The sequence below is a fragment of the Pontibacterium sinense genome (assembly GCF_015209595.1).
Classification (GTDB): Bacteria; Pseudomonadota; Gammaproteobacteria; order Pseudomonadales; family Balneatricaceae; genus Pontibacterium; species Pontibacterium sinense.
This window is the reverse complement of the sequence record NZ_JADEYS010000003.1, coordinates 230,686-274,599: the sequence shown is the minus strand read 5'-3', so window position 1 is coordinate 274,599 and position 43,914 is coordinate 230,686. Positions and strand designations below refer to the sequence as shown.

The window sequence follows — 43,914 nt, the reverse complement described above, 5'->3', positions numbered from 1 at the left end:
AACAGCAGCGGTACCGCCAGCAACACGGTAATGATGATGGTCAGTGCCCACAGGGAGGCGTAGTGCGCCAGCTTGGTATTGAGTGGGATCGAACCGATCGCAATCAGCAACAGACCGATCGCATCAGAGACCACACCTAAACTGCCCGGACGGAACAAACTCTCGAAGGTAGTGCGTGCTGCCAGATGATGATCCGCGTGGTCGTTCAGCTCCAGATAGTAACGCTCCACGATCTGAATCCCGTGCGACATGGCCCGCGCCGAGATCAGGAACGGAATCACCAGACCCAGCGGGTCGAGGTTGTAACCGAACAGGGAGATGATGCCGATGCCCCAGATCGAGGAGACGATCACCGCACCCAGCGGAATCAGGACACCGTAGGCTTTACGGAAGTAGAAGATCAGCAGTGCGATCATGATCAGCGCGGTAAACAGGAAGATCTCAATGATCTGATCCAGATACTGATAGGCCCAGCCCACCAGCATCGGCTGACCGGTCACATGAATCTTGATCCCGGCAACGGCTTCATCCGCACGCATCTTCTGGATCTCATCAAAGGTCTTCTCGTAATCCAGCTGACCTTCGTTGAGCTGCGCCTTGATCAGCGCCATCTTCATATCCGGCGACACCAGTGGGCCGTAGACACGAGGATCGGCGGTCACATCACCGCGTAACTTCTCCAGCGCGGCCGCATCCATCTCCCCGCCCTGCGGGTCGTAGTAGGACTTGGAGTTGACGTTGCCTTCCGGCGTCATCCACACCTTACGCGAGTTACGGTGGGTCACACTCGACACCAGGTTATGGTTGATGCCCGGCAGGCTGTCGACCGCCAGCGTCATGCGGTGGATCTTGGCCAGTGCTTCATTGCTGAAGATATCACCCTCTTCCACCTCGACCCCAACGATGATGACGTTGGCGCCGCCAAAGGAGGACTTAATCTCGTTATGCAGTTCAATATACGGATGGCTCTGCGGCAACAGATCCGCAAAGTCGGAGTACATCTTGACGCTGGGGATCTGGTAGGCGAAGAACAATGTGATCGCCAGAATGATGCCCAGAATCGATTTAGGATGACGGAATACCGACTCATCCAGATTATGTAGAAAGTGCGTCGCCTTGTGAGCGTCTGCAGACTTTTTATCCATGATGCTTCAGACCTGTAATTATTATTGAACGTCGACGGTAAACAGCGAGCCCCAGCCGCCAGCGACCAGCAATTGCTTGTCACTCAAAGCTTCGGCATCGCGCAGGTATACCGGGATTTTTGGCGCATCAATGCGTTTCCAGCCCTGACCGTTAAGCTCAAGTACGTTGCCGTGATCACCCATCACAAACAGACGTTCGCCCAGTGCATGGAAGCTATAAAGAGGAGATTCAGTTGGTGTTGTTTGCTGTTGCCAGCTCAGGCCACCATCCGTGGTATGAAGGATCTGTCCACTCAGGCCCGCAGCCCAACCTTCGTTGGCGCTAGCAAAGTGAATACCCTGTGGGTAAAAATCGTTTGGCATATATTCTGGTGCTGACCAGGTGTCGCCACCGTCCGTACTCTTTACCACCAAACCAAACTCACCAGCAATCACCAGCGTGTTTTCATCAATAAATTTAACGTCGGTCAGCTGAGAATCCTCTTCCAGAGTGATCTCACTCCAGCTGGCACCTTTATCTTTACTGTTGATGATGGTTGAGAAGCTAGCCGTTACCCAGATACTGTTATCCGGACCACAGGCGAGTGACAGTACGTTTTCTTGCGTACCAATCGGTGATGGCGTCCAGTTTTCACCTTTGGCATCAGAAAACCAAACCTGTCCGTCCATGCCTAACGCGGCAAAGCTCTGATCCGGGCAGGATTCAACATCAACAAGGCTTGGCTGGGATTCGATCAGCTGGCGGGTCCAGCTGATATTGTTACGAGGGCTGGTAAGAACAATACCATCGCTGCCGACCGTCAATACGGTGGAATCGTTTGCAGCAACAGCCTGAAACTGATCGGTACGACGTACGGACTTCTCCAGCTCTTTATCAACACCCTGAAGATCAAGAGGCGCTTCACAGCCGGTCAGAGCCAGCGGCAAAAGCGCTACAGCCAGAAATCCTTTAACAGGTTTTGCGCAGGAAGCGTGTGGAGAAACAACTGAACGGTCCACGGCTTCGACGCGTTTTTTTCTAATTATTGACGTCATCGCTTACTTCACCAAAAGTCTTGATTGCGGTGTAAACACACCTACTCAAACAGGTAAGAGCAACGGCCGTGCCAGTTCTCAATCTTATTGACTGATTGCTTTAAAAAAGCGCTGAACCATGCGTAATTACAGGCTTCAGAAGAAAAAGATTATTTTGGAGAAGGAATCAAAATCGGAAAGGAAAAATCTATATCCGTGGGGTTTATGAGGAAAATTGATGAAATCGTAAAGCAATCGGCATAAGCCTTAAGCAAATCATCAATCGGTAAAGCTATTGAGCAAATCATGAAAAACCGGACAAACACTCAAGTCCAGGGCGCGGTAGGCACAAATTTCTGCAACAGAAAATCGACAAACACGCGGATTTTGGCCGGTAGATACTTGCGGTGGGTGTAGAGCACGTGGATCTGCTGCTTATCGATATCATAGTGTCTCAACAACGGAATCAGACGACCCGCCTCAATATCACCCGCCACCATAAAACTCGACAACCGCGCGATTCCGCCACCCATCCGCGCGTATTCATGCAACGCTTCTACATTGTCCGTCACAAACCCACGGTCAATATCGATCACTTCACTCACACCCTGACGGTTAAAGTGCCAATGATTGAAAGAGTCACTCGTAGATAAACGCAGACATTGATGCTGCTTTAGTTCATCAGGTGTTTGCGGCTGACCGTACTTTTCCAGATACGTGGGACTGGCACACACAATCCGCTGGCTCTCCCCCAACTTCCGCGCTACCAGACTGGTGTCTTCCAACGATCCTAAACGAATCGCCACATCAACCCGCTCACCGATCAGGTCAACGGATAAACCACTCAACTGTAATTCGATATCAATTTCCGGATACGTCATCTGAAATTCGGACAACTGTGGGATCAGCTGATGGCGGGCGAAACCCGCTGAGCTGTTGATGCGCAATGTTCCTTTGGGAACCTGACCGAATCCACTGAGGGCATCTTCAGCTGATTCGACATCATGAATGATCTCAAGACAGCGTTGAAAATAAACCTGCCCGCCTTCCGTCAGGCTAAGTGTCCGTGTTGTGCGATTCAACAAACGCACACCCAACCGGGACTCCATACGTGAAATCAGTTTACTCACTGCCGAGGGGGACAGCTCCAACTGACGACCCGCAGCAGAAAAACTGCCAGACCGGACCGCCGCCACAAACACCTGCATTTCACTCAGCTTATCCAACGCACCTCTCCACCTATGAACCTATGAACCTAGTTCACAGGTTATATGACAGCTTTGACACTTATCGAAAAATAGCACACAGGCTACTCTTGTGACTAATGATCCTGAGGAGACTGACGATGACGAACCCTATAGACGTTAAGCTGTTCTTTAATTTCCGCAGCCCCTACTGCTACCTTGCCAGCAAAACACTCTGGCCTATCGTTGATGAGTTCAACACCAACCTGATCTGGCGTCCGGTGGGCAGCTGGGATCTACGCTCCTCCCCGGATCGCGCTAAAAACAAAATGCCGCTGGCGCGTCAGGACATTGCCCGGTTTACTAAACGCCTGGGTATTCCTCTCACCCCTCCACCGCCGACGACAGACCCGACTCTGGCCGGTATTGGTTCTCTATTGGCAGAAGAGAAAGGCCTACTACGCCCCTATCTCATTGAAGTTATGCGTAAAGAGTGGGCAGAAGGACAAGACATTGGTGATCCTAAGGTCTTGCTGACCGTTGGTGAGCTGATCGGACTCAATCGCGATGAACTCTCCGCAGCATTAGACAGCACCACCTATGCCGTCCAGTTAGAACGCAACGCCGAAGAAGCAGCAACACTGGGGGTGATTGGCGTGCCCACCTTTGTGATTGGCGAACAGATTTTCTGGGGACAGGACCGAAACGATTTCGTACTGGATGAGCTACGAGAACTGCGCGCATCTCGTTGTTAACAGACATCTGGATCCCTTCGAATCTCCTCCCATTTGATTGAGGAACTATGTATGACTGTAATACGCCTGTACGACAAACCGGAATGTCCGTTTTGCTGGAAAATACGTTTGGCGCTTTTTGAACAGGGGCTGACCGTTGAGCATATCGACTCACTGGCACCGGAAACCCGTGAAACATGGCAGTCTCTGACACCACGCAAAACGGTCCCTGTGCTCGTCAACGGCGATATTGTCATCTACGAGTCCAACGTTATTCTGGAATACCTGAACGATCTCAGCGAAACCTTACTGCCAGAGGATCCGACTCAACGTGTCACTGCGCGTCTGATCAACAGTTACAGTGACGGGGTAATCGGCGCCGGCTTACGCGAAGTGATCTTCGAAAAGCGCGGCAACGCTGAAGCCGACAGGGATCACAAACGTATTGAGCAAGGGATTGCACAGTTCGAAACAGCCCTGGACTATTTATCTGGCCAACTGGGCGGCAAGACGTTTTTTGCAGACAGCTACTCGTTACCCGAGTGCGCGCTGACGGCCCGCTTTGGGCTGGCAGAGGCCTATGGCGTTGAAATTCCTGATCGCTTCAGTAATTTGCGGTCATGGTTTGAACGTATGAAAAGCCGTCCAAGTTATCGGGCAACCGCCCCTCAACATCTGTTGTCCTGAGTCTGCTGTCCTGAGAACTCACCCAGTTTTCCGCATAAAAAAGGGGCTGTATGTTCAATACAGCCCCTTTTAAGGATTCAGAAAACTCGGATCAGACTATTTGCCCAGCTTCTTCGCAGAATTTCCCGCGATACCAAAGTGTTGTTTTGGCATCTCATTGATCATCACGCGGATACTCTGTTCCGGTGCGTCAAGCGAACGAATGACCGCATCGGTCACTTCCCGGATCAGCGCTTCTTTCTGCTCATCCGTACGTCCTTCCATCATATTGACCTGAACGATAGGCATAGCTTATCTCCTTTTAAAGGCATCAATTCCGACCGGATATGCCGCCACGAGAGCCTGCGCAGCGACATACCCTAATCAGAAACTGATCAGACGAACTTACCGCTGATGGTTCCCAGGTCCTGATAACGGACGCAGAAAGAATCACCTTTATTGACCTGCACAGCCGCCGTAATCGCACCGATCATCACGAAAGAACCTGCTGGCAGTTCTTCACCGCGCTCGCCCAGCATATTCGCCAGCATCGCCACAGACGCTGCAGGATGACCCAATACCGCCGCACCGGCACCCACTTCAACCACTTCACCGTTAATTTCCATCACCACACCCAGATTCTTCAGGTCCAGATCAGAAACATCAGCCATGCGGCCACCGGTAATAAAGCGGGAAGAGGAGGAGTTATCCGCAATCACACTTTTCAGGTCAAACTTGAAGTCTTTGTAACGGGAATCGATCACTTCGATCGCAGGCATTACAAAGTCAGTCGCGCGCAGCACATCACCGATATGGATACCCGGACCTTTCAGCGGTACTTTAGTGACAAATGCCAGCTCCGCTTCGATCTTTGGATGGATCAGTTCGTCGTGCTTAACTTCACCACCTTCAGGCACGGAGAAGTAATCTGCCAGGAAGCCATAGCAAGGATGCTCAACACCCATCTGGGACATTTTTGCCCAGGAGGTCAGGCCCATCTTCATGCCGACGATTTTGTTGCCACGCTCTTCCTTACGACGACGGATCTCCCACTGAATGTCGAATGCATCGTCGTAAGTCATATCCGGAAAGTCATCGGTAATTTTGGTGACTTCGTACGCTTCCAGCTCGGCATTCTCCAGATGGATCGCCAGCTCTTCAATTTGTGATTTAGTCAGATTACCCATCAGATCAGCCCTTTTTCTTTTGCCATGGTCAACGCCAGGTCTTCAATCATGTCTTCCTGTCCACCTACCGTGCCACGTCGACCCAGCTCAACCAGCAGGTCGCGTGCAGTGATGCCATATTTAGCTTCGGCACGCTGAGCGAACAGCAGGAAGGAGGAGTAAACACCGGCATAACCCAGTGTCAGTGCATCACGGTCTACACGGATCGGCTGGTCCATCATTGGCACCACGCGGTCTTCCGCTACATCCATAATCTTGTACAGATCGATACCGTGGTTTGCTTGCATGCGGTCCAGTACCGCCACAAACACTTCCAGTGGTGTATTACCTGCACCGGCACCCAGGCCCGCAACAGAACCGTCAATACGGATTGCTCCGGCTTCTACTGCTGCCAGTGAATTGGCTATCGCCATGCCCATGTTGTGGTGGCCGTGGAAACCGATTTCGGTGGTTGGATTCAGCTCGGCACGTAACAGGCCGATCTTCTCTGTTACTTCATCCGGCAGCATGTAGCCCGCAGAATCGGTGCAGTAGATGCAGTTCGCGCCGTAGGATTCCATCAGGCGTGCCTGTTCCAGAATTTTTTCCGGCGTGGCCATATGCGCCATCATCAGGAAGCCAACCGTGTCCATTTCCAGTTTTGCTGCCTGACCGATGTGCTGTTCAGACACATCGGCTTCAGTACAGTGCGTTGCCACGCGGATCGTGCTAACACCCAGATCTTTTGCCATGTGCAGATGATCCACGGTTCCGATACCCGGCAACAACAGCGCGGATACTTTGGCGTTTTTCATCTTAGGGATCACAGCCCCCAGATACTCTTCATCGGAGTGTGCCGGAAAACCGTAGTTCACAGACGTACCACCCAGACCGTCACCGTGGGTGACTTCGATCAGCGGCATACCCGCTTCATCCAGACCGGTCGCAATATCCACCATCTGATCCACAGAGATCTGATGACGTTTTGCGTGCATTCCGTCACGCAGACTCATGTCGTGGAGTACTACTTTCTTATCTTTCAAATTCATCACTTAATCCCCCACTTAACCGCGTGCCGGCAATTCGATCGCGCCGTTGCTAACTTCTTCAGAGAACATCTCTGCCGTACGCAGACCTGCTGCTGTCATGATGTCCAGGTTGCCGGCGTATTTCGGCAGATAGTCACCCAGACCTTCTACTTCCATGAAGACAGAAACACGGTTGCCATCGAAGACAGGACCGTTCACCAGACGGTAACCCGGTACATATTTCTGTACCTCTTTCACCATCGCGTGAACGGATTCGGTAATTGCGGCTTCGTTCGGTGCTTCTTTGGTCAGGCAGTGCACGGTGTCACGCATGATCAGTGGTGGCTCAGCCGGGTTGATGATAATGATCGCTTTACCCTTGTCAGCACCGCCAACTTTCTCAACCGCGCCCGCCGTTGTACGGGTAAATTCATCAATGTTTTTACGGGTACCGGGCCCGGCAGAACGGGACGATACCGTAGCGATAATCTCGCCGTACTCAACAGGCTGTACCTGAGAGACTGCAGCAACCATAGGGATCGTCGCCTGACCACCACAAGTCACCATGTTGACGTTCATCTCAAGATTTTTCGCGTGTTCAGCCAGATTGACAGGTGGCACACAGAACGGACCAATCGCCGCTGGGGTCAGATCAATCATGATCACACCCAGTTCATTCAGTTTGCGGCTGTTCTCAGCATGTACATAAGCAGATGTCGCATCAAACGCTACGCGGATATCATCTTCAACAACATGTGGCAGCAGACCATCAACGCCTTCAGCGGTGGTCTTGATACCCATTTCCTGAGCACGTTTCAGACCGTCGGATTCCGGGTCGATACCCACCATCCATACAGGCTCAATCCATTCAGAGCGGAACATTTTAATCAGCAGGTCGGTGCCGATATTGCCGGGGCCGATAATGGCCGCTTTTAGTTTCTTACTCATGTTTCTTTATCACCCTAATTCAATAATGCTGATACGCAGGGGAACGACCCGATCTGTATATTCAGGTCCTTTATCTCGTGTGATCGTTTACACAAAGCGTACGGAAGCAGAACCGATGCCGCCGATGCTTACGCTCATGTGATCACCTGCCTGTACCGGCTCCAGCGGCACCAGAGAACCGGACAGAATCACTTCGCCCGCTTTCAGTGGAATACCAAATTCGCCCAGCGTATTCGCCAGCCATGCCACACAGTTCACCGGGCTACCCAATGCTGCCGCACCGGCACCGGTCGAGATAACAGAACCGTTTTTCTCAACCACCATGCCACATGTCGCCAGATCCACTTTGCGAGGATCAACTGCTTTATCACCCAGAATAAACAGGCCGCACGAAGCGTTATCTGCCACAGTGTCCTGAATTTTGATCTGCCAGTTTTCGATGCGGGAATCGACCACTTCGAAACATGGGATCACACAATCAGTCGCCGCCAATACGTCAGCATTGGTGACACCCGGACCCATCAGGTCTTTCTTCAGGATGAAGGCAATTTCACCTTCCGCTTTAGGCTGAATCAGCTTCTCGCTGATTGGCATCTCCTGACCCTGGCTGTACGCCATCTGATCTGTCAGGTAACCGAAATCAGGCTGATGTACGTTGAGCATGTTCTGCACAACTTTAGAGGTCACGCCGATCTTCTTACCGATGATTTTCTCGCCTGCTTCTACACGACGCTCGATCATGCGCAGGGAGATGTTGTAAGCGTCTTCGATGGTGATGTCGTCGTAACGCTCGGTAAATGGACGCAACATCTTCAACTGCTGCATCGCATCGAACAGCTCGTCGCCACACTGGATAATTTGATCTTTATTCATATCTGTTCTCTCTCTCAACCGCCCTTCCATAACAGGCGATCTGGGGTCAGATTTAATCGCAAGCTCTGATTCTTGAGGTACAGCCTTTGTAGGGCTGGCTTTCAGCCTGCCGGCACCCTAAAGGGTGCCCTACAACGGCTACACGAGCTGAGTGGTTTAACCACACACTCTGAGGCCTGGATTTTGGTTCAGGACTTGAAGCACACCCTTTGTAGGGCAGGTCTCGTCGTCATCGAAGGTGATTAGCCTGCCGGCGCCCTAAAGGACGCCCTACACTTGGATGAAGTCATTCTTAAACTCGAAGCATTTACAATTTGATGCAGACGTTTTTAAGCTCGGTGTAAAATTCGAGGCCATGTACACCACCTTCGCGGCCAATACCGGACTGCTTCGCACCACCAAATGCCGTACGCAAGTCACGCAGGAACCAGCTATTCACCCACACCAGACCTACATCCATCGATTCCGCAACACGGGTCGCGCGTGAGGTATTTTCAGTCCATACCGTTGCCGCCAGACCGTAGTCGGTGTCATTGGCCAGCTCGATCACTTCTTCTTCAGTGTCAAACGGACGGATATGGCAGCAAGGGCCAAAGATCTCTTCGTTCACGGTACGGGAATCGTCCGCCAGACCGGTCCAGATCGTTGGTTCTACCCACGCGCCGGCGTTCAGCTCTTCGCCCATATCGGGAATGCCACCACCGATCACTACGTTGGCGCCTTCTTCAACCGCCGTGCGGTAGTAGGACAAGACCTTCTCTTTATGCTCCTGGCTAACCAATGGACCAAAATCCACATCTGCGTCTTCAGGACGGCCCAGCTTCAGCTTCTCAACACCCTCTTTCAGGCGCTGAACAAATTCTTCGAAAATTGGACGTTCAACATAGACACGCTCGGTACCGAGACACACCTGACCGCAGTTCACAAATGCTGAACGCATGGTGCCTTCGATCGCCTTATCCATATCGCAATCAGCAAAGACAATGCCCGGGTTCTTACCGCCACACTCCATAGAGATGTTGCGCAAACCAACGGAAGCGGCACGCATGATGATCTCGCCGGTACGGGTTTCACCCGTGAAAGTGATCGCGTCCACATCAGGATGCGCGGTCAGGAAGGCACCGGCAGAATCTCCACCAAAGCCGTGCACCACGTTGTATACACCTGCGGGTACGCCGCATTCGTTCATCACTTCACCCAGCAGAGTGGCAGTCGCCGGGGTTTCTTCAGATGGCTTAACAACAACCGCATTACCACACGCCAGTGCCGGACCGACTTTGAACGTCATCAACAGCAGTGGCAGGTTCCATGGGCTGATCACAGCGACCACACCTTTTGGTTTGCGGTGACCGTAGTTCAGCGCGCCCTGACCGTCAGGTGTATCCAGTTTGAAAGCTTCAGTTGGGTGGTTCGCCAGCGTTTCAGAAAACGCTTTAAAGTTGGCAGCACCACGGGGAATATCAATATGAGAGGCGATCTTGCGTGGCTTGCCGGTGTCCTTGCACTCAGCATCCAGAAACTCTTCGAAACGCTCGTTGATGCGATCCGCCACGCGGTTCAGCATTTCAATACGCGCCGCTTGTGTCATTTTGCCCCAAGGCCCTTTCATCGCTGCCTTGGCTGCAGCAACAGCGGCAGCAACCTCAGGTTCACCGGCTTCGTGAACCATGCCGATCACACTGTTATCAACCGGGTTACGGTTTTCGAAGGTCTTGCCGCTGGCAGTACCTACAAACTCCCCGTTGATAAAGTTCTTAAAATCTTTCATTTCAAACTCTCATTCAGATGGCTATCTGTGTAAAAACCTGTGTCAAATCCATGCTGGCCCGGCAACGGCAAAACCCCGCGCAGGCAAATCGCCAACGCGGGTAACAGCTATGTGAATCAGGTCAGTGCAGTCAGGAAACGCTCGTTCAATACGCGATCATGGTAGAAGATCGCTTTACCCAACTGATCGGTGGTCCAGGTCACGGGTTCGTGGTCAGGGTAGTGGTAGTCACCGCCACAGAACACTTCGGTACGGTTACCGGATGGATCAAAGAAATAGATGGTTTTACCGTGGGTCAGACCGTGACGGGTCGGACCGATATCCAGAGACACGTCTTCCATAGAGATCAGGTCAGCTGCACGCAGCACGTCTTCCCAGGTATCCAGGAAGAAAGAGGCGTGGTGGAACTTGCCCTTTTCCGGATGTTTGATGAAGGCAACATCGTGCGCTTTCATAGAAGCGGTCAGGAACTGTGCAACACGATCACCGTTCTCATCCAGCACCTGCTCAGCCAGATCAAAGCCCAGCACATCGCAGAACAATTTCAGCGTGCCGTCGATGTCATCGCCGTACAGCAGGCAGTGGTCGAAACGAGTCGCTTTCATACCGGTCAGGCCACGTGGCCACGCATCAGGGTTAACGTTAGACACACCCCATTTACCGGTCTGTTCTTTCTCAGCGTATATCTCGAACATATGACCCGTTGGAGAATCGAAGCGAACACGACGACCACAGCCGGTCAATTCACCCGCAGGAATCTCTTCCACGTTGCAACCAAACTCCACCAGATCTTTCTGCAGCTGATCCAGTACATCGTTGTTCAGTACTTTGTAGCCAACGAAATCCATACCCGGCTCGTCCGCTTCACGCAGTACCACAGAGAATTTATCGACTTCGGTCCAGCCTTTCAGATAGACACGGCCTTCAGCATCCGTTTCTACCTCAATCAGTCCCAGCAGATCACGGTAGTGACCCAACGCTTCTTTCATATCCAACACACGAAGCTGAATATGACCCGGACGCATTACACCTTTTCTCATCTCTTTATCCTCGGTTCTTATTATTTGACCGTTACTGTGCCGGTTCGAAGTGATCGGACTCGATCACCATGTCACCGCGTGGCAGGATGCGGCAGGCCAGAGCAAAACCCTCGCCCTCTTCCGCTTCCGATACATGGGCACGGCTCATCCGTTTTTTCTCGAACTCACCGTCGAGAATGCGGATTTTGCACATGCCGCAGCCACCTCCGCGACATCCCACCTCGATGGCTTGGGTGTTTTGCAACTCCATCCCCACCAGCAGGCTTTTATCATCGCGGCACAGGTACTCCTGATTCCGGTTCACCACCTGAATGCGGTGGACCTTAATATCGGTTTCAACCGTTTGAGTACTCATCGGTACAGGCTCTTCATCAGATACGTTTAAGACTTATATACGCTTAAACAAGGCAGAACGTGTTTGCTCTTCAGCACCGTCAGCGGCGGTTACGAAACGTTCCATATGAATGTCACGTTCGAACAGACGCCCCTGCATCAGGGCGGTAATCGCCGCATCAATCATCGGCGGCGGACCGCACAGATAAGCTTTGTGACCACTGAACTTATTGTCGAAGTAATCCTGCGCAGCTTCGTGTACGAAACCCGTAAAACCTTCCCAGTTATCCGCATCTTCTGGTGCATTCAGTGCCGGAATGTAGAAGAAGTTTTCATGCTCTTCTGCCAGCGCTTCGAAGATCTCTCGGTTGTACAGTTCAGCGACATTACGTGCGCCCTGGAACAGATACATCTTGCGCTGATCGCCTTCTTCCAACAGTTCCTTAATCATGGACTGAGGGCTGGACAAACCTGAACCACCTGCAATGAAGATGGCATCCTGTTCGTCAGATTTGCGCGTAAAGAACTGACCGTAGGGTCCGGAGACATCCAGCGTATCGCCCACCTGCAGTTCGTTATGCAGATAGGTCGTTCCCGCACCTTCCGGTACCAGACGCACATGCAGTTCCAGCGTGTTGCTATCGGACGGTTTGTTGGCAATGGAGAACGCACGCGTGCCTTCTACACCCGGGATATGCAGGTTGATGTACTGGCCGGCCTGAAACTCCATCTCACCATCAAGTTCAAAGAACAAGCCTTTGATGGTGGGTGACAGATCACGGATCTCAGTAACGGTACCCACATAGTCATTGACCGGGTGACCGGCAAAGTCAGGGTCTACATCGATATCCGCTTCGATCGTCAAATCAGATTCAGGTTTGGCACAGCAAGCCAGCACAACACCCTCATCACGCTCAGATTCCATCAGCGCGAACGGGGATGCTTCACCCACATCGGCATCACCGTCAGTGACGGTGACTTTGCAGGTACCGCAAGTGCCGTGACCGCAGGCAAAAGGTAACCAGACACCCTGGCGCAATGCTGCGTCCAGTATCGTCTGATCTTCTTCGACCTCGATAACATCGCCGGTCGGTTCTACAGTTACTTCGTAAGTCATTGGTGATTACCTCCCGATCTCAGACGCCCGCGCCCTGATAACCTTTCAGGTCCGGGGTGCTGAAACGCAGAACGGATTTGTGACCAACGCCCTGATCTTTCAGTGCAACATCCGCCTGTGGCGTAAATGCATCACCGTCCAGCATCCAGCTGGCCTTATCCCAATCGATCTGGGCATATTCCGGGTGCAGACTGAATGCTTCAGTCATCACTTCGGAACGCAGGGTTTCAAAGGTCATTTCTGGTGGCACCGGATAGGCAAACGGTGCACAAAACATCATGTGGTGATCCCAACCTACGTACACCACCTGATTGCCGTGAAAGTTCTCAAATTTGTCGAGTACTTCGCCTTTGTAGTCAGGCGTAATTGCTTTAACAGCCATTGTTCTTCCTCACATCGGGCTGTGCGCGGGACACACTCACCGCGCCAGCCTGTTATTATTCTTGTTCCGGCTTAAGCCACGCCTTTCCACTGTTTCCAGCGCAAGTCGTCCGGCGAGCCCTTCATATCCATGTTGTCTGCACCCAGATTCATGTGATAGAAATCGCTCAAAACATCACCCACATCCGGGCCACCGCAGTTACCCTGGAAGATCTGATGCACTGGCAACCAGGACTGAACGAATTTCTCCGGCTCGTCATCGAAGATGTCTTTACAACCGTCGGAGCAGAAGTGGTAACGCTCGCCGTTGTACACGCTGTCGCGGTAAGCGGTCTGAGTCGGATCATCCATCTCGGTGAACAGCATCGGGATCTGACACGTAGTACACAGCTGAGGCAGCGCTTTGGTGTAGAAACGCTCACCTTTCGCTTCCATCTCTTTCGCCAGTTCCCAGCGCGGACGGTAGTACTTGTCGAAGGTTTCCGGGTATTTCTCAGACAGCCAATCCAGCTCTTCGTCTGTTGGAATCCACGTATGGAAACCAGCGGCATGACCGTGGGTGTAGAATGTCCACCACGCCTGATGAGAGATATGCTCTTTCTCTTTTTCGATCACATCGGCGTACTTCGGCATTTTGATGCCGTAACGCGCCAGATCTTTAAACAGCGCACCGCCGGCTTCTTCGAAGTAGACTTCCCATGCTTCTTTCCAGGACATCACTTTGTTTGGCAGCATGTAGTCCATCATCATGGAAACGATGGTCAGCAGACGGGAACCACGCCAGAACCACTTATCGATCCATTTCTGAACGATTGGCACATTGTCTTCGTGTTGTTCCAGCAGGAACTTGATCACTTCCAGGCCCAGTGTCATGTGACGGGCTTCGTCAGACTGCGCTGAGAAACCGAAGGTCACAGTTGCCATATCACCGTTGTGTGCCGCGCCGGACATAAACGGTACAAACAACAGGTTGGTCAGTACGTATTCGAAAGAGAAACCAATCGCGATCATGAACTCGAACGGGCCTGCTGCACGCGCATCGTTGAAGAACGATTTAGGCACTGACAGGTACCACACGCGGTCATGCATGTGGCTGTATTCCTGGAAGCCGTCGAAGAACTTGTTGAAGTGACTCATTGCATGGATCTGAGTCTGCACGTGGCGCAGTTCATCAATGGCCTGCATCTGACACGCGACACGCGCACCGACACCACCAAACTGACGACCCGTATGAGCAAAGCCCTGATACGCCTGATACTCCAGCGGTGACACGCCGGTCAGGAAAATCTTCAGCGCGTTAACGTAACGCGGATCAGATACATTCATATGTGCATTGTTCTGCGCAAAAGCGTCAAAAATTGCGTACAGTTTTTTCTCTTTTTCAGCCTGATACTTCCAGTACGTATCCATCGTCAGGCGAAACGGGTCTTCCCACTTGGACCAGTCAGTGATTTTGATGCCTTCAAAATCTTCATAAGGAAACGCTTCTTTACGATCGCTGTAGGAATATTCCCAGTCCAGATCGCGAGTCAGCAGACGGTATTTGTCTTTAATATTGAGTTTCTTAGCTGCCATGATTCGTTACCTTATTCTTATTCGTTCCAGTGCAGAGACAGTTCGTCATCGTCTTCTTCGACGTTGCCGCCCAGTGTGATCAAATTGATGTGCAGCTCTTGCACATCCCAGTCACGACCCATTTTTTCTTCGACGGTTTCACGACGAATGGACAAACGACCTTCGTTTTCAATACGAATCATCGCGGGCATGTGAATCACGGTCACATCCGGGTTATCTTCTTCGATTGCTTCAACGATGTAGCGGGATTCGTCGTTATCCTGCAGTGCGATATAAACCTTAGACATTGCGTAATTCCTTACTTAAACAGGCCAGCTTTAGTCAGACGTTTGTCCAGAGCAGCAACGGCTTTATCCATCGCTTCTGCATCCAGCATCTCTTCTGCCAGTGGTGTCAGGGCAGCCACGGCTTTCGCTTTCCAGTTGGTAACCCAGCCTTCCAGCAGCGCTTTGTTTTCCGCAGATTCAGCCACCGCAACTTTCATCACAGCATCCACCCAGCGGGTATTGTCTTTGTTCCACAGCTGCATGAACTCGGTCAGCATGCTGATGTCCTGACCACCGTTATCCGCCAGCCACGTGTCGTATTGGTTGAACACCAGGTCATAAACCAGACCGTCCAGCACCAGATCTTGAGCAACCAACAATTCGAACCAGTCTTTGGTGACCGTGGTCTCTTCACACAGTGCACGCATGCCCTGCCAGATCTCATCGTTCATCCAGTAAGCTTTCGCTTCGCCCAGCGCATCACCGCTATTACCATCAAGAATCAAACCGATACGGGACAGGTACTGAGCAATACCCAATCGATCCATTCCGTCATACAACAGCGCCTGAGTAATCGCAGTACCGTAACCCTGCGAAGAACCGTACATATTGTTCAGGTTGGCGGTGTGCTCGAAGTGACGCAGAGGGATCAGGTAACGAATCACGTTCTTCTGCAGGTCATCACCCAGCAAACGTTTCAGATCACGCTTTTCGAAGAACGAATAGTTGCTCTCAGCCACTTCCTGCATCTTCGCGCGCTGCTGTACATACGCGCCGTAGTAAAACTGACGCGGATCTTTAAACGCGTACCAGTCTTCCATCACCAGAGCCGTACGACGTGGATCATTCAGCTCCATCTCCGGCTGCCACAGTGGGCGATAGTGAAAATACTTCTCAGACTGAACGTCGTAGGTCGCTTCCTGATAACGCGTTGCAGGCTTGTCACCAAAGCGGCGCTCAATATGCGCGAAGGTGTTACGTACCGGCTCAAGCGTCGCGGTTTTGATTTCAATACTCATCGGACATTTCCCAGCTAAGTCAGATTGTTGTTATTCGGATGCGAAATGGTCGTGGTTGTGCGACATCAGGGTGTCTTCGCCGTAACGCCACTTTTCCATCTCGGCATCTACAGCTGCCATCTGTTCATCGGTCATATGAATCACGTCATTCACGTCGCAAAAGTGCTCATAAGCGCCCTGCGGCATGATCAACTCTACGAACAGACTTGGATCACCAATTGCGAAGTCGAACTCCACGAATCGAGCACCCTGAGGACTACGAACCCGTACATATTTCGTTAACCGTTCAAATGTCGGTTTGCTCGGATCACTCGACCGGGTATCCAGATTTATCACCTCAGCCATTTCGCCCCCTGTTTATGTTTTTTTCTGATTCAGGTCGCTAGGTACAGAGCAATGGCTATGCCAAAACTTGAAAATCTTAAAAAACAAAAACACAAAAAAACTCCTAACTTATTGTTTTAAAAGGATTTAAAAATCATAAAAATCATTATAAAAATCATAAAGTCAGATTGATTTTGAAAAAAATCACTTGACGAAAGGGTGGCGAAAGATGATGAAATGATTAAAAGGATCAACAAAATTTAATGATTTGATCAGGAGATCAAACTCACTCTGAGTTCTGCATCAAATCGGAAAAAGTGCCTATAGTTACCCCATATAAGAGGCATTGAGCTGCGTCTCCAAACGCAAGAAGGGAATACACAGTAGAAGTACATATAAGCGGAATTAACAACAAATAACCGCTTTATAACAACAATAATAGAAAAGGCTGCACAACCATGAGCAACCCGGCTCAACCACAATTACCGGAATCCAAGGACCTGATTTCGCAGATTCAGTTTGCCAGTGAGGATGGCAAAATCTGGTTTAACGAACAGCGCATGCTACTGATCCACTCCGCTGTGATGGGATCATTGCGTAAAGAGCTGATCGAAACCTTGGGCGTTGAACGGACACGCGGTTTTTTAATGCGCTTTGGTTACTACTCAGGCCTCAAGGATGCCGAATCCGCACATAAGATCCGTCCGGATTTCACCAAAGCCGAAGCCTTTTTAGCCGGCCCACAACTGCACAATATCAAAGGCATGGTGAGGGTTGTCCCCAAACAACTGGATTTCGATATCGAAACAGGGAAATTCCACGGCGAATTTGATTGGTATGACTCCTACGAATCGGAGTTACATCTCAATGAATATGGACTATCGGAAGACCCGATTTGCTGGACCTTGATCGGTTACGCCAGTGGTTTCTCCACTTATTACATGGGTCGCAAGATCATCTTTAAAGAGACCCAATGCACCGGATGCGGTTCAGATCACTGCCATATCGTCGGCAAACCTGCTGAAGAGTGGGATGACCGCGAAGAGCTGGAACGCGCCCTGCTCCCCGACCCGATTATTGAAGAGCTCTTTGCCCTGCAGCATCAGGTATCCACGCTGCAGGAGAGTTTCCGCACACCGGAAGCCGAAGAAGACCTGCTGTTTAACTCGGTAGGTCGCTCTGGTGGGTTTAAAAACGTCTGCCAGCTGATTACCAAAGCGTCGAAGAGCAAAGTCACCGTCCTGCTGCTGGGCGAGACCGGTGTCGGTAAAGAGGTGGTCGCCAAAGGACTTCATGCCAGCAGTGATCGCCGAGAAGGACCTTTTGTCGCGGTTAACTGTGCCTGTATCCCTCCGGACCTGATCGAAGCCGAACTGTTTGGTGTGGAAAAAGGTGCCTATACCGGCGCGACACAGTCGCGCGAAGGGAAGTTTGAACGGGCCAGCAAGGGCACTATTTTCCTCGATGAGGTGATCGAACTGTCCCCCCGCGCCCAAGCCACCTTATTGCGTGTATTACAGGAAGGAGAGCTGGAACGGGTCGGCGACAGCAAGGTCCGCCGGATCGATATCCGCGTCGTCGCCGCCACCAATGAAGATCTGGAAGCCGCCGTCAAAGACGGACGCTTCCGGGCGGATCTGTTCTATCGCCTGAATGTCTATCCCGTGCATATTCCGCCGCTGCGCGACCGCACCGAGGATATTCCTCTGTTGATCGAGCACTTTCTGGAGAAGTACCACACGCTCTACAACAAACGCACCCAAGGCGTCACCGACAAAGCACTGCAAAGCTTGTTGATGTACAAATGGCCGGGCAACATTCGTGAGCTGGAAAACATGGTCGAGCGCGGCGTGATTCTCACCGACAACAACCACTCTATTGATATGGAAAGCTTCTTCCCATCTCTGGCAGAACCCAGCCACCCACTGAACGTGATCAATGGCCGTGGGTTGCTTGACCCTCAGGAATCCGCCCAGCAACCTGACATTGCCGATGAAAACTGGATGGATAGCTTACTTGGCGAGCAGTTCAGCATCGAAAATCTGGAGCACGATCTGATTAAACGGGCGATGAATCAGACCGGAGGCAACGTCTCTAAAGCGGCACGTATGCTCGGGCTGACCCGTCCTTCACTGGCGTATCGGTTAAAGAAACTGAACAACGATACCGCGTAAGTGAGTGCCTTCATGCTTCCGTCATCAACCCGTTTGGTGGCGGAAGCCCCCTGCTATACAATGCGCGTTCTTTATTCCCTTCCGTCTGCAATCCGGCCTGCCAAAACCTTATGAACCTGATACTGCTTTATACCAGCGACTTTACCGATGACAAGACAGTGGTAATCAATGACCGTCGTTTTCATCATATCCGCAGTATCCACCAGCCCGAGCCAGGTGAAACGCTCAAAGTCGGATTATTAGACGGCAACCGGGGCACCGGCGAAGTACTCAGTCTCTGTGACAAAGAGATCACCCTCAAAGTCGCGCTCAACCAACCGGCACCTGAAGCCCTGCCGTTGAAACTGATCCTCGCACTGCCTCGTCCTAAGATGATGAAACGCACCTTACAAACCATTGCAGCCATGGGCGTGAAAGAGATCTACTTGATCAACTCCTATCGTGTGGATAAAAGCTACTGGTCCTCTCCACTGTTGCAACCGGACAAGATTCGGGAGCAGCTAGTACTCGGTTTAGAGCAGGCAGGTGATACGGTGATGCCAGAAGTCCATCTGCGCAAACGCTTCAAACCATTCGTTGAAGATGAACTACCCGCCATCTCACAAAACACTCGCGCACTGGTTGCACATCCCTACCATGCAAACCCTTGTCCGGCGGCATCAGCAGAACCCTCCACACTGGCGATCGGGCCGGAAGGCGGATTTATCGCCTACGAGGTGGAGAAGTTAAAAGAATGCGGCTTTAACGCCATACACATTGGTGAACGCATTCTACGTGTCGAAAACGCGGTACCTGTGCTGCTGGCCCGCTTATTTCCGCTGTAATAGTGTTCCGCTGCATTCCCGCTTTTTAGCCACTCAATCAATTGGAAGGGTTACTTAACAGCAATTCCGGTTTATTGACCCAGATCACTTCAGCGTTAGCAATAGTGATAACAATTTGCATTATCGCTTGACATAATGAGCCGAGAGAACAAGAATAATTCGCATTACTAGCTGCAAAAGCTTAACTGAACGCCAGGTACGATACGACAATGAAAAAGATGCTCACCGCTATGGCACTGTCTGCCATGATTGCGACACCTGCTTTGCAGGCTGCTGAAGAAGTTAACATCTATTCCTTCCGTCAGGCGTTCCTGATTAAGCCTCTGCTGGATGCGTTTACCGAAGAAACCGGCATCAAAGCTAACGTCGTCTTCTCCAAAAAAGGACTGCTTGAACGTATCGAGCACGAAGGTCGTAACTCCCCTGCTGACATCCTGCTAACCTCCGATATCGGACCGCTGTTCGACGCTACGGAAAAAGGCTTGTTGCAGCCGATAAAAAGCGAACTGCTAGAGAAGAACATCCCGGCTAAATACCGTGACCAGCAAGGCAACTGGTACGGACTGACCTCACGTTCCCGTATCATCTATGCCTCTAAAGATCGCGTCGATGCCAGCGAAATCAAATCCTATGAAGATCTGGCCGACCCTAAGTGGAAAGGTCGCATCTGTACCCGCAGTGGCAAACACACCTATAACCTGTCGCTGATCGGTTCCATGGTTGCCGAACACGGTGAAGCCGAGACTCAGCAATGGCTGAATAGCCTGAAAGACAACCTGGCGCGCCGTCCACAGGGCAATGACCGCGCACAGGTAAAAGCGGTCAAAGAAGGCGTTTGTGATCTGGCACTGGGTAACTCTTACTACTTCGGTAAGATGATCACCAACGAGAAGAAACCGGAACAGATCGAGTGGGCACAGTCCGTTAATCTGATCTTCCCGAATCAGGATGATCGTGGCGCACACATGAATATCTCCGGCGCAGCGGTCACCAAATATGCCCCTCACAAAGATGCGGCAGTGAAACTGATCGAGTTCCTGAGCTCTGATAAGGCACAGCAACTGTACGCCGAAGTGAACTTTGAATTCCCAGTCCGCAACGGTACGCAGCGTTCAGAACTGATCACTAAATATATGGGTGAGTTCAAAGAAGACGGTGTAAGCCTGCAGAAGATCGCAGAGCTACGCTCCACCGCTGCCAAAATGGTCGATAAGGTTGGTTTCGATAACTGATCCTTCATCAAGACGATCTCGGGTATCCATCGATACCCGAGTCTCTCGACTTTGCACCTTACTAACGGTAGTCTGCGCGGCTACCGTTTTGTCGTTTATGCATTGAACAAAGGATTAAGGGTTTGAACGCGAGGCTCAACGCCGAAATCAACACCAGTATCAGCAACCCGGCGGGCCTGTGGCGCTGGTTTGGTTCTACGTGGCTGGTCGCCCTGCTTGTCGCCCTTCCTGTTCTGTCCGTCTTCTATCTCGCATTATTTCCCAAAGAAAACATCTGGGCCCATCTGGCCGATACGGTTCTGCCGGTATACATCATCACCACGCTGGAACTGATGATCGGAGTTGGCGTATTAGCCGTAGGCATGGGCGTCATCAGCGCATGGCTGGTCACCATGTGCCGCTTTCCCGGCAAGAAATATTTTGAATGGGCACTGATGCTGCCCTTTGCAGTACCCGCGTATGTGATCGCTTACGTATACACCGACCTGCTGGAATACGCCGGCCCGGTACAATCCGCCCTGCGCGAGATTTTTGGCTGGCAAACCGCGCGCGATTACTGGTTTCCGGAGATCCGTAGCTTAGGCGGAGCGATCCTGATGCTCGCCTTTGTCCTGTACCCTTACGTCTATCTGCTGGTGCGAGCGTCTTTCCTTGAGCAATCCAACAGCCTGCGCGACGCCAGCCGTTTGCTGGGATGTAGCCCGCTACAAAGCTTCTTCCGTATTTCCCTGCCCATTGCACGCCCGGCGATTGCCGTGGGTTTGGCGCTGGTATCGATGGAAACCATCAACGATTTTGGTACCGTCGACTTCTTCGCCGTAAAGAGCATGAGTGCCGGTATCTACGATACCTGGCTGAATATGGGCAACCTTGGCGGTTCAGCGCAGATCGCCAGCCTGATGATGTTCTTCGTTGTAACCTTGATTTTACTGGAACGACTGGCCCGCGCTCGCCAGAAGCAGTTCAATTCAAGTGATCGCTTTAAGGCATTAGATACCTATAAACTCAGCGGCTGGAAGGCAGTTCTGGCATGGTCCATTTGCGCGTTACCTATCCTGCTGGGCTTCCTGATTCCGGTGCTGATTCTCGGCAGTTACGCTATTCAGCATCTGGATCAGCTGGATCAGGAAAACTTCCTCACATTCGCAGGCAACAGCTTTTTCCTATCCGCTACTGCCGCACTGATCACCATCGCAATCGCCCTGCTACTGGCCTACAGCAAACGCCTTTATCACTATAAAAGCCTGACGGCCGCTGCAAATTTCGCCAGCCTCGGTTACGCCATGCCGGGCGCCGTACTGGCCATTGGAGTTATCATTCCGCTGGCAACATTCGATAACAGTGTCGATGGCTTTATGCGTGAGCACTTTGGTATTTCCACCGGTTTGCTACTGAGCGGTACGACATTCGCCATCATCTTTGCCTACTCGGTACGTTTCCTTGCAGTATCAACCGGTGCAGTAGAATCCAGCCTTAGCAAGATCACCCCAACAATGGATATGGCTTCACGCTCGCTGGGATTATCTCCCATGCAGACATTGCTGAAAGTGCACTTACCACTGATAAAAGGCGGGATATTCTCGGCCGGACTGGTGGTATTTGTCGATTGTATGAAAGAACTGCCAGCTACTTTGATTCTGCGTCCGTTTAATTACGACACGCTGGCAACCTTTGTCTATCAGTATGCATCCGATGAGATGCTGGAGGAGTGCTCGCTGGCTGCGCTGCTAATTGTTGCGGTGGGGGTTATCCCGGTGATCCTGCTGACCCGTACCATCACTTCAACACGAGCAGAAAGCTAAACAGCTGACGATTGTAGGGCTGCTCATTCACGCTCTGTTTCAGAAATCTTCATGAATTGTAGGGTAGGCTTTAGCCTACCGGCAGGCTGGAAGCCTGCCCTACAGAAGAGCTGCTCATTCACGCTCTGTTTTAGGAATCCTCATGAATTGTAGGGTAGGCTTTAGCCTACCGGCAGGCTCGAAGCCTGCCCTACAGAAGGGCTGCTCATTCACGCTCTGATTCAGAAATCTTCATGAATTGTAGGGTAGGCTTTAGCCTACCGGCAGGCTGGAAGCCTGCCCTACAGAAGGGTTGTTCATTCAAGTGCGGTTTCGAGAGCCGGGAAGACGACCCTGCAGAAGAAAGCTCAATATCGAGCTAGAAAACGATGGGTTTGTGAACGGACACTTCTACGCCAACACTATCGCCAGCTTCAATTCGCAACGGCTCACGCGCCATAGCTTCGACTTTACGACCATTATTGAGCTGCAATTGGTAACGAGTTGCGTCTCCCAGAAACTCTAACGACTTCACCGATGCAGTCTTACCACCAACCACCGGTTTCAGATCAGTCGGGCGGATAAACAACTCAATGTTCTCTCCCGCCGCAACACAACAAGGTTCTGCAAACTCCAGTGTACCCAGCTCCGTTTCAACACAAAACTCATTCAGGCACACACCACTAAACAACTCACCTTTACCTACGAAACCCGCCACCATCGCATTAACAGGATGGTGATACAGTTCCTGTGGAGAGCCCCACTGCTGTAGTTCTCCGTCTGCCAGAATGCCAACCTTATCCCCAATCGCAAACGCCTCCTGCTGATCATGGGTCACCACAATCGCAGCAATGCCCTGCTCTTTGAGGATATCTTTGACTTCGAGTGACAGCTGCTGGCGCAGATCAGTATCAAGATTAGAGAAAGGCTCATCCATCAGCAGCAGCTTAGGCTGAGGAGCTAATGCGCGGGCCAGAGCAACACGCTGCTGCTGACCACCAGAAAGCTCGTGGGGATAACGTTTGGAGAGGTCTGGCAATCGCACCAGATCCAGCATATCAGCGATACGATTTTGCTGTCCGTTACCGGCGGATTTACCCAGGCCGAAGCGGATATTTTCTCCCACGGTCAGATGTGGGAACAGCGCATAGTCCTGAAACACCATACCCATGCCACGTTTTTCAGGCACCAGAGTAAATTTATCCGAAGAGATCGTAGTGCCTGCCAGACTGATATCACCGCTGAAAACCGGACTAAACCCAGCCACTGCACGCAGTACCGTGGTCTTACCGCAACCACTGGGCCCCAGCAAACAGGCAATTTCGCCATGATCCACAGAGAAATCCAGTGAGCTGACAATCACCTGATTCTGATATCCACAACTAAGTGAACGAACGTCCAGCAGAGAACTCATGCGTGATATACAGCCTCATCCGAATAGCGACACAAAAACAAAGGTGATCGATTATAAATGAAAACTATTCTCGATCACATAGGCAGTATATGTCTCAAATCACCCTTCGGTTGAAAGTCCGGCTCTAAAGCGTATCCAGTCAAACGCTTCCCCAGGGTCCGTTTTCCGCTCTGGAGCGATATCAGAATGTCCGGTAATGCGTTCTGAGGTGATCTGTGGATAAGCATCGAGTATGGATCGCGTAAGCGCATCAAGTGTCAGGTATTGCTGGTCGGTATAAGGAATATCATCCGCCCCTTCAAGCTCAATACCAATTGCGTAATCATTGCATTCGGACCGTCCCATAAACTCGGAACGTCCAGCGTGCCATGCGCGTTTATCGAGATTCACAAACTGTGTCACTTGTCCTTCGCGGGAAATAAACAGATGCGCCGACACGGTGAGGTCTTTAATCTCTTCGAAGTAGGGATGCTCGTCAGCAGACAACTGATTTTGGAAGAAACGCTCCACATATCCACCACCAAACTGCCGAGGCGGCAGGCTGATGTTATGCAGCACAAGCAGTGAAACAACATCACCGGCTGGTCGTTCATTAAAATTGGGGGACGGACATTGCACAGCCTCTTTTACCGTGCCTGATACAACTGAAAACTTCTGTTTCATCCCTATCCGCCCTCCTGTGTTTTCGCTAGAATTGATGCCCATCTTATCACTAATTACCCTGACTACTGGCACGCTATGCTGACTCGCGACGAACTTCAGAAAGACATTCAGATCACCGTCACCAACGCCCTGAGCGAAGATATCGGCGCGGGTGATATCACCGCACAGCTGATCCCTGCAGACAATACAGCCACCGCACGCATCATCAGCCGTCAAACCGCGGTCGTCTGCGGTACAGACTGGGTGAACGAAGTTTTTCGTCAGGTAGACCCTGAATTGCAGCTGGACTGGCAAGTCAAAGACGGTGATCTGGTCGAACGTGATCAGACGCTTTTCACCGTTTCCGGCTCAGCACGCAATATGCTGACGGCTGAGCGTACCGCGCTGAACTTCTTACAGACCTTATCTGGCACCGCGACTGTCAGTTATCACTATTCACAAAAGGTTTCCGGCACCAACGTTAAGCTGCTGGACACGCGCAAAACTATTCCGGGCCTGCGTACTGCGCAGAAATATGCAGTGACCTGTGGCGGTTGCTTCAACCACCGTATCGGCCTGTACGATGCGTTTCTGATTAAAGAAAACCACATCATGGGGTGCGGTGGTATCGAAGCCGCGATCCAGACAGCGCAAACCAATGAGCCAGGTAAACCTGTAGAGATCGAAGTAGAAACCTTCGAAGAGCTGCAAGCAGCCCTGATCGCTGGCGCTGATATTATTATGCTGGATAACTTCACACCGGAAGAGATGCGCAATGCCGTTGAAGTGGTCGATGGCCAGGCCAAACTGGAAGCATCTGGCAATATCACCGATGAAACCCTGCGCCCGATTGCAGAAACCGGTGTGGACTACATCTCTATCGGCGCACTGACTAAGCACTGTCAGGCCGTTGACCTGTCGATGCGTTTTATCTGAGCACCTGACTATTAGTTTTTCTCGTTCCCACGCTCCTGCGTGGGAATGCAGACACCTGCCTGAAAAATATCCACTGGTGTACGTCAACCTTGGTATGGGTTCCCATGGAGGACCGGAGGAGCCAGCGCCTCTGGTGTTTCCTATTCGACTACCAAAGCTTATCGACCGGCAGTAACCCCACCCCTCCCATATAATCTCTTGCGCTCGAATAACGCCACTGCTCAGCTTCATCAACATAACCCCGTTTTACCGGGTTCATATGGATATAGTCGATTTTCTGACGCATCATCACTTCACTGCTTATCCACTCAGGATGCACACCTTCCTGCCAAAACTGCACTCCCCTATCAACCTTATGTGCTTTTTTGTAGAACGTCAGTTGATCCAAAATTGTAGATGCCCCGGTCCTATTTAAATACATCAGTATTTGTTTGGCCGTAAATGATTTGAAGCGCGCTACATGTCGCTCAATATCCGGGCTTTGCACAACAAGATGCATGTGATTTTCCAGCACAACCCAAGCGTGGACCTTCAGCCCTTCTTTTTCTAGGAAGCGGAGGCTATCCAGCAATATTTGAACTGTTTCAGGACGCGTAAATACGGGAATCCAATGAAGAACCGTCAGTGTCATGAAGTGAGGATGATCGGGGTATATAAAACGATATCGGCTCCTGCCCATAGTGCTAATCCTTTCCATGGATATAGACCCACAACATAGCATGAATTAACAAGGTGCGCGTTGCTGGTTCCCACAGTCCTCCAGGGAGAATCCATACAGTGGCTTCGGGTTGGCTAAGATGACGATTCAGGTTTCGATATGCATTCCCAAGCGGGAGCATGGGAACGAGGAATGAGTTTCAGACAATAAAAAAGGGCGGATATCCCTGGTTCCCACGGTCCTCCGTGGGAATCCATACGGTGGCTTCGGGTTAACTGCGATGATGATTCAGGTTTCGGCATGCATTCCCACGCGGGAGCATTCGAACGATAGAAACGAGAGGGACTCGGAAAGATTGCCAGACCGATGATCTGTTTCTGGTTCCCACGGTCCACCGGGGGAATCCATACAGTGGCTTCGGGTTGGCTGCGGTGATGGGTATGCATTCCCACGCGGGAGCGCGGGAACGAGGGGAACGTGTCAGGCCGCTGATCTGTTTCTGGTTCCCACGGTCCTCCGTGGGAATCCATACAGTGGCTTCGGGTTGTCTGCGATGATGATTCAGGTTTCGGTATGCGTTCCCACGCGGGAGCGCGGGAACGAGAGAAATGAGAGGGACGCGGAACGATTGTCAGACCGCTGATCTGTTTCTGGTTCCCACGGTCCTCCGTGGGAATCCATACAGCGGCTTCGGGTTGGCTGCGGTGATGATTCAGGTTTCGGTATGCATTCCCACGCGGGAGCGTGGGAACGAGAGAAACGAGAGGGACGCGGAAAGATTGCCAGACCGATGATCTGTCTCTGGTTCCCACGCTCCACCGGGGGAATCCATACAGTGCCTTTGGGTTAACTGCGATGATGATTCAGGTTTCGGTATGCATTCCCACGCGGGAGCGTGGGAACGAGGAATGAGTTTCAGGCAATAAAAAAGGGCGAATATTACCGCCCTTTTTTATTGCGCCACTTACCCAGATTATTGCTTCGGTTTGCAGCTCGACTTACCAATCAGCATCCACTCTTCAAACTGCTGAATCTTCAGAATATCGTAGACCTCAACCTTCAGATCAGTAATGCCAAACCTTGCGGCAATCTGACAGGCTTTTTTAGCCTCAGCATCATGATTTTCGTCTTTATTCACCACGCCAATCGCCATCACACTGTCGTCTTCCCACCATACCGGACGCGCAGGGAACTCTGGTTGCTCTAACAAGGCACTTTCCAGCTGGCTACGAACCTCTGGGTCAAGCAAGGTTTTAACGTTATTGATATAAACAGTCACGCCAACGGATGCGGCGATCAGAAGAATAATAATTTTGCGTTTCATAGTGTCCGCTTAGATCCGTTTAAAATCAGTTAGGCGAACATAATAGCGGATTGGGGAGAGGATGCTAGTTATGCGAAGGGTTAAGAAAGGTTTGGCTTATTTAGTTTTATTTGAAGGGGAAGGCGTTCCCACGCGGGAGCATGGGAACGAGGATAATTAGTTAGCTTTACATGTGTTGTTTGCAATACAGCCAGATTTGGTAGTGCCGTTATTTGTCCAACTTATTTGACCGTTGGTAACGCTAGGAGTCAGTACGTAAGTGTCTCCCGCAACAATACCATTTGCTGCCACAGGGATAATAGTGATTACTCCGGTGTTAGACACCGCAACTGAAGTAACCACGGTATTACTTGCGGCCGCATTAGCCGCCGCAAATACACTAGCATCGTCACCTGTAGTAATAGTAGACGTACCACCAGTAGTCGTTGCGGCAACGCAAGAAGTCAAAACAGCACCGGCTTCCTGAGCACATATCTCAACCGCAGTTTTGACACCGTTGGACATGTTAATAACTTCTGTGTAACGAGCACGTTTGGTGTAGTCCTGATAAGCAGGCAACGCAATTGCCGCCAAAATACCAATGATCGCTACTACGATCATTAATTCAATCAGGGTAAAACCTTGTTGTTTTTTCATTTCATTTTCTCCAGCGAAAGAGTCAATTTGTTCAAAGCCGTAGAACGATAATAGCGTAAAAAAGATGACATGCCAGTGAAGATGCGCAGAAAAGTGCAGTTTCTCAAACAAGCGCTTAAATGGTATGTTAGCTCTTGATCCACGTCATAATTTACAGGTGCAGGACAACCCCGTGGCACAAGCATTTCAACCTCTAAGTGGTCTAGCCAAGCGGCTGGTGAATGAAGGCATCTTTTCTGCTGAGGTGGCGATGGAAGCCGCACAGGAAGCCCGTAATACCAAGCAAACCTTTATTGCCCACATTATAGAGAAGCGTTTGGTCAGTGCGTCACGTGCAGCATCCGTGGCGGCCGATGAGTTTGGCATGCCACTGCTGGATCTGGATGCTTTAGATTTGGATACCCTACCGCAGGGAGTGATTGACGATAAGTTGATCACCAAACACCACGCCCTGCCTCTGCAAAAGCGCGAAAACCGGCTTTTTATTGCAATCTCAGACCCGACTAATATCCAGGCACTGGACGAATTTAAGTTTCAGAGTGGCTGCGCCACCGAAGCGGTGATTGTCGAAGAAGATAAGCTCAACCGGGCGGTTGATAGTTTTCTGGATAAACAGAATTCTGCACTGGATGATCTCGACGATACCGATCTCGATAACCTGGAGATTGACGACGCAAGTGCTTCTCCAGCCGAAGAGGAGCTGGATAACGATGCCACCAATGACGCGCCGATTGTACGTTTTGTAAACAAGATTCTCCTAGACGCTATTAAATCAGGCGCATCCGATATTCATTTTGAACCCTACGAAAAATCCTACCGGATACGCTGCCGTATCGATGGAATTTTGCAGGAAGTTGCCCGACCACCGGTTAACCTCGCCTCCCGTCTGGCTGCACGACTGAAAGTAATGTCACAAATGGATATCTCTGAGCGCCGAGTCCCGCTGGACGGACGCATCAAGATGAAAATATCCAAAAGCCGCGCTATCGATTTTCGTGTGAATACTCTGCCCACCCTCTGGGGAGAAAAGATCGTACTGCGTATCCTTGACCCCAGCAGCGCCAAAATGGGCATTGAGGCTCTTGGCTTTAACCCCGAACAGCATGATGTTTATACCACTACCTTACATAAACCGCAGGGTATGATTCTGGTGACTGGCCCGACAGGTAGCGGTAAGACGGTCAGCTTGTATACCGGCCTTAATATCCTCAATACTGACGAGCGTAATATCTCAACGGCCGAAGATCCGGTGGAGATCAATCTGGAAGGGATTAACCAGGTTCATGTAAACCCTAAAGTCGGCCTGACCTTTGCTGAAGCGCTACGTGCCTTCCTGCGTCAGGATCCGGACGTGGTGATGGTGGGTGAGATTCGTGATCTAGAAACCGCCGAAATTGCGGTTAAAGCAGCACAAACCGGGCATATGGTGTTATCCACCCTACATACTAACAGCGCTGCGGAAACCCTGACTCGACTGCGTAATATGGGTGTACCTGCCTTTAATATAGCCACCTCGGTCAGCCTGATCATTGCGCAACGTCTAGCACGACGACTATGTAACAGCTGTAAACGTGCAGTGAATATTCCCGAGGCAGCCCTTATAGAAGAAGGCTTCGATAAAGAGCAGTTAAAAGACCTGCACCTGTACGAAGCCAGCCCCGATGGCTGCGCAAAATGCAGCCGTGGTTACAAAGGCCGTGTGGGTATCTACGAGATGATGGAGATGACTCAGGAGCTCGCCACTATCATTATGGAAAATGGCAGCTCATTGGACATTCTGGATATTGCCCGGAAACAGGGCTTTAAACCTCTGCGTCACTCAGGTTTAAGCAAGGTAGGGCAAGGTATCACAAGCTTAGAAGAGATGAACCGGGTTATTAAAATCTGATCGGTCTCAACACTATGAACAACGGCTCTGCAATTAATCCAATTTTACGCTATAACATCTGTCCGCTAACGTATCTAATCAGGTCGAGGGTTTATGGCCAGCAACGAACCACAAGCTGTTAGCTTCCTCTGGGAAGGCAAAGATAAAAACGGCAATCGCAGTCAGGGGAAAATAGAAGCGATAAACCCATCTGCGGCAAAAGCCTTGCTTCGCAATCAGGGCATTAATCCGCAAAAGATCCGTAAAGAGAGCAATATCGGTTTTTTCAGCAAAGCCAACGCAGCCATTAAACCGCTGGATATTGCCTTTTTTACCCGCCAGATGGCCACTATGATGAAAGCAGGCGTACCGCTGCTACAGGGACTGGAAATCGTCTCCAACGGCACGGAAAAAAACAAACTCAAGGATATGATTAAAAGTATCCGTAATGATGTAAACGGCGGTGTCGATTTTTCTGTGGCCTTGTCCAAATTTCCCCAGTACTTTGATGATCTGTTCTGTAATCTGGTGTCTGCGGGTGAACAATCGGGTGCGCTGGAACAGATGCTTGACCGGTTGGCGACCTATAAAGAGAAAGTCGAAAGCCTGAAAGCTAAGATCAAAAAAGCACTGACTTACCCCACTGCGGTCATTGTTGTAGGCATCATCGTATCGGCCATTTTGCTGGTTAAAGTGGTGCCGATGTTTGAATCTCTATTTAAAGACTTTGGCGCCGACCTGCCTGCATTTACCAAGTTTGTTGTATCACTATCAGAGATGGCGCAGGAATGGTGGCACGTCACATTTCTGGCAGTAGGCGTTGGTGCTTATCTATTTAAAAAAGCCAAAATCCAATCCCAAAATTTTGCAGATGCGGTTGACCGGGCCATGCTCAAAATCCCTGTGATCGGTAAAATTCTGCACAATGCAGCCATCGCTCGTTTTGCCCGCACACTCGCAACAACTTTTGCTGCTGGTGTGCCTCTGGTCAATGCGCTGGAATCCGCCGCGGGCGCAGCAGGTAATGTAGTGTATCGCAACGCGATTATGCAGATACGGAACGGTGTATCTACCGGTCAATCGCTACAAAACGCCATTAATATGACCGGTGTATTTCCCAATATGGCGGTACAAATGATCTCCATTGGTGAGGAAGCGGGATCTTTAGATCTGATGTTATCCAAGGTGGCTGATTACTACGAAGAAGCTGTAGATAATGCCGTGGATAACCTGTCCAGCTTGCTGGAGCCAATGATTATGGTGATTTTGGGTGTTCTGGTCGGCGGCCTAGTTATCGCGATGTACTTACCTATCTTCCAGATGGGTCAAGCAATTTAAGTATTTTTATTAAGCACTTTTACGCACTCTTTAAGGGTTAACACCTTGATACTACTTGAAACACTGAATTCTCATCCCGTCGTCGCCATGGCTGTGGCATTTCTTTTTGCCTTGATGATTGGCAGCTTCTTAAACGTGGTGATCTACCGCGTGCCTAAGATGATGGAGCTGGAGTGGCAGGCGCAGGTTGATGAGATGCAAGGTAAAGAGCCCTCTCAGGAGCGTTTTAACCTGTCGGTTCCCGCTTCCAGCTGTCCGAAATGTGGACATAAAATTCGCTGGTTTGAGAACATTCCAGTGATCAGCTACCTGATGCAAAAAGGGCAATGTAACGGGTGTCATACCCCGATCTCGGCACGCTACCCTAGCGTTGAATTGTTCACCGCTTTGATTAGCATGTACGTCGTATCAGTCTATGGGCTCAATGAGATCAGTCTGGCGGTGATGTTGTTTAGCTGGATACTGATCTGCCTGACGCTGATCGATTACGATACCCAGTTACTACCCGATAGCATAACACTACCCCTGCTTTGGCTGGGTTTACTGGTCAATAGCTTTGGTATGTTTACCAGCCTGCATATGGCTGTGGCCGGGGCGATGCTGGGTTATCTTTCACTGTGGTCGATCTATTGGCTCTTTAAGTTGCTGACAGGCAAAGAGGGTATGGGATACGGTGATTTTAAACTGCTCGCCGCACTCGGTGCCTGGGCAGGTGCGGATCAATTGCCTGTCATCATTCTTTTCTCTTCACTGGTTGGGGCAATTTTTGGGATAATGCTCATTGTCCTGAAGCGCCACGAGCGCCAGAACCCGATCCCTTTTGGTCCTTATCTGGCGGTCGCGGGCTGGATCAGCTTGATCTGGGGGCAAGAGATCACTCACAAATATCTACAACTGATCGGTGTGTAAACCATGTTTGTAGTTGGACTGACTGGCGGCATTGGCTGCGGTAAAAGCGCTGTTTCTGAGCGCCTTGCAGAAAAGAACATCCCCATTATCGATGCCGATGTTGTCGCCCGCGAGGTTGTGGCTCCGGGAGAACCGGCACTGGATGCGATCGGTAAACGTTTTGGCGAAGCTGTCCTACTGGAAGACGGCTGTCTCAACCGCCCCAAACTACGTGAAATCGTTTTTGCCGATGAAAAGCAGCGTGTTTGGTTGGAGCAACTACTACACCCGATCATCCGTGATCGCATTCTGGCAAAACTGGAAAATCTGGAAAGCTTATACGCTGTACTGGCATCCCCTCTATTGCTGGAAACCGATCAACACTTGCTGGTAAATCATGTGGTTGTGGTGGATGCGCCTGAAGAACGCCAGATTGAGCGCACCGCCGCACGTGATAACACTTCAGAAGATCAGGTACGTGCGATTATCGCCGCACAGATGCCACGTGAAGAACGCCTGGAACGCGCCGACACCGTTTTCGATAATAGCGGTGATCAAAGCAAGCTGGATGCGAATGTCGCCAGCCTGCATCAGGCGCTGGTCGCGCTCGCTAATTCAGAAATAGAGTAAAGATATGAGTAAGAAGTTAATCGACTGTCCGCACTGTGGTGAGAAAGCAGAATGGAGCGAAAACAATGCATTTCGCCCCTTCTGCAGCGAACGCTGCCGATTGATCGACCTTGGCTCATGGGCCAATGAAGAGTACCAAATTGCTGCCAGCAGCAGTCAGGATGAGAACGACTACAGCACCGGAGATGAACCCGGTGCACGTGAAGCTACCCCCACCATGCACTGATCGCTGCAACGCCCTGCGCACCGGCATCCCATGCCTGTGGCAGGGTGCTCTCTTCCATTCCTCCCAACGCATAAACCGGCAGAGTCACCTCTGCGACTAAACGCTGAAACGTATTCCATCCCATCGGAGGTGTATCAGGATGCGAACGGGTCGCAGCCACCGGGGATAACGTGACGTAATCCAGCCCCAGCGCCTCTGCTTTGGCCAGCTCTTCTGCGCTATGACAGGAGGCACTGAGCCAACGACCACTGAACTGGTCTCGTGATTCCAACGCCAACAAACGTGCACTGCTCAGATGCAACGCATCCGCTTTGAGCTCGTTTGCCAGTTCTATCGAACTGTTCAGCGTCAGAAATACGCCGCGATCCCGGCAGGCGCTCTGAAACTGAGCAGCAAGCTGTAAGAAATCAGAATCAGTGAGCTGCTTTGCACGCAACATCACTCCTTCAGCACCACGCTTGATACCCTGTTCCAGATTATCCAAATATTCGACAGGATTTGCTGCCGCACCGGTAATCATCAATCGTGACGGCAGCAAGGCTGCCGCGACAATCGGCGTATTTGCTGCAGGAAATGCGTAATCGGCCAAGGCTGAACGCTCAACCCACTCAACCGGCTGACCTTCACGACCGTAAGGTGTACCTTCGAAGGCATCCACTTCATACACATCCAGCAACACCGATTTATCCGGGTAATGATGCGGAACTTGAATTAATGGACGCGCAGCGCTGATCTGAATGCCTAACTCTTCATCCAGTTCACGCGCCAGTGCATCCACGACCGGTTCGTTCGGCTCGACTTTTCCCCCAGGAAACTCCCAGAGGCCGCCCTGATGTTTATCCACAGGACGGCGCGCCAACAGTACCTGCCCTTGCGCATTCAGAATGACAGCAGCAGCAACGTGAATCAGCTTGGTCATATCAGGAACGGTAATCGGCGTTGATGCTGACATATTCCTGGGACAAATCTGTTGTCCAGACAGTCTCCGTAACATCACCACGGTTCAGTACGACACGGATACCAATCTCTTCCTGATCCATCACCGCCTGACCCGCGTCTTCGGTATAGCTCGCCGCACGGCCACCGTTCTCAACGATACACACATCGCCCAGATAGATCTGCAAAGCATCCAGATCCAGGTTTTCTACACCCGCGCGCCCAACGACCGCCAGAATACGTCCCCAGTTAGGGTCAGACGCATACAGTGCGGTTTTTACCAGCGGGGAGTGAGCGATGTCATAGGCTACCGCCAATGCTTCCTGCTGACTCGCAGCGCTGTCCACCTGAACTGTCACGAACTTGGTTGCGCCTTCTCCGTCACGCACAATCGCATGAGCCAGATCGCGCATGACACGGTTCAATACCTCAGTAAACTGAGCCAGAAGCGCCGCGTCTTCAGCGTCAACCTTTACACCTGATGCACCGGTTGCAACCAGTATGCAGGAATCGTTGGTTGACGTGTCACTGTCCACGGTGATGCGGTTAAAGGACTGATCCGTCGATGCAGTCAGCAAAGACTGTAACAATGTCTGATCAACCTCAGCATCGGTGGCAACGTAGCCCAGCATGGTCGCCATGTTCGGCATGATCATACCAGAGCCTTTTGAGATGCCGGTTACGGTGATCGTCTGTCCGTTGTAGGTAAACTGTTCACTGGCACCTTTCGGCCGAGTGTCCGTAGTCAGAATACCGGAAGCCGCAGCTTCCCAACCCGTCTCGATCAGTGCTTCTTTCGCCGCAGGCAGCGCAGCAACAATCTTCTCAACGGGCAGTTTTTCTCCGATCACACCGGTAGAAAATGGCAGGACCTCTGCATCGGTCACCCCCATCAGATCGGCCACGGTTTTGCAGGTCAGCGCACCATCATCCCAACCTTCCTGGCCTGTACCTGCATTCGCATTACCGGTGTTAACGATCAGATATCGGGCAGTTTTCAATTCCATGTGGCGCTTACAGATCTGCACAGGTGCCGCACAAAATGCGTTTTTGGTAAATACACCCGCTACAGATGCTTCCTCAGGCACTTCCATCAACACCAGATCCTGGCGGCCAGGTGTTTTAATGCCTGCAGATGTCGTTCCCAGTTTAAAACCTGCAACCGGGTAAAATTCAGGAAGGGTATCCGGTCCTACTGCCATTTCGATATCTCCGTAAATAAAGACAAAGAAAGCAGCCGAAGCTGCTTTGCTGTTAAGAGAGCCTATAAGCCAATCCGGGCTCTCTAACTTCAGGGGGGTAGTCTTCACACCCCTGCTTGTATTGCGTTTAAGTTATACCAGCTTGCCGTGGCACTGCTTGTACTTTTTACCGGAACCACATGGGCATGGCTCATTGCGACCCACCTTTGGCGTGTCACGGGTAAACGGCTGTTCTGAACCTTCTGCGACTTGTGCCTCTTCGCGCTGCTCAGCATCTCCCTGTCCACCCATCGCCGATGTTTCATCATGCTGGTAGTTCATCTGCTGACGCTCAGCCTGCTCGCGACGCTGCTGTTCCATCGCTTCTACTTCTTCAGGCTGACGAACCTGAACGTGGCTCAGGATACGGATAACGTCCTGCTTGATATTATCCAGCAGCTCCTGGAACAGCTGGAACGCTTCACGCTTGTATTCCTGCTTAGGGTTTTTCTGTGCATAACCACGCAGGTGAATACCCTGACGCAGGTGATCCATTGTCTGCAGATGTTCTTTCCACAAGGTATCCAGCACCTGCAGCATCACCTGTTTCTCGAACATACGCATGGTTTCCGCGCCGACCTGAGTCTCCTTCGACTGGTAAGCCTCCAACACAGATTCGGAGATCTTCTGACGCAGAGTCTCTTCATGCAGGTTGTCATCTTCGTCCAACCACTTTTCAAGCGGCAGCTTCACGGCAAAATCGCTTTCCAGTGCCTTCTCAAGCCCAGGAACATCCCACTGCTCTTCCAGACTTTGCGGTGGAATAAAGCCATCGATGGTGTTTTCGAGCACTTCATCACGCACAGCCGACACGGTTTCAGAGATATCATCAACCGCCATCAACTCATTACGCTGGCCGTAAATCACGGTACGCTGATCGTTGGCAACATCATCATATTCCAACAGCGCTTTACGAATATCGAAGTTACGACCTTCCACCTTACGCTGCGCTTTTTCGATGGCGTTGCTGACCATCTTGTGCTCAATCGCTTCGCCGCGCTCCATACCCAGCGCCTGCATCAACTGACGCACACGATCAGATGCGAAGATACGCATCAGGTCATCTTCCAGCGACAGGAAGAAGCGGGAAGAACCCGCGTCACCCTGACGACCTGCACGACCACGCAGCTGGTTATCGATACGGCGGGATTCGTGACGCTCTGTACCCACAATATGCAAACCGCCGGCTTCCAGCACCGCATCGTGACGTTTCTGCCACTCAGCTTTAGTCTCTTCGATCTGCGCTTCGGTTGGATCGTTCAGTGCTTCCAGATCAGATTCCAGCTTGCCACCCAACACAATATCCGTACCACGACCGGCCATGTTAGTCGCAATCGTTACCGCACCCGGACGACCCGCATCGGAAATAATTTCCGCTTCACGTCCGTGGTTTTTAGCGTTCAGTACGTTGTGCTGGATATCTTGTTTCTTCAACCACGCTGAGATCAGTTCAGAAGACTCAACCGATGCGGTACCCACCAGCACAGGACGTTTCTGTTCCTGTGTGCGGCGAATCTCTTCAATAATCGCTTCGTATTTTTCTTCCATGGTCAGGAAGACCTGATCGTTCATATCCTTACGTGAAACCGCACGGTTCGTTGGAATCACGATTACATCCAAACCGTAGATCTGGCGTAACTCGAACGCTTCCGTATCAGCTGTACCGGTCATACCTGACAGCTTGTTATACAAACGGAAATAGTTCTGGAAAGTGGTTGATGCCAGCGTCTGACTTTCCTGCTGAACCGCTACGCCCTCTTTCGCCTCTACAGCCTGATGCAGACCTTCTGACCAGCGGCGTCCCGGCATGATACGACCGGTGTGCTCATCAACAATGACAACCTGGTTGTCCTGCACGATGTAATCTTTATCGCGCTGGAACAGGTTGTGTGCACGCAACCCGGCCAAAACATGGTGTAGCAGGCTCAGATTCTGCGGTGCATACAAGCTTTCGCCTTCGCCCAGCAGCTCCATCTCGGTCAACAGTTCTTCAACGAAGCTATGACCGGCTTCGGTCAGCTCAACGGTGCGGTTTTTCTCATCAACCACAAAGTGCTCGTCGATAACCTGAGTATCATCCTTAGGATCGATCTCACCATCAAACTGTTCAAGTTTTGGGATCAGGGTGTTGATCTGCATGTACATGGCGGAGCTGTCTTCTGCAGGTCCGGAGATGATCAGCGGGGTACGGGCTTCATCGATCAGGATGGAGTCAACTTCATCGACTACCGCAAAGTTAAAGGCACGCTGTGCTTTTTCTTCCGCACTGAAGGCCATGTTGTCGCGCAGGTAATCGAAGCCAAATTCGTTGTTGGTACCGTAAGTGATATCCGACGCATAGGCCGCACGTTTAGTCTCTGAATCCTGACCGGAGAGGATAACCCCAACCGTCATACCCAGAGATTCATACAGCGGACGCATCCACTCGGCATCTCGGCTTGCCAGATAGTCGTTCACCGTAACAACGTGAACGCCTTCGCCCGCCAGTGCATTCAGATACACAGGTAAGGTCGCAACCAGTGTTTTACCTTCACCGGTGCGCATCTCAGCCACTTTACCTTCGTTCAGAGTCATACCACCGATCATCTGCACGTCAAAGTGGCGCATGCCCATGACACGGCGGGACGCTTCACGTACTACAGCAAATGCTTCAGGTAACAGCTGATCAAGATTAGATCCCTCTGCTAACCGCTGACGAAATTCGTCGGTTTTAGCTTTCAGCGCCTCATCTGAGAGCTGTTCCAGATCGGCTTCCAGCGCATTGATCTGTTTGACCGTACGGCCCATGCGCTTGAGTTCTCGATCGTTCTTACTTCCAAATACTTTCTTGAACAGTGAGGTCAGCATGTTTTGAGTTTTCAACCTGTCTAATCAAAGGTTTCCGGCCATTATATCCGGCAAATTAACGGAACATTCTAACTCTATTGGGGCGTGGTTTCGAATCTAAAGGGACAATTATTTCGATCCATGCACGACTTTAGTCAATACCCATGCAATGGTTCGAGGTGGGATCAGGCGTTTTGTTGATAGATCTAACAAAAAAGGCACAAAAAAGCCGAACACTGAGGTTCGGCTTTTATAAAGGAGAGTCTGTGCAACTAACGTGTTTTAGTTAGTTCGCAACAACCGGCTTCTGATAGGAGATCGGAGAAGCGGCTTCTTCGTCTTCGAAGGTCACCATTTCATACGCATCTTCATTGGCCAACAGTTCTCGCAGCAACATGTTGTTCAGATAATGACCGGATTTATAACCAAAGAACTCACCAATCAGACTTTTGCCCAACAGGTAAAGGTCACCTACCGCATCCAATACTTTATGTTTTACAAACTCGTCGTCATAACGCAGACCGTCTTCATTCAGAATTCGGTAGTCATCAACAACAATGGCGTTATCAAAACTACCACCCAGAACAAGGTTCTGAGAGCGTAGGTATTCGATATCACTCATAAAGCCAAAGGTGCGCGCGCGGCTAACTTCTTTTACAAAAGACGTGCTGGAAAAATCCAGAACAGCTTCCATATTGCGACCTTCGAATGCAGGGTGTTCGAAGTCAATTTTGAAGCCTACCTTAAAACCATCAAACGGACGAAAAGTAGCAGATTTACCATCGCTGCTCACCGTGATCTCTTTCTTGATACGGATGAACTGCTTAGGTGCATCCTGCTCAGCGATACCCGCTGACTGGATCAAGAATACAAACGGAGCAGAGCTGCCGTCCATAATCGGTACTTCTTCGGCACTCAGCTCTACAAAGGCATTATCAATACCCAGTCCAGCCATGGCTGATAGCAAATGCTCTACCGTCGCGACACGCACACCATCTTTACCCAAATTAGTGGACAGTGTAGTGTCAGCAACATTATGCGCAGCAGCCTGAATATCGACCACAGGATCCAGATCAACACGACGGAAAACGATACCGTTATTCGCTGGCGCAGGTTTCAGTGTCAGATATACCTTCTGACCTGAATGCAGACCAATACCCGTTGCTTTGATGCTGTTCTTCAGAGTTCTCTGTTTGATCATATTTTGTGCCGTAACATACCCTGCGCGCGTTTTAGATAACGGGCGATTATACCAAAGTTATAATTGTAACAGCAACCGCAATCAGTCGAGGCTCAGTCGTTTTGCTTACGCAAGAACGTTGGGATATCCAAATAGGAATCCGCACTTTGACCGCGCTGTTTGCTTTCCTCTTCCTTCGGTGCTGCTGCCTGTTTTGCCGTACCGCCGTTCAGAGCTTCCTGACGCTGGCGACGTAAAACGGTCGGCAGATCAATCTCATCAAGATCAAGAGAGCCGTCCGCTTTTTTAGGCCCTTTCTTAACTTCAGGTGCCTTTTCTTTCGGCTTATCCAATCCCGTTGCTACGACAGTGACCTTTAATTCATCAGTTAGTTCCGGATCGATGACTGTACCCACGACAATAGTTGCATTCTCGTCGGCATATTCACCCACCAGATCACCCACTTCGGTGAATTCACCCAAGCTCAGGTCAACACCACCGGTTACATTCACCAGAATGCCGCTGGCACCTTTCAGGTCGACGTTATCCAGTAACGGACTTTTGATAGCAGCTTCAGCGGCTTCCAGAGCGCGACTTTCACCCCGTCCAACGCCGGTACCCATCATCGCCATGCCCATCTCGGCCATCACTGTGCGTACATCGGCAAAGTCGACGTTGATCATACCGCCGCGGGTAATCAGATCAGAGATGCCTTGTACTGCACCTTTCAGGACATCGTTTGCCGCATTGAAGGCATTCATCAGAGAACAATTGCGTCCCATGACCTGCATCAGTTTGGCGTTTGGAATAATGATCAGGGAGTCCACGCAATCACGCAGCTCTCGTAAACCTTCATTCGCCAGCAGTAAGCGTTTACGGCCTTCAAATGGGAACGGAGTGGTTACAACCGCGACAGTCAGGATGCCCAACTCTTTGGCAACCTCAGCCACAATCGGCGCAGCCCCGGTTCCGGTTCCGCCACCCATACCCGCAGTGATAAACACCATATCGGTACCGGTCAGTGCTTCGGCAATACGATCACGATCTTCCAATGCCGCCTGACGACCAATTTCCGGATTAGCACCTGCGCCTAATCCTTTTGTCAGTTCTCCACCAATTTGCAGGACGGAATTACCCGACATGCTGCTCAGTGCCTGTGCATCAGTGTTAGCGCAAATAAACTCTACGCCTTCAAGGGAGCCTTGTACCATGTGCTGGACTGCGTTTCCGCCTCCACCACCGACACCCACCACTTTGATCACAGCACTCTGCGGAATGCTATCGACCAGTTCAAACATAACTCTCTCCTTCCTGTTTGATACAACCACCCTGCCTGGCTGCATCCATTCTGTCTTGCATTGTCGGTGACACTGCATCAGTCACCGCACGAATTCCATTGATATGTGCTTCAGAAGTTACCCTGAAACCAGGATTTCATCCGAGTCAGAATATCTGTCTTATTTTTTTCGATGATCGCAATGGGCTCATCTGTTGATGCGGCGGCAAAATCCGTGTCGTGGTTGTCCTTCGCGTACAACAACAAACCGATACCTGTGGCATAAATCGGACTGCGCAGAATATCTTCCATCCCACGCACGCCTTTCGGATTAGCCAGACGCACAGGCATATGGAAGATCTCTTCCGCCAGTTCTACGGCCCCTTCCATCTTAGATGTGCCACCTGTCAGAACGATGCCCGCAGCGACCAAATCTTCAAATCCACTGCGACGCAGTTCAGCCTGAATCAGCGTGAACAGTTCGTCGTAACGCGGCTCCACAACCTCAGCCAGCGCCTGTCGCGACAGATCCCGAGCCGGACGATCGCCCACGCTCGGTACTTTAATCAGCTCTTCCGGGCCGGCCAGCTGCGCCAAGGCGCAGGCATATTTGATCTTGATCTCGTCAGCACTCTGAGTCGGAGTACGTAACGCCATCGCAATGTCGTTGGTAACCTGGTCTCCAGCAATAGGGATCACTGATGTATGGCGAATAGAGCCGGCGGTAAACACGGCAATATCCGTGGTTCCCCCACCAATATCAACCATGCAGACACCCAGCTCTTTCTCGTCTTCGGTCAGAACAGAGTAACTGGAAGCCAACTGCTCCAGTACGATGTTATCTACTTCCAGACCACATCGACGAATACACTTCTCGATGTTGTGCACCGCGTTGATTGCACCAGTCACCAGATGAACTTTGGCTTCAAGACGCACGCCAGACATACCCAGCGGTTCTTTGATCCCTTCCTGTGAATCAATCACATATTCCTGAGGCAGAATGTGAATGATCTTTTGATCGGCAGGGATCGCAACAGCCTGGGCTGCATCGATAACACGCTCCAGATCATAATCAGCCACTTCCCGCTCTCGCACAGCCACGATACCGTGAGAACCCAGGCTATTGATGTGACTGCCTGCAATTCCGACCGTGACCGAATGAATCTTACAACCCGCCATCAATTCAGCTTCTTCTACCGCACGCTGAATCGAGGTCACAGTGGATTCAATATTGACAACAACACCACGTTTCAGACCACGCGAGGGATGGCTACCAACACCAATGATCTCTACTTCACCATCCAGACCTACGTCCGCGACCAGACACACCACTTTTGATGTGCCAATATCCAGTGCGACAATCATGTTACTTTCCGTTGTCGATCCCATCTCTTTCAACCTGCATTCTCATCATTCGCTTCTGGTTTCCACTTCACGGAAACCCCGTTTGCGTAACGAATATCTACTAATTCAATGTGTTCAGCGCGTGCCGACAAAACGCGTGTATACAGGTCAAGAAAACGCTCCAGCCGCTCATTCACAGCACTGCGCCCCACAACAACCCGAATACCGTTGTCCAACACCAATGACCAGGCCCCACGTTTTTCCAGATCCAGTGCAACCACTTTCAGACCAATCCGTCTGAACATCTGGTTCAAATCGTGAAACTGTGCCATCACCTGCTCAGTATCTTCAGCAGCCCCGCTTAAACGCGGCAACTGCACATATTCTTTTTTCAACTCCGGCCAGAAGATCTCGCCTTCATGATTCAGGAGACCGTCTTCGCCCCAACGTGCGACCGGCACCTCCTCTTCAACTCTGATTTCCAGAGTCTGGGGCCAATCACGGATCACACCCGCGTTACGTACCCATGGATGGCTCACAACCTGCTCTCGAACAGTGGCGATATCAATACCTAATAACCCCGCTTCCAGCGTTGACGCGACATTGTCTGCCAGCGCAGGTTTATCCAGATGACGCACCGGGCCGGTTACCTTTACTGCTGCAACCGGTTTATCAAGCCACCCCCACACAGGGAGGTAAAGACTCCACAACCCACCAATAAACAGCATCAATGCAGTCAACGTCCACAGTGGCTTTAACCACCAATCCCGGTCTTTATCGACAGCCACGGCTTCAAAAGACTCAGCCTCTTCGGATATCGCTTCGCGAGTCGCCCCCCGCTGCGCAGCGTCCTCATCTTCTACAATCTCTTCGTTCTGACGTGAACGAAACCAATTCATCAACGCACCGTCTGCCTTAAAATCTCAACCACAAGTTGCTCAAAGCTCACACCTTGCTGCGCTGCGGCCATCGGCACCAGACTATGATCCGTCATGCCCGGCGCGGTATTCACTTCCAATAACTGAAAAGCACCTTCGCCATCCTGCATCACGTCAATACGCGCCCATCCTTCACAACCTGCCGTATCAAACGCATCGATCACCAGCTGTTTAAGTGCCTGTTCCTGTGTTTCGTTCAAACCGTGCTCAAACAGATAGCGGGTATCGTCAGATTCATATTTCGCATCGAAGTCGTAAAAATCGTGCGAAGTTTCCAGCTTAATCACAGGCAATGCCTGACCGTTCAAAACGCCGACGGTGAACTCATCACCACTCATCCAACGTTCAGCTAATACCAGACTGTCGAGTTCTGCGGCATTCTGATACGCCTTTTTTAACTCATCGAGATTGGTGACTTTTGCAATCCCAATACTGGAGCCTTCATGAGCGGGTTTGACAAAAATAGGCCAGCCCAACTGTTCACCGACAGCGGTAAGGTCGGTACTCTCTGTCAGAACTGCATAGGCGGGTGTCGGTAACCCGGCCCCAGCCCACAACTGCTTACAACGAACTTTATCCATACCCAACGCAGACGCCGCCACACCGCTGCCGGTATAGGGTTTGCCCAGCATTTCCAGCACCCCCTGAAGGGTGCCATCTTCACCGCCGGGGCCGTGTAAAATCAGAAATGCCCGATCAAACTCCGCATCCATCAGCTGAGTCAGCGGATTCAGGTCACCCTGCTCTCCGCCTAAATCGATACCAAACACATCAACGCCGGCACGTTGCAGACCGCCAAGTACTTCGGCACCACTTCTCAGGGAGATCACGCGCTCCGATGACAATCCACCGTAGATCACCGCGACACGCCCAAACTGGCGCGCCTCTTCTGTAGTCACCCTGAAAGTAGTCATCCGTTATTCTCCTCTTTCAGCAGAGAAACGCTCTTTAATTTGTGCGACAGAGACGTAATATCCCCGGCACCTTGTGTCAGTAACAGATCACCCGGTTCAAGCACATCA

The 43,914-nt window shown here is 51.1% G+C and carries 43 protein-coding genes and 1 pseudogene (1 of these 44 only partly in view); 12 read left to right on the top strand and 32 right to left on the bottom strand.

Annotated features, from left to right (window positions below):
- The 3 genes from IOQ59_RS04975 to IOQ59_RS04965 all read right to left on the bottom strand — a co-directional run.
- Positions 1-1,145 (bottom strand): efflux RND transporter permease subunit (locus tag IOQ59_RS04975; protein ID WP_193952155.1); only part of this gene is annotated, 1,145 nt, incomplete at its 3' end.
- A gap of 21 nt (positions 1,146-1,166) precedes the next feature.
- Positions 1,167-2,180, bottom strand: coding sequence for a WD40/YVTN/BNR-like repeat-containing protein (locus tag IOQ59_RS04970; RefSeq protein ID WP_193952154.1), 1,014 nt, complete (start codon positions 2,178-2,180; stop codon positions 1,167-1,169).
- 305 nt (positions 2,181-2,485) lie between these two features.
- Positions 2,486-3,385, bottom strand: a complete 900-nt coding sequence (locus tag IOQ59_RS04965; protein ID WP_193952153.1) for a LysR family transcriptional regulator — start codon at positions 3,383-3,385, stop codon at positions 2,486-2,488.
- Between the two features lie 98 nt (positions 3,386-3,483).
- Here IOQ59_RS04965 and IOQ59_RS04960 point away from each other — a divergent pair, with 98 nt between their 5' ends.
- Entirely contained in the window at positions 3,484-4,098 is a 615-nt protein-coding gene (locus tag IOQ59_RS04960) for a 2-hydroxychromene-2-carboxylate isomerase (protein ID WP_371871826.1), read from the top strand.
- Here IOQ59_RS04960 and IOQ59_RS21565 read toward each other — a convergent pair.
- A pseudogene (locus tag IOQ59_RS21565) lies at positions 4,055-4,252 on the bottom strand (hypothetical protein); the annotation flags it as partial. The gene IOQ59_RS04960 and the pseudogene IOQ59_RS21565 sit on opposite strands and share 44 nt — an antisense overlap.
- Here IOQ59_RS21565 and IOQ59_RS04950 point away from each other — a divergent pair.
- Entirely contained in the window at positions 4,159-4,764 is a 606-nt protein-coding gene (locus tag IOQ59_RS04950; protein WP_371871827.1) for a glutathione S-transferase family protein, read from the top strand. The pseudogene IOQ59_RS21565 and the gene IOQ59_RS04950 sit on opposite strands and share 94 nt — an antisense overlap.
- 96 nt (positions 4,765-4,860) lie before the next feature.
- On the opposite strand, the gene IOQ59_RS04945 is transcribed toward IOQ59_RS04950, so the two are convergent.
- The 14 genes from IOQ59_RS04945 to IOQ59_RS04880 form a co-directional block, all read right to left on the bottom strand.
- Positions 4,861-5,052 carry a 4-oxalocrotonate tautomerase gene (locus IOQ59_RS04945; RefSeq protein ID WP_193952150.1) on the bottom strand — a complete coding sequence of 64 codons (192 nt, stop codon included), beginning with the start codon at positions 5,050-5,052 and terminating at the stop codon, positions 4,861-4,863.
- Between the two features lie 86 nt (positions 5,053-5,138).
- Positions 5,139-5,930 (bottom strand): 2-oxo-3-hexenedioate decarboxylase, encoded by a 792-nt coding sequence (dmpH, locus tag IOQ59_RS04940; protein WP_193952149.1) that lies wholly within the window; start codon positions 5,928-5,930, stop codon positions 5,139-5,141.
- The gene (dmpG, locus tag IOQ59_RS04935; protein WP_193952148.1) at positions 5,930-6,958 is read right to left on the bottom strand and encodes a 4-hydroxy-2-oxovalerate aldolase; all 1,029 of its coding nucleotides are present in this window, start codon (positions 6,956-6,958) and stop codon (positions 5,930-5,932) included. The genes dmpH and dmpG overlap by 1 nt, the downstream gene beginning before the upstream one ends.
- A 15-nt stretch (positions 6,959-6,973) precedes the next feature.
- The gene (locus IOQ59_RS04930) at positions 6,974-7,885 is read right to left on the bottom strand and encodes an acetaldehyde dehydrogenase (acetylating) (protein ID WP_193952147.1); all 912 of its coding nucleotides are present in this window, start codon (positions 7,883-7,885) and stop codon (positions 6,974-6,976) included.
- Positions 7,886-7,972: 87 nt separating this feature from the next.
- Positions 7,973-8,758, bottom strand: a complete 786-nt coding sequence (dmpE, locus tag IOQ59_RS04925; RefSeq protein WP_193952146.1) for a 2-oxopent-4-enoate hydratase — start codon at positions 8,756-8,758, stop codon at positions 7,973-7,975.
- A 307-nt stretch (positions 8,759-9,065) separates the two neighbouring features.
- Positions 9,066-10,526: a 2-hydroxymuconic semialdehyde dehydrogenase gene (locus IOQ59_RS04920; RefSeq protein ID WP_193952145.1), complete on the bottom strand. Its 1,461-nt coding sequence runs from the start codon at positions 10,524-10,526 to the stop codon at positions 9,066-9,068.
- 116 nt (positions 10,527-10,642) lie between these two features.
- Positions 10,643-11,566: a catechol 2,3-dioxygenase gene (locus tag IOQ59_RS04915; protein WP_193952144.1), complete on the bottom strand. Its 924-nt coding sequence runs from the start codon at positions 11,564-11,566 to the stop codon at positions 10,643-10,645.
- Between the two features lie 31 nt (positions 11,567-11,597).
- On the bottom strand, positions 11,598-11,921 hold the full coding sequence (locus IOQ59_RS04910; RefSeq protein WP_193952143.1) for a 2Fe-2S iron-sulfur cluster-binding protein: 324 nt from the start codon (positions 11,919-11,921) through the stop codon (positions 11,598-11,600).
- A 33-nt stretch (positions 11,922-11,954) separates the two neighbouring features.
- Entirely contained in the window at positions 11,955-13,016 is a 1,062-nt protein-coding gene (locus IOQ59_RS04905; protein ID WP_193952142.1) for an NADH:ubiquinone reductase (Na(+)-transporting) subunit F, read from the bottom strand.
- A 19-nt stretch (positions 13,017-13,035) separates the two neighbouring features.
- Positions 13,036-13,398: a phenol hydroxylase subunit P4 gene (locus IOQ59_RS04900; protein ID WP_193952141.1), complete on the bottom strand. Its 363-nt coding sequence runs from the start codon at positions 13,396-13,398 to the stop codon at positions 13,036-13,038.
- Positions 13,399-13,469: 71 nt separating this feature from the next.
- Positions 13,470-14,972, bottom strand: coding sequence for an aromatic/alkene/methane monooxygenase hydroxylase/oxygenase subunit alpha (locus tag IOQ59_RS04895; RefSeq protein ID WP_193952140.1), 1,503 nt, complete (start codon positions 14,970-14,972; stop codon positions 13,470-13,472).
- Between the two features lie 17 nt (positions 14,973-14,989).
- A complete protein-coding gene (locus tag IOQ59_RS04890; RefSeq protein ID WP_193952139.1) occupies positions 14,990-15,259 on the bottom strand; it encodes an MmoB/DmpM family protein in 270 nt (89 codons plus the stop codon).
- A gap of 11 nt (positions 15,260-15,270) precedes the next feature.
- Positions 15,271-16,257: an aromatic/alkene monooxygenase hydroxylase subunit beta gene (locus IOQ59_RS04885; RefSeq protein WP_193952138.1), complete on the bottom strand. Its 987-nt coding sequence runs from the start codon at positions 16,255-16,257 to the stop codon at positions 15,271-15,273.
- 30 nt (positions 16,258-16,287) lie between these two features.
- Positions 16,288-16,602: a phenol hydroxylase subunit gene (locus IOQ59_RS04880; protein ID WP_193952137.1), complete on the bottom strand. Its 315-nt coding sequence runs from the start codon at positions 16,600-16,602 to the stop codon at positions 16,288-16,290.
- Between the two features lie 437 nt (positions 16,603-17,039).
- On the opposite strand from IOQ59_RS04880, the gene IOQ59_RS04875 reads away from it, so the two are divergent.
- The 4 genes from IOQ59_RS04875 to IOQ59_RS04860 all read left to right on the top strand — a co-directional run bounded on the left by IOQ59_RS04875 (position 17,040) and on the right by IOQ59_RS04860 (position 22,613).
- Entirely contained in the window at positions 17,040-18,755 is a 1,716-nt protein-coding gene (locus IOQ59_RS04875) for a sigma-54-dependent Fis family transcriptional regulator (RefSeq protein WP_193952136.1), read from the top strand.
- A 110-nt stretch (positions 18,756-18,865) separates the two neighbouring features.
- A complete protein-coding gene (locus tag IOQ59_RS04870; protein WP_193952135.1) occupies positions 18,866-19,579 on the top strand; it encodes a 16S rRNA (uracil(1498)-N(3))-methyltransferase in 714 nt (237 codons plus the stop codon).
- Between the two features lie 209 nt (positions 19,580-19,788).
- Positions 19,789-20,811, top strand: coding sequence for a Fe(3+) ABC transporter substrate-binding protein (locus tag IOQ59_RS04865; protein WP_193952134.1), 1,023 nt, complete (start codon positions 19,789-19,791; stop codon positions 20,809-20,811).
- 122 nt (positions 20,812-20,933) lie between these two features.
- Complete coding sequence (locus tag IOQ59_RS04860; protein ID WP_193952133.1) at positions 20,934-22,613, top strand: ABC transporter permease; 1,680 nt, start codon at positions 20,934-20,936, stop codon at positions 22,611-22,613.
- Positions 22,614-22,971: 358 nt separating this feature from the next.
- Here the strand turns inward: IOQ59_RS04860 and IOQ59_RS04855 are convergent, their stop codons facing one another.
- Complete coding sequence (locus tag IOQ59_RS04855) at positions 22,972-24,006, bottom strand: ABC transporter ATP-binding protein (RefSeq protein WP_193952132.1); 1,035 nt, start codon at positions 24,004-24,006, stop codon at positions 22,972-22,974.
- 99 nt (positions 24,007-24,105) lie between these two features.
- The gene (ampD, locus tag IOQ59_RS04850; RefSeq protein WP_193952131.1) at positions 24,106-24,669 is read right to left on the bottom strand and encodes a 1,6-anhydro-N-acetylmuramyl-L-alanine amidase AmpD; all 564 of its coding nucleotides are present in this window, start codon (positions 24,667-24,669) and stop codon (positions 24,106-24,108) included.
- Between the two features lie 75 nt (positions 24,670-24,744).
- On the opposite strand from ampD, the gene nadC reads away from it, so the two are divergent.
- Positions 24,745-25,584: a carboxylating nicotinate-nucleotide diphosphorylase gene (nadC, locus tag IOQ59_RS04845; RefSeq protein ID WP_193952130.1), complete on the top strand. Its 840-nt coding sequence runs from the start codon at positions 24,745-24,747 to the stop codon at positions 25,582-25,584.
- 148 nt (positions 25,585-25,732) lie between these two features.
- Here the strand turns inward: nadC and IOQ59_RS04840 are convergent, their stop codons facing one another.
- The 3 genes from IOQ59_RS04840 to IOQ59_RS04830 all read right to left on the bottom strand — a co-directional run bounded on the left by IOQ59_RS04840 (position 25,733) and on the right by IOQ59_RS04830 (position 28,202).
- Positions 25,733-26,263 carry an REP-associated tyrosine transposase gene (locus tag IOQ59_RS04840; RefSeq protein WP_193952129.1) on the bottom strand — a complete coding sequence of 177 codons (531 nt, stop codon included), beginning with the start codon at positions 26,261-26,263 and terminating at the stop codon, positions 25,733-25,735.
- Between the two features lie 952 nt (positions 26,264-27,215).
- Positions 27,216-27,566 (bottom strand): hypothetical protein, encoded by a 351-nt coding sequence (locus IOQ59_RS04835; RefSeq protein WP_193952128.1) that lies wholly within the window; start codon positions 27,564-27,566, stop codon positions 27,216-27,218.
- A 156-nt stretch (positions 27,567-27,722) separates the two neighbouring features.
- Positions 27,723-28,202 (bottom strand): pilin, encoded by a 480-nt coding sequence (locus IOQ59_RS04830; RefSeq protein ID WP_193952127.1) that lies wholly within the window; start codon positions 28,200-28,202, stop codon positions 27,723-27,725.
- Positions 28,203-28,374: 172 nt separating this feature from the next.
- Here IOQ59_RS04830 and pilB point away from each other — a divergent pair, with 172 nt between their 5' ends.
- The 5 genes from pilB (at position 28,375) to yacG (ending at position 33,151) form a co-directional block, all read left to right on the top strand.
- Complete coding sequence (pilB, locus tag IOQ59_RS04825; RefSeq protein WP_371871825.1) at positions 28,375-30,090, top strand: type IV-A pilus assembly ATPase PilB; 1,716 nt, start codon at positions 28,375-28,377, stop codon at positions 30,088-30,090.
- Positions 30,091-30,183: 93 nt separating this feature from the next.
- Complete coding sequence (locus IOQ59_RS04820) at positions 30,184-31,407, top strand: type II secretion system F family protein (RefSeq protein WP_193952125.1); 1,224 nt, start codon at positions 30,184-30,186, stop codon at positions 31,405-31,407.
- A gap of 45 nt (positions 31,408-31,452) precedes the next feature.
- Entirely contained in the window at positions 31,453-32,316 is an 864-nt protein-coding gene (locus IOQ59_RS04815; protein WP_228050686.1) for a prepilin peptidase, read from the top strand.
- Positions 32,317-32,319: 3 nt separating this feature from the next.
- Positions 32,320-32,925, top strand: a complete 606-nt coding sequence (gene coaE / locus IOQ59_RS04810) for a dephospho-CoA kinase (RefSeq protein ID WP_193952124.1) — start codon at positions 32,320-32,322, stop codon at positions 32,923-32,925.
- A gap of 4 nt (positions 32,926-32,929) precedes the next feature.
- Positions 32,930-33,151, top strand: coding sequence for a DNA gyrase inhibitor YacG (gene yacG / locus IOQ59_RS04805; protein WP_193952123.1), 222 nt, complete (start codon positions 32,930-32,932; stop codon positions 33,149-33,151).
- On the opposite strand, the gene IOQ59_RS04800 is transcribed toward yacG, so the two are convergent.
- From IOQ59_RS04800 to murC, 9 genes are all read right to left on the bottom strand, one after another.
- On the bottom strand, positions 33,132-34,103 hold the full coding sequence (locus IOQ59_RS04800; RefSeq protein WP_228050685.1) for a Nudix family hydrolase: 972 nt from the start codon (positions 34,101-34,103) through the stop codon (positions 33,132-33,134). The genes yacG and IOQ59_RS04800 overlap by 20 nt on opposite strands.
- Positions 34,072-35,289, bottom strand: coding sequence for a bifunctional glutamate N-acetyltransferase/amino-acid acetyltransferase ArgJ (gene argJ, locus IOQ59_RS04795; protein ID WP_193952122.1), 1,218 nt, complete (start codon positions 35,287-35,289; stop codon positions 34,072-34,074). Before argJ ends, IOQ59_RS04800 begins: the two co-directional genes overlap by 32 nt.
- Before the next feature lie 132 nt (positions 35,290-35,421).
- Positions 35,422-38,175: a preprotein translocase subunit SecA gene (secA, locus tag IOQ59_RS04790; protein ID WP_193952121.1), complete on the bottom strand. Its 2,754-nt coding sequence runs from the start codon at positions 38,173-38,175 to the stop codon at positions 35,422-35,424.
- 265 nt (positions 38,176-38,440) lie between these two features.
- Positions 38,441-39,355: a UDP-3-O-acyl-N-acetylglucosamine deacetylase gene (gene lpxC / locus IOQ59_RS04785; RefSeq protein WP_193952120.1), complete on the bottom strand. Its 915-nt coding sequence runs from the start codon at positions 39,353-39,355 to the stop codon at positions 38,441-38,443.
- A 92-nt stretch (positions 39,356-39,447) separates the two neighbouring features.
- A complete protein-coding gene (gene ftsZ / locus IOQ59_RS04780) occupies positions 39,448-40,632 on the bottom strand; it encodes a cell division protein FtsZ (protein WP_193952119.1) in 1,185 nt (394 codons plus the stop codon).
- A 110-nt stretch (positions 40,633-40,742) separates the two neighbouring features.
- Complete coding sequence (ftsA, locus tag IOQ59_RS04775) at positions 40,743-41,999, bottom strand: cell division protein FtsA (RefSeq protein WP_193952118.1); 1,257 nt, start codon at positions 41,997-41,999, stop codon at positions 40,743-40,745.
- A 5-nt stretch (positions 42,000-42,004) separates the two neighbouring features.
- On the bottom strand, positions 42,005-42,853 hold the full coding sequence (locus IOQ59_RS04770; protein ID WP_193952117.1) for a cell division protein FtsQ/DivIB: 849 nt from the start codon (positions 42,851-42,853) through the stop codon (positions 42,005-42,007).
- Positions 42,853-43,806 (bottom strand): D-alanine--D-alanine ligase, encoded by a 954-nt coding sequence (locus IOQ59_RS04765; protein WP_193952116.1) that lies wholly within the window; start codon positions 43,804-43,806, stop codon positions 42,853-42,855. Before IOQ59_RS04765 ends, IOQ59_RS04770 begins: the two co-directional genes overlap by 1 nt.
- Positions 43,803-43,914, bottom strand: partial view of a UDP-N-acetylmuramate--L-alanine ligase gene (murC, locus tag IOQ59_RS04760; protein ID WP_193952115.1) — the final stretch only. 1,337 nt of this gene lie beyond the right edge of the window; only the last 112 of its 1,449 coding nucleotides appear in the window; the start codon falls outside the window, past its right edge; it ends in the stop codon at positions 43,803-43,805. The genes IOQ59_RS04765 and murC overlap by 4 nt, the downstream gene beginning before the upstream one ends.

Excerpts from the sequence above, each read along its gene's own strand:
- IOQ59_RS04970 (WP_193952154.1), bottom strand. The coding sequence starts at position 2,180 with ATGACGTCAATAATTAGAAAAAAACGCGTCGAAGCCGTGGACCGTTCA.
- IOQ59_RS04960 (WP_371871826.1), top strand. The coding sequence starts at position 3,484 with ATGATCCTGAGGAGACTGACGATGACGAACCCTATAGACGTTAAGCTG.
- IOQ59_RS04945 (WP_193952150.1), bottom strand. The coding sequence starts at position 5,052 with ATGCCTATCGTTCAGGTCAATATGATGGAAGGACGTACGGATGAGCAG.
- dmpH (WP_193952149.1), bottom strand. The coding sequence starts at position 5,930 with ATGGGTAATCTGACTAAATCACAAATTGAAGAGCTGGCGATCCATCTG.
- dmpG (WP_193952148.1), bottom strand. The coding sequence starts at position 6,958 with ATGAATTTGAAAGATAAGAAAGTAGTACTCCACGACATGAGTCTGCGT.
- IOQ59_RS04930 (WP_193952147.1), bottom strand. The coding sequence starts at position 7,885 with ATGAGTAAGAAACTAAAAGCGGCCATTATCGGCCCCGGCAATATCGGC.
- dmpE (WP_193952146.1), bottom strand. The coding sequence starts at position 8,758 with ATGAATAAAGATCAAATTATCCAGTGTGGCGACGAGCTGTTCGATGCG.
- IOQ59_RS04920 (WP_193952145.1), bottom strand. The coding sequence starts at position 10,526 with ATGAAAGATTTTAAGAACTTTATCAACGGGGAGTTTGTAGGTACTGCC.
- IOQ59_RS04915 (WP_193952144.1), bottom strand. The coding sequence starts at position 11,566 with ATGAGAAAAGGTGTAATGCGTCCGGGTCATATTCAGCTTCGTGTGTTG.
- IOQ59_RS04910 (WP_193952143.1), bottom strand. The coding sequence starts at position 11,921 with ATGAGTACTCAAACGGTTGAAACCGATATTAAGGTCCACCGCATTCAG.
- IOQ59_RS04905 (WP_193952142.1), bottom strand. The coding sequence starts at position 13,016 with ATGACTTACGAAGTAACTGTAGAACCGACCGGCGATGTTATCGAGGTC.
- IOQ59_RS04900 (WP_193952141.1), bottom strand. The coding sequence starts at position 13,398 with ATGGCTGTTAAAGCAATTACGCCTGACTACAAAGGCGAAGTACTCGAC.
- IOQ59_RS04895 (WP_193952140.1), bottom strand. The coding sequence starts at position 14,972 with ATGGCAGCTAAGAAACTCAATATTAAAGACAAATACCGTCTGCTGACT.
- IOQ59_RS04890 (WP_193952139.1), bottom strand. The coding sequence starts at position 15,259 with ATGTCTAAGGTTTATATCGCACTGCAGGATAACGACGAATCCCGCTAC.
- IOQ59_RS04885 (WP_193952138.1), bottom strand. The coding sequence starts at position 16,257 with ATGAGTATTGAAATCAAAACCGCGACGCTTGAGCCGGTACGTAACACC.
- IOQ59_RS04880 (WP_193952137.1), bottom strand. The coding sequence starts at position 16,602 with ATGGCTGAGGTGATAAATCTGGATACCCGGTCGAGTGATCCGAGCAAA.
- IOQ59_RS04875 (WP_193952136.1), top strand. The coding sequence starts at position 17,040 with ATGAGCAACCCGGCTCAACCACAATTACCGGAATCCAAGGACCTGATT.
- IOQ59_RS04870 (WP_193952135.1), top strand. The coding sequence starts at position 18,866 with ATGAACCTGATACTGCTTTATACCAGCGACTTTACCGATGACAAGACA.
- IOQ59_RS04865 (WP_193952134.1), top strand. The coding sequence starts at position 19,789 with ATGAAAAAGATGCTCACCGCTATGGCACTGTCTGCCATGATTGCGACA.
- IOQ59_RS04855 (WP_193952132.1), bottom strand. The coding sequence starts at position 24,006 with ATGAGTTCTCTGCTGGACGTTCGTTCACTTAGTTGTGGATATCAGAAT.
- ampD (WP_193952131.1), bottom strand. The coding sequence starts at position 24,669 with ATGAAACAGAAGTTTTCAGTTGTATCAGGCACGGTAAAAGAGGCTGTG.
- nadC (WP_193952130.1), top strand. The coding sequence starts at position 24,745 with ATGCTGACTCGCGACGAACTTCAGAAAGACATTCAGATCACCGTCACC.
- IOQ59_RS04840 (WP_193952129.1), bottom strand. The coding sequence starts at position 26,263 with ATGGGCAGGAGCCGATATCGTTTTATATACCCCGATCATCCTCACTTC.
- IOQ59_RS04835 (WP_193952128.1), bottom strand. The coding sequence starts at position 27,566 with ATGAAACGCAAAATTATTATTCTTCTGATCGCCGCATCCGTTGGCGTG.
- IOQ59_RS04830 (WP_193952127.1), bottom strand. The coding sequence starts at position 28,202 with ATGAAAAAACAACAAGGTTTTACCCTGATTGAATTAATGATCGTAGTA.
- IOQ59_RS04820 (WP_193952125.1), top strand. The coding sequence starts at position 30,184 with ATGGCCAGCAACGAACCACAAGCTGTTAGCTTCCTCTGGGAAGGCAAA.
- coaE (WP_193952124.1), top strand. The coding sequence starts at position 32,320 with ATGTTTGTAGTTGGACTGACTGGCGGCATTGGCTGCGGTAAAAGCGCT.
- yacG (WP_193952123.1), top strand. The coding sequence starts at position 32,930 with ATGAGTAAGAAGTTAATCGACTGTCCGCACTGTGGTGAGAAAGCAGAA.
- IOQ59_RS04800 (WP_228050685.1), bottom strand. The coding sequence starts at position 34,103 with ATGTCAGCATCAACGCCGATTACCGTTCCTGATATGACCAAGCTGATT.
- argJ (WP_193952122.1), bottom strand. The coding sequence starts at position 35,289 with ATGGCAGTAGGACCGGATACCCTTCCTGAATTTTACCCGGTTGCAGGT.
- secA (WP_193952121.1), bottom strand. The coding sequence starts at position 38,175 with ATGCTGACCTCACTGTTCAAGAAAGTATTTGGAAGTAAGAACGATCGA.
- lpxC (WP_193952120.1), bottom strand. The coding sequence starts at position 39,355 with ATGATCAAACAGAGAACTCTGAAGAACAGCATCAAAGCAACGGGTATT.
- ftsZ (WP_193952119.1), bottom strand. The coding sequence starts at position 40,632 with ATGTTTGAACTGGTCGATAGCATTCCGCAGAGTGCTGTGATCAAAGTG.
- ftsA (WP_193952118.1), bottom strand. The coding sequence starts at position 41,999 with ATGGGATCGACAACGGAAAGTAACATGATTGTCGCACTGGATATTGGC.
- IOQ59_RS04770 (WP_193952117.1), bottom strand. The coding sequence starts at position 42,853 with ATGAATTGGTTTCGTTCACGTCAGAACGAAGAGATTGTAGAAGATGAG.
- IOQ59_RS04765 (WP_193952116.1), bottom strand. The coding sequence starts at position 43,806 with ATGACTACTTTCAGGGTGACTACAGAAGAGGCGCGCCAGTTTGGGCGT.